Raw genomic sequence first — 57,336 nt, forward strand, 5'->3', positions numbered from 1 at the left:
TCACTTATTTTGTGTTCACCTCCCCTCCTGTGGGAGCGGGCTTGCCCGCGATGGCGATCTTACATTCAACCTCTTCGTTGACTGTTAAGCCGTCATCGCGGGCAAGCCCGCTCCACAGGGATTGATGGTGGATTCAGAGAACGGGCAAGGTCTTGTCCTTGATCACCGTGGTCGGCCCGTTGACCTTTACGCTGGCGATGCCTTTCTCCAGCGCGGCAGCGGAGGTGTAAGCCTCGCTGCTACCGATGATCTCGTGGTTACCGGCCTTGAGGTTGAAGTAAGGATGGCCATCCTTGGTGGTTTTCTTCTCGTAGCGTTCATCCTTCGGGCTGTTGCTCTGAACCGACGCGATGCCTTTGTCAGCGGCAGCGCGGGTGGTGTACAGCTCGCTGGTCAGAATGGTTTCCGCGTTGGCGGCCTTCAGTACAAATTTGAACTGACCATTGCTGCTTTTGCTCACTTCATACCATCCAGACATGCTGTTTCTCCTTGGCAATTGAGAGGTTTCGCGCTTCAGAGTAAAGACCAACCTGCCCTACTTCACCACCGCGCGCACCACTGATAACTCCGGTGTCTGCACCCGCCGCTGAGTCAAATACCGCGTACAACTGACCCGCAAAAACGAGGCGAAATTCACCACCTCGCCGCGGTAGTCCATCACCTCTTCATACAACTTGGCGATCAACTGGTTGGTGGTCATGCCGTCGGCCTCGGCGATTTCGCTGAGGATGTCCCAGAACTGATTCTCCAGCCGCAGGGTGGTGACCACCCCGCAGATGCGCAGCGAGCGGGAGCGCGACTCGTAGAGAATCGGATCGGCTTTGACGTAGAGCTCGCACATGGAAAGGTCCCTCGTTACAGCGTGATTTTGGTGCCCAGCAACCCGAGGAAACCGGCGAGCCAGCTCGGGTGCGCCGGCCAAGCCGGGGCAGTGGCCAGATTGCCTTGTACGTGACCTTCCGTCACCGGAATATCGATGAACGTACCGCCCGCCAGGCGCACTTCCGGCGCACAGGCCGGGTAAGCGCTGCACTCGCGACCTTCGAGAATTCCCGCGGCCGCCAGCAATTGTGCACCGTGACACACGGCCGCGATCGGTTTGCCGGCCTTGTCGAACGCTCGCACCAGTTCCAGGACTTTTTCGTTCAGGCGCAGGTACTCCGGCGCACGACCGCCCGGTACCAGGAGGGCGTCGTAGTCTTCGGATTTGACCTTGGCGAAGTCGAAGTTCAGGGCAAACAGGTGACCGGGTTTTTCGCTGTAGGTCTGGTCGCCTTCGAAGTCATGGATCGCCGTGCGCACGGTCTGACCGGCGGTTTTGTCCGGGCAAACCGCGTGCACCGTGTGGCCAACCATCAGCAGTGCCTGAAACGGCACCATCACTTCGTAGTCTTCGACGTAATCGCCGACCAGCATCAGAATTTTTTTAGCCGCCATGGGGAGGACTCCTCTAGAAAATACGTGGGCCTGCAGGAGTATTCAAAGTAGTCCTTATCTGCGGGGTCGGGTAATAACCAGCTACTACGGCGTCCTCAAACTGTACGGATAACTCTGCACCTAGCTGTAACACCGCAGCCTGCACGGTTTATGGCTAGATGAAGGTCTTCCCGCCCCCCTGGATTCTGGTTGCCATCATGTCCTCGCGCGAAAACACCGGCATGGCCCTCGGCCTGCTCGGCGTTGTGATCTTCAGCCTCACCCTGCCCTTCACACGGATCGTCGTGCAGGAACTCCATCCGCTGCTCAACGGCCTGGGCCGTGCGCTGTTCGCGGCGGTTCCGGCGGCGTTGCTGTTGCTGTGGCGTCGGGAAAAATGGCCGACGTGGAAACAGGTCAAAGGCCTGACCCTGGTGATTGCCGGGGTGATCCTCGGCTTCCCGGTGTTGTCGGCCTGGGCCATGCAAACCTTGCCGGCGTCCCACGGCGCACTGGTCAACGGCTTACAGCCGTTGTGCGTGGCGCTGTACGCCGCGTGGTTGTCCCACGAACGACCGTCGAAAGCCTTCTGGGCCTGCGCTGCGCTGGGCAGTGCGCTGGTGCTGGGTTATGCGCTGATCAGCGGGGCCGGCAGCATTCAGGCCGGTGATTTGCTGATGCTCGGGGCGATTGCCGTGGGTGGTTTGGGATACGCCGAGGGCGGCCGATTGGCCAAGGAGATGGGCGGTTGGCAGGTGATCTGCTGGGCGCTGGTGTTGTCGACGCCGTTGCTGATCGGGCCGGTGGTGTACCTGGCGCTGCAACATCAGGGCGAGATTTCGGCCAAGACCTGGTGGGCCTTCGGTTACGTCTCGCTGTTTTCGCAGTTCATCGGCTTCTTCGCCTGGTACGCCGGGCTGGCGATGGGCGGTATTGCCCGGGTCAGTCAGATCCAGCTGTTGCAGATCTTCTTCACCATCGCTTTTTCGGCGCTGTTCTTCGGCGAACACATCGAGCCGATCACCTGGCTGTTTGCCGCCGGGGTGATCGTGACCGTGATGTTGGGACGCAAGACCGCCGTGCGCCCGGCGCAACCGGGCACGTTACCGGCAGGGATTCAGGTCAAGCCTTAGCAACCAGCAACCCATCGGCCCGCAGCAGGGTTTCGAGGCAATGTTCGCTGATGTGGTAGAAATCCTTCAGCTCCTGAATCTTCACCAACAGCTGGGCCGGATCAACCGGCTCGGCACGTTTGACCGCCAGGATCATCTTGTTCTTGTTGGTGTGGTCCAGTGAGATGAACTCAAAGACCTTGGTCTCGTAACCGCAGGCTTCCAGGAACAACGCACGCAAACTGTCGGTGACCATTTCCGCCTGCTGGCCCAAATGCAGACCGTATTGCAGCATCGGCTTGAGCAGCGCCGGGCTCTGGATCTGCAGGCGGATCTGCTTGTGGCAGCACGGCGAGCACATGATGATCGAGGCGCCGGAACGAATACCGGTGTGAATCGCGTAGTCGGTGGCGATGTCGCAGGCATGCAGCGCGATCATCACGTCCAGCTCGCTCGGTGCGACGCTGCGCACATCACCGCACTTGAACACCAGCCCCGGATGTTCGAGCTTTGCGGCCGCGGCGTTGCACAAATCCACCATTTCTTCGCGCAACTCGACGCCGGTCACCACGCCTTCGGCCTTCAAGGTGTTGCGCAGGTAGTCGTGGATCGCGAACGTCAGGTAACCCTTGCCCGAGCCGAAGTCCGCCACCTGAACCGGTTTGTCCAGCGCCAGTGGTGACGTGGTCAGTGCGTGGCTGAAGACTTCGATGAACTTGTTGATCTGCTTCCACTTGCGCGACATCGCCGGGATCAGCTCGTGCTTGCTGTTCGTCACACCAAGGTCGGCGAGGAACGGCCGGTTCAGGTCGAGAAAGCGGTTCTTCTCGCGGTTATGCTCAGCGGATGGCACTTCACGCAATTGCTGAGGTTTGCTCTTGAACAGCGAAGACTTGCCCTTTTTGCTGTATTCGAGCTGAGCTTCATCAGTCAGCGACAGCAAATGCGCATTTTTGAACGATGCCGGCAAGAGTGCGGCGATGGTCGCTACGCCCTCTGCAATCGGCAAATTCTTGGTGATGTCGCGCGTCTTGTAGCGGTAGACGAAGGACAGGCAGGGCTGATCCTTGACCGTCAGCTGCTTGATGATCAGCCGCTGCAAATCCACTTCAGTGCCGACGTACTTGGCCAGCACCAGTTTGATGAAGGCGTTATCGTCGAGGCTGGTTTGCAGCAGGTCGATGAACTGGGCGTGGTGATCCGGCGCGAGGCTGGCGGGAGTGGCGGTGACAGACATGGGAAAAACGGCCTCGGGCGGTGCGGATCGGGGAGTGGCGGGTATTTTAGGGGGGATGGCTCTCTGGGACACGCAGTTATTTACCGAACGGTGCGATCTGTAGCAGCTGGCGAAGCCTGCGTTCGGCTGCGAAGCAGTCGTGAATCCGGTATTCACTGTCTTCCTGATGCACCGCGTGTGCTGGTTTTACGACTGCTGCGCAGCCGAACGCAGGCTTCGCCAGCTGCTACAGGGGATGCGTCGCTGCTGAGATCAGCCTAAAACCACCAACCGATTCGGCAACTCATTCCTCACATGCGTCACCGGCACATGCACTTTGAGCAACTCGCCACACGCCTCCACACACGTCACAAACCCCTGCAACGTCTGCCCCTGCTTCACCTGGTGCGTAAACGCCGCAACAATTCCATCCCAGTTCTTGTTGTCCAGCCGTTTCGAAATCCCTTCATCCACCAGGATTTCCACATAGCGTTCAGCCTCACAGACAAATATCAGCATGCCGGTACTGCCCACTGTGTGGTGCAGGTTTTGCTCCAGAAACTGCCGGCGTGCCAGGTTCGAGGCGCGCCAATGACGCACCGAGCGCGGGATCAGGTGGGTGGTGATTTTCGGAATCCGGAACACCAGGCACAGCACGATGAACGTGATCCATTGCACCAGCAGCAAGCTGTGCATGGTCAGCCAGCCGGTCAGGTAATGCACGACACCCGGCACGACCAGCGCCAGCAGGCTGGCCCAGAGCAGCGGGATGTACGCGTAGTCGTCGGCGCGGGCCGCGAGCACGGTCACCAGTTCGGCGTCGGTGTCGCGCTCGACCCGGGCAATCGCCTCGGCAACTTTGCGTTGTTCGTGTTCGGTCAGTAATGCCATGTTTAAGAATGCCCACTCGCTATTGTTATGTGATCACCAGCCGCCCGAGGAACCGCCTCCCCCGAAACTGCCCCCGCCGCCGCTGAAGCCCCCGCCTCCACCGCCACCACCAAAACCTCCACCGCCGAACCCGCCGCTCGAACCGCCTCGACCACCGCCGCCGCTGGGCAGGATCCCGAGCATCTGGCAGACAAACATCGTCAGGATGAACAGCATCACCAGAAACACGAAGATCCCCGGATGCCGTGAGACGAAGTCGCTTTCCTGATTGCCGCCGGAGTCATACACCGTGGACGGTTCATCCAGCGGATTGCCGCCCAATACCACGAGCATCGCCGCAACCCCGTCGCTGATGCCCTTGCTGAAGTTGCCGGTCTTGAACGCCGGGGTGATCACCTGATTGATGATCACTGAACTCTGCGCATCGGTCAGCCGGTCTTCCAGGCCATAACCCACTTCAATCCGCAGCTTGCGATCGTCACGCGCAACGATCAGCAGCGCGCCGTTGTTCTTGTCCTTCTGGCCGATGCCCCAGTAGCGCCCCAGTTGATAACCGAAGTCCGCAATGTCGGTACCCTGCAAATCCGGCAACGTGACCACCACCAACTGCTCGCCGGTGGCTTTTTCATGGGCCTGAAGCTGTTGCGTCAGCTGCTCACGCACCGCAGGCTCGATCATCTGGGCGTTATCGACCACCCGCCCGGTCAGTTCCGGAAACTTCAACGCAGCCTGGGCCGTCAGGGCAAACACCCAGAGCAACAGCACCAGGCCAACTTTCAACACACGCATTGGCAACCTCATCCTTGGTGATGCTTCAAGCCCCTTGCGGCGCTTACTGGAACTTCACTTGAGGCGCTTTTTCCGCATCGGGGCTGGTGGCCTCGAAGGTTTCGCGGATCGGCAAATCGCTGTACATCACCTTGTGCCACAGGCGACCGGGGAAGGTACGCAGTTCCGTGTTGTATTTCTGCACGGCGAGGATGAAATCCCGACGCGCCACGGCGATACGGTTCTCGGTGCCTTCAAGTTGCGATTGCAGCGCCAGGAAGTTCTGGTTGGCCTTGAGGTCCGGGTAACGCTCGGACACCACCATCAAACGGCTCAAGGCACCGGTCAGCTGATCCTGGGCCTGCTGGAACTGTTTGAGTTTTTCTGGATTGTCCAGCGTGCTGGCGTCCACCTGAATGGACGTAGCCTTGGCCCGGGCTTCGATCACCGCAGTCAGGGTTTCCTGCTCATGCTGGGCGTAGCCCTTGACGGTTTCCACCAGGTTGGGAATCAGGTCGGCACGGCGCTGGTACTGGTTCTGCACCTGGCCCCAAGCGGCCTTGGCCTGTTCGTCGAGGGTCGGGATCGTGTTGATCCCGCAGCCAGCCAGCAGTGTGGTCAGCAACATCAAGGCTGCAACCTGCAGGCTCGACCGATAGTGGTGTCGTACATTCATCTGGTTGATGCTCCCTTGCACATTCCGTTGAAAAACAACCTTCGAACTTTGAACCCGGCTCTTGGGGCATAATCTGCGGCCACTACTGGATTGCATCGAGCCAATGGGCTAAAAGATGCCCCAGCGCAAAAAACACGCAGAAGTGTGCTGCATTTACCTGAACAACAATAGTCGCTCCCTAAATTTTGGCTGACCGGCGCGTATTCACTGCCGTTTAGGCTTTTGAGAAAACTATTCATGAAGAAGCTGTGTTTGCTGGGCCTGTTCGTCAGCCTGGCCAGTCATAACGTATTGGCCGCCACGACGCCCGCACCTCTGGAAAACAAGGACGCGTTCATCAGCAACCTGATGAAGCAAATGACCCTCGATGAAAAAATCGGCCAGTTGCGCCTGATCAGCATCGGCCCGGAAATGCCTCGGGAGCTGATCCGCAAGGAAATCGCAGCCGGCAACATCGGTGGCACGTTCAACTCGATCACCCGCCCGGAAAACCGCCCGATGCAGGACGCGGCCATGCGCAGCCGGCTGAAGATCCCGATGTTCTTCGCCTATGACGTGATCCACGGCCACCGCACCATTTTCCCGATCCCGATAGCCCTGGCTTCGAGTTGGGACATGGACGCCATTGGCCTGTCCGGGCGCATCGCCGCCAAGGAAGCCGCGGCAGACAGCCTCGACATCACCTTCGCGCCGATGGTCGACATCTCCCGCGATCCGCGTTGGGGCCGGACTTCCGAAGGCTTCGGCGAAGACACGTACCTTGTATCGCGCATCGCCGGCGTGATGGTCAAAGCCTTCCAGGGCACGGGCGCGAACGCGGCCGACAGCATCATGTCCAGCGTCAAGCACTTTGCCCTGTACGGCGCGATCGAGGGCGGTCGCGACTACAACGTCGTCGACATGAGCCCGGTCAAGATGTTCCAGGACTACCTGCCACCGTACCGTGCGGCTATCGACGCCGGTGCTGGCGGGGTGATGGTCGCGCTGAACTCGATCAACGGCGTGCCGGCCACCGCCAACACCTGGCTGATGAATGACTTGTTGCGCAAGCAATGGGGCTTCAAAGGCCTGGCCGTCAGCGACCACGGGGCGATTTTCGAGCTGATCAAACACGGCGTCGCCCGTGACGGTCGCGAAGCCGCGAAGCTGGCGATCAAGGCTGGCATCGACATGAGCATGAACGACACCCTTTATGGCAAAGAGCTGCCGGGGCTGTTGAAGGCGGGTGAGATCCAGCAAAGCGACATCGACAACGCGGTGCGTGAAGTGCTCGCCGCCAAGTACGACATGGGCCTGTTCAAGGACCCGTACCTGCGCATCGGCAAGGCTGAGGATGATCCGGCCGACACTTACGCCGAAAGCCGTCTGCACCGCGCCGAGGCCCGTGACGTCGCGCGCCGCAGCATGGTGTTGCTGAAGAACCAGGGTGAAACCTTACCGCTGAAGAAAACCGCGAATATCGCCCTGGTCGGCCCGCTGGCCAAGGCTCCGATCGACATGATGGGCAGCTGGGCCGCCGCGGGTAAACCCGCGCAATCGGTGACTCTGTTCGACGGCATGACCAGCGCACTGGGCGCGCAATCGACGCTGATCTACGCTCGCGGCGCCAACATCACCAACGACAAGAAGATCCTGGATTACCTGAACTTCCTCAACTTCGACGCACCGGAAGTGGTGGACGATCCGCGCTCGGCCCAAGAGCTGATCGACGAAGCCGTGAAAGCCGCCAAGGATGCCGATGTGGTGGTCGCAGCGGTGGGCGAATCCCGTGGCATGTCCCACGAATCGTCGAGCCGCACCGACCTGAACATCCCGGCCAACCAGCGCGACTTGATCAAGGCCCTGAAGGCCACCGGCAAACCGCTGGTGCTGGTGTTGATGAACGGCCGTCCGCTGTCGATTCTCGAAGAGAAGGAACAGGCTGACGCGATTCTGGAAACCTGGTTCAGCGGCACCGAAGGCGGCAACGCCATCGCCGACGTGCTGTTCGGCGACTACAACCCGTCGGGCAAATTGCCGATCACCTTCCCGCGCTCGGTGGGTCAGATTCCGACCTACTACAACCACCTGAGCATTGGCCGGCCGTTCACGCCGGGCAAACCGGGCAACTACACCTCGCAGTATTTCGATGACACCACAGGTCCCCTGTTCCCGTTCGGTTTCGGCCTGAGCTACACCAATTTCAGCCTGAGCGACATGGCGCTGTCGTCGACCACGCTGAACAAAACCGGCAAGCTCGACGCCAGCGTCATGGTGAAGAACACCGGCAAGCGTGACGGCGAAACCGTGGTGCAGTTGTACATCCAGGACGTGACCGGCTCGATGATCCGTCCGATCAAGGAACTGAAGAACTTCCAGAAAATCACACTGAAGGCCGGCGAACAGAAAGTCGTGCACTTCACCATCACCGAGGATGACCTGAAGTTCTTCAATACACAGCTCAAGTACGCGGCAGAACCGGGCAAGTTTAACGTGGAGATCGGCCTGGATTCACAGGACGTGACGCAGCAGAGTTTTGAATTGCTGTAATTGTTCAAACACCGCAAAACCTGTGGGAGCGAGCTTGCTCGCGATGAGGCCATAACATCCAACATCTTTGTTGAATATTAAGCCGCCATCGCGAGCAAGCTCGCTCCCACAGTGGTTTTTGGTGTGACGACTATCCGCGTCGATCCAGCAGATTCACCACCAGCCGATCCACCCATCCCCAAATCCTTTGCTTCACCCGCCGCCATAGCGGCCGGCGTTGCCACGCTTCCAGGCTGACTTCCTGGCTCTGCGCAAAGTCCCTCTCGAAACTCGCCGCTACCGCACGCGTCAGCCCCGGGTCCAGTGCCTCAAGGTTGGCTTCCAGGTTGAAGCGCAGATTCCAGTGATCGAAATTGCACGAGCCGATGCTCACCCAGTCGTCGATCAGGACCATTTTCAAATGCAGGAAACACGGCTGGTACTCGAAGATCGTCACCCCGGCCTTGAGCAATCGCGGGTAGTAGCGATGCCCGGCGTAGCGCACCGACGGGTGATCGGTGCGCGGCCCGGTCAGCAGCAGGCGCACATCGACACCTCGGGCGGCTGCCCGGCGCAGTGAGCGGCGGACTTTCCAGGTCGGCAGGAAATACGGCGTCGCCAGCCAGATCCGCCGCTGGCCGCTGTTCAGCGCGCGAATCAATGATTGCAGGATGTCCCGGTGCTGGCGGGCGTCGGCATAGGCGACCCGGCCCATGCCCTCGCCCGCGGACGGTACGCGGGGCAGGCGCGGCAATCCGAAATGGGAGGCTGGTTTCCAGGCGCGCCGATGGCGGTTGGCGATCCATTGGCGGTCGAACAGCAACTGCCAGTCGATGACCAAGGGACCGGTGATTTCCACCATCACCTCGTGCCATTCGCTGGTGTCTTCGCCCGGCGTCCAGAACTCATCGGTCACCCCGGTGCCGCCCACCACGGCCATGCTCTGATCGACCAGCAACAGCTTGCGGTGATCGCGATAGAAGTTGCCGACCCAACGCCGCCAGCTCAGGCGATTGTAGAAACGCAGCTCCACGCCCGCTGCCATCAATCGCTGGCGCAAAGTCAGGGTGAACGCGAGGCTGCCGTAATCGTCGAACAGGCAGCGCACGCGCACGCCACGTTCGGCAGCCTGGACCAACGCCTGAACCATCGCTTCGGCACAGGCACCCGCCTCCACCAGGTACAGCTCCAGTTCGACCTGCTCTTCGGCGCGGGCAATCGCCACCAACATTCGTGGAAAAAACTGCGGACCGTCAATCAACAGTTCAAAACGGTTGCCTTCACGCCAGGGGAAAATTGCGCCGGCCATGTCAGCGCGCCGTGAAAATCAGTACCGCACCCACCGGCACCGACAGACTGATAGCCGACAAACCGGCGACCTTGCGCAAACTTTCCAGGCCGGGGGCCAGGTCGAAATCCGCGGCATTGATGATCAGCGGTTCGAGGGTCACCACCTGGAAGCGTCGGTCATCGAGGCGGGTTGCCAGCAGTTCGGCGTTGTATTCGTGTTGTTTGCCATGGAGGTTGACGGTCAGCGGCAGGCGCAATTCAAGTTGCGCGCCGGGTGCCAGATCGTTGATCGGGCGTAGATCAATCTGCGCGGTGATCAGTGCTTCGGGGAAAGTCTGGATTTCAAACAGGTCCTTGCGCATGCGTTCATCGCGCAGCGGGATGCCACTGTTGACCGAGTCCATCTCGACTTCCACCTCGGCCAGGCCTTTGGGATCGACCTTGCCGTGCAGCACCAGAAAGCGTTGCACTTCGGAGATATTGGCGTTTTTGGTGCTGATGAACGACAGCCGCGAGGACTCGCCGTCCAGATACCAATCGGCGTGGGCCGACAGGGTGGCACCGGCCAGCAGCAGGAAGGCGAGGGTTTTGCAGAGGAAGCGGTTGAACATAGAGACTCGTGGGGCAGATAAACCTGCACGAACCTTAACCGCCCGTGAGCCAATTGCAAACTTGTGTAGCAGCTGCCGAAGGCTGCGTTCGGCTGCGTTCGGCTGCGCAGCAGTCGTGAAATCAGGCGCTGCGGTTTTACAGGGAGACCGAGGTGGCTGGATTGGCGACTGCTTCGCAGCCGAACGCAGGCTTCGCCAGCTGCTACACAGGTCGTGCGCATCTTGGATATAGGGTCACGCCAACGCGTGCTGCACATCGCCGATGGTGGCGGCCAGGCTGCTCAGGTGCAGGCTCAGCACTCGCTCCACTGGCGCCTGATCCATCGGCCAGTGCAACGCCATGCTGCCGACCAGTCGACCGTCGGCATGGAGCGGCAAGGCCACCGCCCGAATCAGGAACGGCAGGCGCACCGGGTATTCCCAGTAACCTTCCGTGCGCTGGCCGAAACCCTGATGCAACGCCTGTTCGCTGGCGCTGAAGAGGCTCTCATCGGTCAGCCGTTCACGTCCGGCCAGCCGCTCCACTTCTTGGGTATCCAGCTCGCCCAGGCATGCCCGGCCCATGGCCGAATGAAACAGGCTGGCGTGTTGACCGACGATCTGGCAGTTGTTCGGGTAGCGCTTGCGCAGCACCGTGGGGATCGCGCTTTCCATGACTTCCACCCGCTCGCCGTCGAAGCTCGACAGGTCCGCCACCAGCCCGGTGCGCTCGCTCAACTCCAGCAACAGCGGCGCAGCGCTTTCCACCAGTCGCCGTTTGAAACGCTGCTGACTGTCGCCGAACAGGCGCTTGGCGCACAGCCGATAACGCCGGTCGCTCAAGCCGCGATAAATCCAGCCCTGCTCCTGCAAAGTCAGCAACATCCGCGACACCGTGGCCTTGGGCAGGGTCGTCAGGTAGTGCAACTCCTCCAGACCCAACGCCTGATGCTCGCCCAGCAGTTCGACGATGGCCAGCGCCCGTTCAACGGAACGCACGCTGCCAGTTTCTGCCTTGCTGTCCATGGTTTCGATCTCCCTAAGCCCTGATGGAATAGCCCGGATGGATGATCGCTTTTTGCAGCAAGATGCGGGCCCGCTCGGTGAACTCAGGTGTCTTGCAGACAACCCGGTGGCCGACGTTTGACCCATTGCGTCAGTTGCTCATGGGCGTAAGCCAGTTGCAGCACCGCCCGATCGGCCTGAGCCGGGCCGATGATTTGCAGGCCCATGGGCAACCCGGCCGGGCTGAATCCAATCGGCACATTCATGCTCGGCAAACCGGCCAGGGTCGGCCCGATCACCACCTCCATCCAGCGGTGATAGGTGTCCATGCTCTGCCCGCCGACAACGCGCGGCCAAGGGGTTTGTGCATCAAAAGGGAACACTTGCGCGGTGGGCAACAGCAGAAAATCGTAACGTTCGAACAACTCGCTCAAGGCCCGATACCAATCACTGCGACTGACCGACGCCTGATAAACATCCGCCGCCGTCAGACGCAGACCACCTTCGATTTCCCATTGCGCCTCGGGTTTGAGTTTTTCGCGTTTCTGCGGGTCGGCATACAGCGCGCCGAGGCTGCCCTGCACCAGCCAGTGTCGGTGCACCAGCCAGGTTTGCCACAGGCGTTCCATGGAAAAGTCCGGCCGGCAGGCCTGGACCCGGCAACCCAGCGCCTCGAAATCCTCAAGAGCCGATTCGCACAGGCTCAACACGCCGTCGTCCATCGGCAGATAGCCGTTGTAGTCCCCCAGCCAACCCAGCCTCACATCACTGAAATCCTGCACCAGCGTCTCGGCAAAAATATCCGGACTCTGCGTGAGCGATAGCGGCACCCGCGGGTCATAACCGGCCTGAGTGCCGAGCAAGCGGGCGACATCGGTCACGCTGCGGCCCATCGGTCCTTCGGTGGCCAGTTGCTGGACGAACAGGTCCGGCGCCGGCCCGTGAGGCACGCGGCCTTGTGACGGACGAAAGCCAAATACATTGTTGAACGCCGCCGGGTTACGCAGCGAGCCCATCATGTCGCTGCCGTCGGCCACCGGCAGCATGCGCAACGCCAGCGCCACCGCCGCCCCGCCGCTGCTGCCGCCAGCGACCAACGTCGGGTCGTAGGCGTTGGTGGTGGTGCCGAACACGCTGTTGTAGGTCTGCGAGCCGAGGCCGAATTCCGGGACGTTGGTCTTGCCGATGATGATCGCCCCACAGTCGCGAACCCGCGCCACGCTGATCGCGTCGTGTTGCGGGATCTGCTCGGCGAACAGCGGCGAGCCCATGGTCGTGCGCAAACCGGCAGTCGCCGCCAGGTCCTTGATGGCTTGCGGCATACCGTGCATCCAGCCGCGGGACTGGCCCTGATCCAACTGCCGGTCGCAGGCGTCGGCCTCCGCCAGCAACTCATCGGCCGGGCGCAGCGAGACCAGCGCATTGACCTGCGGATTGAAGCGTTCGATCTGCGCCAGATAGGCCTGCATCACTTCACGGCAGGAAACCCGGCGAGCGTGAATCGCCCGCGACAATGAATCGGCGTCCATTTCAACAATCGGATTGATGCTCAAGGCTTCACCTCAAGATTAAGTGCTTCGGATTTTTTAGCGCGTGGCGCTTCGTGCATGCAGTAAGTGCCCATCAGCGTCAGCACGCAAGCGAACAGGACATAGAAGGCCGGCGCCACGGGCGTCGCCAGAACCTTGCTGAGCCAGGTGACGATCAGCGGTGCGAAACCGCCGAAGACCATGACCGCAACGTTGTACGCCACCGACACCCCGGTGGAGCGCACTTCGATCGGAAATTGTTCGGCCAGTGCGGTCGGCGCCGGGCCGAAGAACCCGCCAATAGCGCTGCACAACAACAGTTGCATCGCCAGCAAACGCTCCACCGATGGCGCCGCCGCGACCCACACGTACAGCGGATACACCATCACGAAAAACGCCAAAGTGAACGCCATCAAAACCGGGCGCCGCCCGAGACGGTCCGACAGCGCGCCGGACAGTGGAATGATCACGGTCATCACGGCAACGGCGAGCATTTGCACCAGTAGCACCTGATCCAGCGGCAGGCCGAGGTTCTTGTGGGCAAAGGTCGGCATGTTCACCAGCACCACGTAAAACGACACTGTCGCACCGCACGCCAGGCCCATCGACACCAGAATGCTGCGCCGATGTTCGCGGATCACTTGCAGCAGGCTCGGGCTCGCACCTTTGGCCTGTTTGCGCGCCTCGAGAAATTCTTCCGGTTCCTCCATGTGTTTGCGAATCCACAGGCCCACCGGGCCGATCAACAATCCGATCATGAACGGAATTCGCCAGCCCCAGCTATCCAGCGCCTCGGGGGACAGCAGATGAGTGAACAACGCCACCATCCCCGCCCCGGAAAACACCGCGAGGCATTGCCCGACCAATTGCCAGGAACCGTACAAACCCTTTTTGTGCGCGGGGGCACTTTCCACCAGAAACGCCGTGGCGCTGGCGTATTCGCCGCCCGTGGCGAAGCCCTGGAGCATCCGCGCGACCACGATCAACAACGGTGCGCCCATGCCGATGGCCGCGTAGTTGGGCGCAAACGCGATCAGCGCGATGGACACCGTCATCAGACGGATGATCATCTGCATCGCGGCCTTGCGCCCTTTGCGGTCGGAATACATGCCCAACAGAATGCCACCCACCGGGCGCATGAAAAACCCGACGCCGAAGGTCGCCAGCGCCATCAGCAGTGACGCGTATTCGTCCTCAGACGGAAAGAATTGCCGGGCGATGATGCTCGCCAGAAAACCGTAAACAATGAAGTCATACCATTCCAGGGCGTTGCCGATAACGGCGGCGACCACCTGCCGGGTGCGCGAAACGCCTGTGCTCGAAGTCTGCATGGGGAACTCTCCAGAAACCTGTTGGGCGATAACGGACGCGACGATGCGCGCCCGATCCAGCGGCAGTAGAAAGTGAGGTCGTCAGGCGGGCTTCAGCCAGCTCTCGGTCAGCGCGCCCCAATACGCCGCGCCGGTCAGCAGGATGTCGTCGTTGAAGTCGTAAGCGGGGTTGTGGACCATCGGCCGCGAGACGCCATTGCCGATGAACAGATAGGCGCCGGGGCAGCGTTGCAGCATCCAGGCGAAGTCTTCGCTGCCCATGAGTTTTGGCGTGTTGCCGTCCACCGCGTCGGCACCGAGCAGTTCAACGCCGACCTGCCGGGCGAACTCGGTTTCGGCGGCGTGATTGACCAGCACCGGGTAAGCCGGGCGATGTTCGATTGTCGAACTGCAACCAAAGCTGCGGGCCTGGGACTCGATGATCGCGCGCACGCGGTCGAGGGTTTTCTCGCGGACTTCGGCGTTCAGTGCACGCAGGCTCAGGCGCAAGATGGCTTGTTGCGGAATGACGTTGGCGGCCTCGCCGGCCTGCAAGGCACCGACGGTCACCACGGCGGCCTGCTGCGCGTCGATGTTGCGCGCAACCACGGTTTGCAGGGCCATGACCACACTGGCTGCCGCCACCAGTGGGTCCACCGCCAGATGCGGCATCGAGCCGTGTCCGCCCACGCCTTCGATGACCACCGTGAGCAAATCCTGAGACGCCATCATCGGCCCTTCACGAAAGCCCAGATGCCCCGCCGGCAAGCCCGGCATGTTGTGCATGCCGAACAGCGCATCGCAGGGAAACCGCTCCAGCAGGCCATCGGCGAGCATCGCTTCGGCGCCGCCCTGCCCTTCTTCAGCGGGCTGGAAAATCAGAGTCAAGGTGCCGTCGAACTGACGGGTCGCGGCGAGGTAACGCGCGGCGCCCAACAACATCGTGGTGTGACCGTCATGACCGCAGGCGTGCATGCAGCCCTGATGCCGACTGCTGTAAACCGCGCCGGTATTCTCGAGGATCGGCAAGGCGTCCATGTCCGCCCGCAGCCCCAATTTACGTGAACCGCTGCCGTTGCGCAGGACGCCGACCACGCCGGTCTTGCCGATCCCGGTGTGAACTTCATAACCCCATTCTTCGAGGGATTTGGCCACCAATGCCGATGTGCGGTTTTCCTCGAAGCCGAGTTCCGGGTGAGCGTGGATGTCCTGGCGCGTGGCGTGCAGGTCGCTGGCCACGTCGTTGAGCCAGGCAAGAATGTGCTGATGTCGGGTCATGACGATTGTCCTCGGGCCGGGTGTATTCCCGTTCTTTTTGTTCGCAGTGATTTCGCGACACATCAAGGCAGGTCGCGCTCACCGCCAGATAACCGCGTGTGAGCCGCGAGGACAATCGAATGTGGTTCCACCACGTGGAACCTGAGGAGGGTTTCAGGGATTCAGGCGGCAGCCTTGGCGTTCACCAATCCACTCGACGCTGTTGCTGCGGCCCATGCCGCTGACGGTGACGCGCTTGCTGGCGGTGTCATCAGTAAAGCCACTGGTCGGCAACCACTGCTTCACATAGCCGTGGCAGTACTCGGCCGGGTTGTTCATCACGTAACGGCACGAACAATATTCCTTGGCGGTGTAGGCGCTGATGATGTCCGGGAACGCCCACAGCGCCACGCGTTCCTGCCAAATCCAGCCGAGCAAGGCGATCAGCAGAATCAACAACAGCGTGCTGAACGGTCGGCGACGAACAAAGCTGCAACGCTTCATGGCTGCACCTTCGCGGCAAATGCCTTGAGCGCGAGCTTGAGTAAATCGTTGTGCCGGTAGCGGCCGTCGCGGTCATCGCCGTAGCGCACGATCACCAGGTTTTCGCTGGGAATCACGTACATCGCCTGACCCCAATGGCCCAGCGCGGCGAAGGTATCGTCGGGTGCATCGGGCCAGGGTTTTGCTGCGCCATCCACCGCGCGGTTAAGCCACCAATGGCCACCGGGCACGGCGTCGTCCTGATGGGCTTGATAGTGGGCGAACGGTTCGCGGTTGAAGGCGACCCAGTCTTTGGGCAGCAATTGCCGGTCGCCCCAACGACCATCGCGAGCCATCAACAGACCGACGCGGGCCAGATCCCTGGCGGTGAGGTAGGCATAGGATGAAGCGACAAACGTCCCCGTGGCATCAGTTTCCCAAACGGCGTGGCGAATGCCCAAGGGCTCGAACAGAGCAGTCCATGGGTAGTCCGGATACCGGTTCGGGCCGACGATGGTTTTCAGCGCGGCGGACAACAGATTGCTGTCGCCACTGGAGTAACGAAATGCCTGACCGGGTTTGGCGTATTCACCGTGATCGGTAGTGAATGCGGCCATGTCCGGGTGGCCACGGGTGTAGAGCATCGCGACCACCGAGGATTTCAACGGCGCGTATTCATAGTCTTCCTGCCAGTCCAGGCCCGAGGCCCAGTGCAGCAGGTCGGCCATGGCCATCGTCGGGTGTTTTTCCAGCGGTGGATAAAATCTCTGTACCGGGTCCTGGAGTTTGAACAGGCCTTCGCCATAGGCCACGCCGAGGACCGTGGCCATCAGGCTTTTGCTGATGGACCAGGTCAGGTGCGGGGTGTCGGCGGTGGTCGGGCCGGCGTAGCGTTCGTAGATCAGTTGACCGTCGCGGATCACCAGCAAGGCATCGGTGCGGATGCCTTTTCGGGTGGCCTCATCACGGGGTGGGAAGGCGTAAGTCTCCAGCGCTTGAAGCGCTGGCCCGGTGATTGTCGGGCCGGTGGGCCATTGCTCGGCAGGCCAGTTTTCGGCGTGGGTTGTGAAGCTGAGCATCAGCCCGAAAATCAGGGACAAGCCTTTGGACATGGTGGGGGCTCGGAGGGATGGACCTGCTGAGCCTAGTCGAGGTTGATGACAGTTTTGGAAGTTGTGGTGTTAATGAAGCCGCTTTCGCGAGCAGGCTCGCTCCCACAGGGGAATGCATTTCAAAATGTGGGAGCGGGCTTGCCCGCGATGAGGCCGGTCAATCCAGCGAAGATCCCGCGAGTGCCTTGGCCAACCGCTTCCCCCGCGCCCCCGCCGCCAAATCCATCACGCCCTGATCGCGCTGCCACATCGCCGCCCAATGCTGCGGGCCATCGGCCAGTGCCTGAGCCACCTCAGCCTTCAGCCCATCGAACTGCGCAAACAAGCCTGCAAGCAACACATGCCCGGACGGATTATTCGGCGCCTGCCGGCTGACTTCCGCACACCCGGCCAGCAGCGCCAGCAACCGCAGTTGCAAGGCTTGCGGCCAGTCGCTGTCCTGACCGATGCCGTACAGCCAGGCGGTCATGGCGCTCAGAACGTAAATGTCTTCAAGGGTGCGGAACGGTTTGATGTACGCATCCCAGCCATCCCCCGCCAACAGTTCGCACTGAGCGTTATCGAGAAACAGCCGGCCATGGCTGATGTCTGGCATCAACGGGATCGCCGGTAGCTTCTCCAGACGCACGCCGGGTTCATCGGGATAGACCACCGCCAGACTCAGGCGCGGTTTTTCGTCGGGAGCTTCACTGCGGGCCGCGATCAGCAGCCAATCGGCGGCATCGCCTGCAGTGACAAAATCCTTGCGCCCGCTCAGACGCAAATCGTGCAGACGGGTCTGCATGTCCGCCACCCGCAGGCTGCGCTGTTCGGTCGCGCACAAGGCACCGAGGCTCAGCGGCGCGCTCGGCCAGAGCATGCGCAACGCCGCCTGATACCCCACCAGAAACGCCAGCCCCGGCGTCGACATCAAACGCCCGCCGGCCACCGCCAGTTCGAACGGCGTGACGTTGCCCAACTGGTGCAACAAGGTCGCGAACCCCTCGCCCAGGTCCGGGTTGGCGGGCAGACGATCGCGGCGGCGCAGCAGGTTTTGCCAGGGCATAAGAGGCTCCTCGTGGGCTGTCATATAAGCATCACCAAAGCTTCATGGCGATGACACCGGGGCTACATAGCCTGACTTTGCACAACACGGCTGCATAAAGAAAGTCGATCGGCTGCAACCCAAGACGGGTGACCGGCCCGTATGGAGATTCACAATGACTCAGATCGCCCGCATCAGCGACACCGGCAATGAACGCCGCCTGCAAGCCGAACGCCTGGTGGGCGCCGAGGCCTTGCAGGAAGCCCAGGCCCTGCGCTTCAACGTGTTCAGCGGCGAATTCAACGCCAAGCTGAAAGGCGCGGAGCTGGGTCTGGACATGGATGATTATGATGTTCACTGCGCCCACATCGGCGTGCGTGACTTGAACACAGGGCGACTGGTGGCGACCACCCGTTTGCTCGACCACACGGCCGCCAGCAGCCTGGGCAAGTTCTACAGCGAAGAAGAATTCAGCCTGCATGGCCTGGTCCATCTCAAAGGCCCGATCCTGGAAATCGGCCGCACGTGCGTCGACCCGGCCTACCGCAACGGCGGCACCATCGCCGTACTCTGGGGCGAACTGGCCGAAGTGCTGAACCAGGGCGGCTACAGCTATTTGATGGGTTGCGCGAGCATCCCGATGCAGGACGGCGGCATCCAGGCCCACGCGATCATGCAGCGACTGCGCGAACGTTATCTGTGCACCGAACACCTTCGGGCCGAACCGAAAAAACCGCTGCCAAGCCTCGACATCCCGTCCAACGTCATCGCCGAAATGCCACCGCTGCTCAAGGCCTACATGCGTCTTGGCGCGAAGATCTGTGGCGAGCCGTGCTGGGACGAAGACTTCCAGGTCGCCGACGTGTTCATCCTGCTCAAGCGCGACGAACTCTGCCCGCGTTATGCCAAGCACTTCAAGGCGGCCGTATGATGAGTCGGTTACGGGTGTACGCGCGGATTGCGCGAGTGTTGGTGGTGGTGGCGCTGGGTTTGAGCATGGCCGGTGTGTTCGGGCTATTCGAGCGTTTGGGGATTGCTCATTCGATGGTCCGTCGCCAACGCTGGTCGCGATTTTTCATGGCGCGCCTGAGCAATGCCCTGCCCTTTCGCGTGACCATGCACGGTGAATTGCCGAAGGCGCCGATGCTCTGGGTCAGCAACCACGTGTCCTGGACCGACATTCCGCTGCTGGGCATGCTCACGCCGCTGTCGTTTCTTTCAAAGGCCGAAGTGCGCACCTGGCCGGTGGCGGGCTGGCTGGCGGCCAAGGCCGGCAGTTTGTTTATCCGTCGCGGTTCAGGTGACAGTCAGTTGATCCGCAAACAGATGACCCGTCATCTGGAGCAGGAACATCCGCTGCTGATGTTCCCGGAAGGCACCACCACGGATGGCCGTTCGCTGCGCACGTTTCATGGTCGCCTGCTGTCTGCGGCGATCGACTCAGAAGTGAAGTTGCAGCCGGTGGCGATTCGTTATCTGCGCGACGGGGAGCTCGATTCGCTGGCGCCGTTCATTGGCGATGATGATTTGCTCTCGCACTTGATGCGCTTGTTTGCCCATGATCGGGGTGAGGTGGAGATTCATTTGCTCAAGCCGATTGCTTGTGAAGGTCGGGAGCGTGCTGCATTGGCATTCGAGGCGCAGCAGGCGGTGCAGAAGGTGTTGTTTGGGGCGATTCCGGAGACCCAACAAGCCCCGATGCGACCTGCCATCGCGGCCTGATACAATCTCTGATTCAACAAAGAACCCTGTGGGAGCGAGCTTGCTCGCGATAGCTATCTACCAGTCACCATCAATGCTGACGGCTATGGCCTCATCGCGAGCAAGCTCGCTCCCACATTGATTCGGGCAAAGTCCTGAAGCTGCGGATAGAACAACCGAAAATCTTCGCTCAACGGTTCATACAACACCCGCAATTCCTGCATCGCTGCGGCCAGCTCCTCCGGCCGCGTCAGCCGCCGTGAAATCCCCCGCAGCACCTGCTCAAGCACCGCAAATTCCCGGTAAGAACCCAACCAGTCATTGGCGACCATGTGCGGCGCGATCTGCGCCAGCCGTTCCGGCAACTGCGCCTCGGCGGACAGCACCCGATACACGCCCGAAGTGAACTGCTCCAGTGGCAGATCCGAGTACAGCGTCCAGTCACGCGCCAGGCAATGGTCGAAAAACACGTCAAGCACGATCCCGGCGTAACGCCGGCGGGTCATGGAAAACCGTGACAACGAAACGTCCACCAACGGATGGCGGTCGGTAAAGACATCGATGCTGCGATGCAGCTGGATGGCCGCTTCGATCTCCGGATCGAACTGCCCTTGCAGCCGCCCTTTGACGAAATCGCCATACAGACTGCCGAGCAATTGACCGGGGCGCTGGCCACCGAGGTGCAGATGTGCGAGATAGTTCATGGGCGCAGCTTAGCACTGCGCTATCCATATCGTTATAACCCGATATACCAATTTACGTGGTTATCAGATCAAAACCATATTGGTATATCGCGAAATAACGATTTAAAGTTCGCCTCATCGCGATATAGCGTTTTACTCATCACGAGCCCAAACCATGACCATCGACCTCGACGAAATAATAAAAGCCCTGGCACACCCAGTACGCCGAGACATCCTCATCTGGCTGAAAGATCCAAAAGCCCAGTTCCCGGAACAGATCCACAACCACGAGTACGGCATTTGCGCCGGACAGATCGATCAACGCTGCGGCCTGTCGCAGTCGACCGTGTCCGCCCATTTGGCGAACTTGCAACGTGCGGGACTGATCAGCAGCCAGAAAGCCGGTCAATGGCACTTTTTCAAACGCAACGAGGACGTGATCCAGGCGTTCCTCGACGCCATCGTCAAGGAGCTCAGCGCTCCGACCAGGAATTAAACAATGCCCCTCTCGCTTCTCATTCTGGCCTTGAGCGCCTTCGCCATCGGCACCACCGAGTTCGTCATCATGGGCTTGCTGCCCGATGTGGCGGCCGACCTCGGTGTGTCTATCCCCGGCGCCGGCTGGCTGGTGACCGGTTACGCCCTCGGCGTGGCCATTGGTGCGCCGTTCATGGCACTGGCCACCTCTCGATTGCCGCGCAAGGCCGCGCTGGTAGCGTTGATGGGGATTTTCATCGTCGGCAACCTGCTCTGTGCAATGGCCACCGACTACAACGTGCTGATGTTTGCCCGTGTGGTTACCGCCCTTTGCCACGGTGCGTTCTTCGGCATTGGTTCGGTGGTGGCGGCAGGTCTGGTGCCTGCGAACAAACGAGCTTCGGCCGTGGCCCTGATGTTCACCGGCCTGACCCTGGCCAACGTGCTCGGCGTTCCACTGGGCACCGCGCTCGGTCAGGAAGCCGGCTGGCGTTCGACCTTCTGGGCGGTGACCGTGATTGGTGTGATCGCGTTGATCGGCCTGATCCGCTTCCTGCCAGCCAAGCGCGATGAAGAGAAACTCGACATGCGCGCCGAACTGCGCGCCCTCAAAGGCGCCGGGATCTGGCTGTCGTTGAGCATGACCGCGTTGTTCGCGGCTTCCGTATTCACCCTGTTCACCTACGTCGCCCCGCTGCTCGGCGATGTCACTGGCGTCTCGCCCAAAGGCGTGACCTGGACCCTGATGCTCATCGGCCTGGGCCTGACGGTCGGCAACATCATCGGCGGCAAGCTGGCTGACAAAGGCATGGCCGCAACGTTGATCGGCGTCTTTATCTCGATGGCCGTGATCTCGACCGTACTGACCTGGACCAGCGTTGCGCTGATTCCGACCGAAATCACCCTGTTCCTCTGGGCCACCGCGTGCTTTGCCGCCGTGCCCGCCCTGCAAGTGAACGTCGTGACCTACGGCAAGGCCGCACCGAACCTGGTGTCGACCTTGAACATCGGCGCTTTCAATATCGGCAACGCACTGGGTGCCTGGGTCGGTGGCAGCGTTATCGCCCACGGTTTCGGCCTGACCAGCGTTCCTCTCGCGGCAGCCGCACTGGCGGTACTCGCCCTGCTGGTGACCCTGATTACTTTCCGTCAGAGCGGTAATCCCGAACTGGCTCCTGCGACTAACTGATACCTCACGAGGGTTGTACTGAAATGACGACTATTTTCGATCCGATCAAACTGGGCGACCTCGAGTTGGCCAACCGCATCATCATGGCGCCGCTGACCCGCTGCCGCGCCGACGAAGGCCGCGTACCAAACGCGCTGATGGCCGAGTACTACGTACAACGCGCCTCGGCCGGCCTGATCCTCAGCGAGGCCACTTCGGTCACGCCGATGGGCGTCGGCTACCCGGACACCCCGGGCATTTGGTCCAACGATCAAGTGCGTGGCTGGGCCAACGTCACCAAGGCTATCCACGGCGCGGGCGGCAAGATTTTCCTGCAACTGTGGCACGTCGGCCGGGTTTCCCACGAGTCGTACCTGAATGGCGAGGTGCCGGTCGCACCGAGCGCCATCCAGCAAAAAGGTCACGTCAGCCTGGTTCGCCCACTGGCCGACTACCCTACCCCGCGCGCCCTGGAAACCGCTGAAATCGCCGACATCGTCGACGCCTACCGCGTCGGGGCCGAGAACGCCAAGGCGGCCGGTTTCGACGGCGTGGAAATCCACGGTGCCAACGGTTACCTGCTCGACCAGTTCCTGCAAAGCAGCACCAATCAGCGCACCGACCACTACGGCGGCTCCCTGGAAAACCGTGCGCGCCTGCTGCTGGAAGTGACCGACGCCGCAATCGAAGTCTGGGGCGCTGGCCGCGTCGGTGTGCACCTGGCACCGCGCGCCGACTCCCATGACATGGGCGACGACAACCTGGCCGAGACCTTCACTTACGTCGCTCGCGAACTGGGCAAACGTGGTATTGCGTTCATCTGCTCCCGCGAGAAAGAAGATAGCGACAGCCTGGGTCCACAATTGAAAGAGGCGTTCGGCGGCCCGTACATCGTCAACGAACGCTTCACCAAAGACAGCGCCAACGCCTGGCTGGCCAGCGGCAAGGCTGATGCGGTCGCCTTCGGTGTGCCGTTCATTGCCAACCCGGACCTGCCGGCACGTTTGAAGGCCGATGCGCCGTTGAATGAGCCACGTCCTGAGCTGTTTTATTCCAAGGGCGCGGTCGGCTACATCGACTACCCGGTGTTGTAAGGTTCAACCTCTGAAGTGCAAAGCCCCGATTCGAAAGAGCCGGGGCTTTTTTATTTAAACAACTTCATCACTGAACACAACAACTTAACAAACACATTAAGACACCATCTCCACCTTTTAACACTCACCACTAACAGAGACAATCAGCTCTCAACAAACAGCAAACTACTTGCTGCGACATAAAGTCAAATACAACACTAACCTTATCGAAAGGAATCGAAATGAACACTATTGAAAACACTGATTACACAATCAGTGATCTCTCCGACGATCTGCTATCGTACTTTAACTCTACCTCTATCGGAGTTCTTTTCCAGCTTTCGCCCTACCTGTTCAGCGAGGAAAACCGGGCCATGCTGGAGGATATGGTAGGCAAGGCCAAAGTAGAATTGGCTGATTTGATGGAAAATGCCAAGGCCGAGCGCGAGATGAACCAAGCGATCGAACGATGGAAGAATCAGAAGAAAGATCCAAAAACTACACGTGTGATTGTCAAAATCATTAATAACACGCCCCACGAATTTGAAATGGCTCAGACCAGTTTGCCACTCGACAAATCAGAGCGTGAATCGTTCTACATTCCTCCTCAAGGACAAACAGCGTTTAAAGCCGATTTCAATTACAACTACGCCTACCCCTGGCCTAAAAACAAAATCATGTTCAATCAGTTCATAGACTTCATCGATCAGAATGTCGGGGTCCGCTTTGATCTAGGTTTGATAATGAATACTTCCTTTGGCCTTCTTACGCCAACACTCAAGCCGAGGGTAAAAAACTCCATCAATTCAATTGGCTCATCCAAGATCAATTGCTCAACCAAAATCACCAACATGAGTGATGAGGCGCCCTTCAACTTCGAGGTGGAAATCACCTTGGGCTGATGGAGGCTGACAACACTGGCCGATAGGGGCTGATTCAGTCCGGGGTTTTGCAGCGCGAGCGCTAACCCCATGCGACTGAATCAGTAACCCGGCTCACGCTCATCGCACCCGCGACACAAAATTCATACAAAATACGTAGCTCGCTACCTGTCAACCTGACGCGCCTCCGTATATAAAAGCACCCCATTACAATGACACGAGCAAAGAAATGATCTTTCGCTCGTGTCTATTGTCACCACCGGATCCAATTACGCATTTTGTTTCATTTGCGCAGGCTTGGGCTCAAGCGCAGCATATCCAACCCTGTATCGGCCCAACGCTCGGCGTCGATGTGCAGTTCAAAGCTGTCGGGCGCCAACAGCCACTGATACAGGATGCCGTCGATGTACGCATGCAGGCTGATGGCTGCGCGGGCCGTATCGAGATTTTCCGGTAACTGCCCCCGATTGACCGCATTACTCAGCGCCAGGGCAATTCGCACATTGCAATCAAGGCTGACCTCTCGGCGCTGCTGACGCAGGTCACACATTTCATCGGTGAATTCGCACTTATGAAACAGAATCTCATTGATGCGTCGGGTTTTCGGATCCAGGGCAACTTGATGAAACAAATGAATCAGCAGCTTGCGCATGCAGCCGAGGGGGTTGAGTTCATCTTCGCTTTCACTGGCCTTGGCCATTTCATCCAGCGGCTCTTTCAGGGTATCAAGCATGGCCTGCACCAAGTCCGCCTTGTTGCTGAAATGCCAGTAGATGGCGCCGCGCGTGACCCCGGCCAGGGTAGCGATATCCGCCAGTGTCGTGCGCGCCACGCCCCTTTCGTAAAAGGCTTTTTCTGCCGCTTCCAGTATCTGGCTGCGGGTTTCTTGAGCTTCCTCTTTGGTACGACGGACCATGACAGTACAACCTCAATCAGGATGCTTCAGCGATGTCTGAACATCAGCTGAATAAAAGTGGGGCGAGCGTTCTTGGGCGTCGTCCCCGGCCTACAATTCGAACCCTTGAACGGCTTTTGTAACGGTGTGGATACGCGGCCAAGGTATTTACAAACAACCATGAACGTAAGTATATTCCTTAGCAAGCTACTTATCCACTCAGCGCACATTTTTTACCTTTCCACATTTCGAGTGCGCAATTTGCGCGCCTGACCCGAGGATTTTCATGCAATTCAAGCCAGCTGTTACCGCTCTGGTCACCGCCCTCGCCTTGGCATCGCTGCTCAGCGGATGCAAAAAGGAAGAGGCGGCACCTGCCGCACCACCCCCTCAGGTCGGCGTCGTTACTCTGCAACCTCAAGCCTTCACCCTGACCTCCGAGCTTCCGGGCCGTACCAGCGCATACCGCATCGCCGAAGTTCGCCCTCAGGTTAACGGCATCATTCTCAAGCGCCTGTTCAAGGAAGGCGGCGACGTCAAGGCCGGCCAGCAGCTGTATCAGATCGATCCGGCGGTTTATGAAGCCACCCTGAAAAGTGCCGAAGCCAACCTGCAACAGACCAAATCGATCTCCGACCGCTACAAGCAACTGGTCAGCGAACAGGCTGTGAGCCGTCAGGAATACGACACGGCCCTGGCCAACCGGTTGCAATCGGAAGCCGCCCTGCAAAGCGCCCAGATCAATGTGCGTTACACCAAGGTTTACGCGCCACTCTCCGGCCGCATCGGCCGCTCGACCGTGACCGAAGGCGCGCTGGTCACCAGCGGCCAGGTCGACGCGATGGCGGTGATTCAGCAACTGGACCCAATCTACGTCGACGTCACCCAGTCTTCGGTAGAGCTGCTGGAACTGCGCCGCGAACTGGAAAGCGGTCGTCTGCAAAAATCTGGCGACAACGCGGCCAAGGTCATGCTGACCCTCGAAGACGGCAGCCAGTACAAACAGGAAGGCAAGCTCGAGTTCTCCGAAGTCTCGGTGGACCAGACCACCGGTTCCGTGACCTTGCGTGCGGTATTCCCGAACCCTGACCACACCCTGCTGCCAGGCATGTTTGTACACGCCCAATTGCAGGCCGGTGTGAACAGCGCGGCGATCCTCGCGCCGCAACAAGGCGTGACCCGTGATCTCAAAGGCACCCCGACCGCGCTGGTCGTCGGTCCGGACAACAAGGTCGAACTGCGTCAGCTCAAGGCCAGTCGCACTGTCGGCAGCCAGTGGCTGATCGAAGACGGTCTGAAGGCCGGCGATCGACTGATCACCGAAGGGCTGCAATACGTCAAACCTGGCGTTGAAGTAAAAGCCACTGAAGCGACTAACGTTGGCGCAAAGAACCCGGCCCCCGTACAGGCAGCTAACAAGGCTTCCAGCGGCAAAGGGGAGTAAACCATGTCCAGATTTTTTATCGACCGTCCGATTTTCGCCTGGGTAATTGCCCTGGTGATCATGCTGGTCGGGGCACTATCGATCCTCAAACTCCCGATCAACCAATACCCGAGCATTGCGCCTCCGGCCATTGCGATCCAGGTGACCTACCCGGGCGCGTCCGCACAAACCGTGCAGGACACCGTGGTGCAGGTGATCGAGCAACAGCTCAACGGTATCGATAACCTGCGTTATGTCTCGTCGGAAAGTAACTCCGACGGCAGCATGACCATTACCGCGACCTTCGAGCAGGGCACCAACTCCGATACCGCGCAGGTTCAGGTCCAGAACAAGCTGAACCTGGCCACCCCGCTTCTGCCGCAAGAAGTGCAGCAACAGGGTATCCGCGTGACCAAGGCAGTGAAAAACTTCCTGATGGTGATCGGCGTGGTGTCGCGCGACGGCAGCATGACCAAGGACGACCTGTCCAACTACATCGTGTCGAACATGCAGGATCCGATCTCGCGGACCGCCGGTGTCGGTGACTTCCAGGTCTTCGGTGCGCAGTACGCAATGCGGATCTGGCTCGACCCGGCCAAGTTGAACAACTTCAACCTGACCCCGGTGGACGTGAAAACCGCCATCGCCGCACAGAACGTCCAGGTGTCGTCCGGTCAACTCGGTGGTTTGCCTGCCGTTGCAGGCCAACAGCTGAACGCGACGATCATCGGCAAGACCCGTCTGCAGACCGCTGAGCAATTCAAGGCGATCCTGCTCAAGGTCAACAAGGACGGTTCGCAAGTGCGTGTCGGCGACGTGGCGGATGTCGGTCTGGGCGGTGAAAACTACTCGATCAGCGCCCAGTTCAACGGCAGCCCGGCCTCCGGTCTGGCGGTGAAACTGGCCAACGGTGCCAACGCCCTCGACACGGCAAAAGCCCTGCGCAAAACCATCGAAACCCTCAAGCCGTTCTTCCCGGAAGGGATGGAAGTGGTGTTCCCGTACGACACCACGCCAGTGGTGACCGAGTCGATCAAGGGCGTGGTTGAAACCCTGGTCGAAGCGATCGTGCTGGTGTTCCTGGTGATGTTCCTGTTCCTGCAAAACTTCCGCGCCACCGTCATCACCACGATGACCGTGCCAGTCGTATTGCTGGGTACCTTCGGGATCCTCGCAGCGTTCGGTTTCAGCATCAACACCCTGACCATGTTCGGCATGGTGCTGGCCATCGGCTTGCTGGTGGACGACGCCATCGTCGTGGTGGAAAACGTCGAACGGGTCATGAGCGAAGAAGGCCTGTCACCCAAGGAGGCCACCAAGAAATCCATGGGGCAGATCCAGGGTGCACTGGTCGGTATTGCCCTGGTGCTGTCGGCGGTACTGCTGCCGATGGCGTTCTTCAGCGGTTCCACCGGTGTGATCTACAAACAGTTCTCGATCACCATCGTCTCGGCCATGGCCCTGTCGGTACTGGTCGCGCTGATCTTCACCCCGGCGCTCTGCGCGACCATGCTCAAGGCGATTCCGAAAGGCGAGCACGGCACACCGAAACGCGGCTTCTTCGGCTGGTTCAACCGCAATTTCGACCGTGGCGTCAAAAGCTACGAGCGTGGCGTGGGCAACATGCTCGCGAACAAGGCCCCGTACTTGCTGGCCTACCTCATCATCCTGGTCGGCATGATCTGGCTGTTCACCCGCATCCCGACCGCGTTCCTGCCGGAAGAAGACCAGGGCGTATTGTTTGCCCAGGTGCAAACCCCGGCCGGTTCCAGTGCCCAGCGCACGCAAGTGGTCGTGGATGAAATGCGTGAATTCCTGCTGCGTCCGAGCAAGGACGGTGGTGAAGGCGACGCGGTGGCCTCGGTGTTTACCGTGACCGGCTTCAACTTCGCCGGCCGTGGCCAGAGCTCGGGTATGGCGTTCATCATGCTCAAACCGTGGGACCAACGTAACGCCGAAAACAGCGTGTTCAAACTCGCGGCCCGAGCCCAGCAGCACTTCTTCACCTTCCGTGACGCCATGGTGTTTGCCTTCGCACCGCCAGCGGTACTGGAACTGGGTAACGCCACCGGTTTCGACGTGTTCCTGCAAGACCGCGCCGGTATCGGTCACGACAAGCTGATGGAAGCGCGTAACCAGTTCCTCGGCATGGCGGCGCAAAGCAAGATTCTGTCGCAAGTGCGCCCCAACGGCCTGAACGACGAACCGCAATACCAGCTGGAAATCGATGACGAGAAGGCCAGTGCCCTGGGCATCACCCTCACCGACATCAACAACACCCTGTCGATTGCCCTGGGCAGTAGCTACGTCAACGACTTCATCGACCGCGGTCGGGTGAAGAAGGTGTACGTGCAAGGCGAGCCGGGCGCGCGCATGAGTCCTGAAGACGTCAAGAAATGGTATGTGCGCAACAGCGCCGGCACCATGGTTCCGTTCTCGGCGTTCGCCAAGGGTGAGTGGATTTACGGCGCACCGAAGCTGTCGCGTTACAACGGCGTCGAAGCGATGGAAATCCTCGGTGCCCCGGCGCCCGGTTATTCCACCGGTGAAGCCATGCTCGAAGTCGAAGCCCTGGCCAAGAAACTGCCGGCCGGTGTCGGTATTTCCTGGACAGGTCTGTCCTACGAGGAACGGTTGTCCGGTTCGCAAGCGCCAGCGTTGTACGCCCTGTCGCTGCTGATGGTGTTCCTGTGTCTGGCGGCGCTGTACGAAAGCTGGTCGATCCCGATCGCGGTGATGTTGGTGGTACCGCTGGGGATCATCGGTGCGCTGATGGCGACCAGCCTGCGCGGTCTGTCCAACGACGTGTATTTCCAGGTGGGCCTGTTGACGACCATTGGTCTGGCGGCGAAAAACGCCATTTTGATTGTCGAATTTGCCAAGGAACTGCATGAACAAGGGCGTAGCCTGCGCGATGCCGCGGTCGAAGCCTGCCGGATGCGTTTGCGACCGATCATCATGACGTCGCTCGCTTTCGTCCTCGGTGTGGTACCACTGGCAATTTCCACGGGTGCAGGTTCGGGTAGCCAACATGCGATCGGTACCGGGGTGATTGGCGGTATGCTCACGGCCACGATCCTGGCGATCTTCTGGGTCCCACTGTTTTTCGTCACCGTGTCGGCCATGGGGCAGCGCAAAACCGCTGACCAGGACGACGCTATTGAACCTTCTAAAGAGGCTGGCTAATGAGCAAGTCGCTACTCTCCCTGGCTGTTGCCGCTTTCGTGCTCGGCGGCTGCTCGCTGATTCCCGATTATCAGCAGCCTGAAGCACCGGTGGCGGGCCAATACCCGCAAGGTCCGGCGTATTCGTCGGCCCAGGCGCCTGCCCAGGCTGCCGCTGAACAGGGTTGGAAGCAGTTTTTCCATGACCCGGCGTTGCAACAGCTGATCCAGGTCGCCCTGGAAAACAACCGTGACCTGCGTGTCGCGGCGCTGAACATCGACGCCTTCGCGGCTCAATACCGCATCCAGCGTGCCGATCTGTTCCCGGCCGTGTCGGCCAACGGCACCGGCAGCCGTCAGCGGGTCCCGGCTCGGGCCTCGCAGACCGGCGAAGCGGGTATCACCAGTTCCTACTCGGCCACGGTCGGCATCAGCGCCTATGAACTCGACCTGTTCGGTCGGGTTCGCAGCCTGAGCGAAGAAGCGCTGCAGAAGTACTTCGCCACTGAAGAAGCGCGCCGCAGCACCCAGATCAGCCTGGTGGCCAGTGTGGCCAACGCCTATCTGACCTGGCAGGCCGACAAGGAACTGCTGAAACTGACCCAGGACACCCTGGGTGCGTTCGAGGAGAGCTACAAGCTCACCGCCCGCAGCAACGAAGTGGGTGTCGCCTCGGCGCTGGACCTGGCCCAGTCGCGTACCTCGGTGGAAAACGCCCGCGCGCAAAGGGCCAAGTACACCCGTCAAGTCGCCCAGGATGAAAATAGCCTGGTGTTGCTGCTCGGCACGGGCGTCCCGGCCAATCTGCAAGCGGCCAAGCCATTGGCTGACGACCTGCTGAGCGACGTGCCGGCCGGTCTGCCATCGGACTTGCTGCAACGTCGTCCAGACATCCTCCAGGCCGAATACGACCTGAAAGCGGCCAACGCCAACATCGGCGCGGCGCGGGCTGCGTTCTTCCCGAGCATCAGCCTGACGGCCAACGCCGGGACCCTGAGCCCGGACCTGTCCGGTCTGTTCAAGGGCGGTTCGGGCACCTGGTTGTTCCAGCCGCAGATCAACCTGCCGATCTTCAATGCCGGCAGCCTGCGCGCCAGCCTGGATTATTCAAAAATCCAGAAAGACATCGGCGTGGCGAACTACGAGAAGTCCATTCAAACGGCCTTCCAGGAAGTCGCTGATGGCCTGGCCGCCCGCCAGACCTACACCGATCAGTTGCAGGCCCAGCGTGATTTCGTCACCGCGAACCAGGACTACTACCGTCTGGCCGAGCGTCGTTACCGCATTGGTGTCGACAGCAACCTGACCTTCCTCGATGCCCAGCGCCAGCTGTTCAGTGCTGAACAGGTGCTGATCACCGACCGTCTGGCGCAACTGGTCAGTGCCGTCAATCTGTACAAGGCACTGGGCGGTGGCTGGAACGAGCAGACCGCGAAGAACGAGCCGTTGAAAGAAGAAGCGCCGAAGCTGAAGTTGTTCTGATAGCGCTGTAAAACAAGAAGCCCACCGATTGGTGGGCTTTTTGTTGTCTGCTGGAAAATTGTGGCGCCAGGACTGGCCTCATCGCGAGCAAGCTCGCTCCCACATTGGTCCATTCTGTGTGCAGGCGATTTGTGACAAACACAATCCCCTGTGGGAGCGAGCTTGCTCGCGATGAGGCCCGAACAGACAACTCAAATCCCCAGCCAATCTTACGTTCGATAATCGCCCAAAACCCGCTTTCGCCAATTGAATCGCCCCGCCCATCCCCCGCACCATTCGTCGCACAAGACCAATAACAACAGGTTCGACACCATGCCCCCGCGCCCTGCCCTCTCCGGCTGATCCCGTTCGTCTTTGTCCTGATTTCAAATTTTTGTCTGCAACCCCCAAGTTGCGGCAGCACCCCGTTTCACGCCTAAAAACTAGAGAGACCCGAGCACATGACACCTTCCAATACTCAATACTGGTTCCCCAGCCTCCTCGCCGTTGCACTGGCCAGTACGGCTCTGCCCGCCATGGCCGAGGAGTCAGGCTTTGTCGAAGGTGCCAAGGTCAACCTGAACCTGCGCAACTTCTACATCAACCGCAACTTCACCAACCCGACCAAAACCCAGGGCAAGGCAGAAGAGTGGACACAAAGCTTCATCCTCGACGCCAAGTCCGGGTTCACTCAAGGCACCGTCGGGTTCGGCATGGATGTGCTGGGCCTGTACTCGGTGAAACTCGATGGCGGTAAAGGCACAGGCGGCACACAGTTGCTGCCACTGGATCACGACGGTCGCCCGGCGGACAACTTCGGGCGCACCAACGTGGCGTTCAAGGCCAAGCTGTCGCAGACCGAAGTGAAGGTCGGCGAATGGATGCCAGTGCTGCCGATCCTGCGTTCGGACGACGGTCGTTCCTTGCCGCAAACGTTCCGTGGCGGCCAGATCACCTCGAAGGAAATTGACGGCCTGACGCTCTACGGCGGCCAGTTCCGCGCCAACAGTCCGCGCGACGACAGCAACATGAGCGACATGTCGATGACCGGCAAACCGGCGTTCACCTCCGACCGTTTCAACTTCCAGGGCGGCGAATACGTCTTCAACGAGAAGCGCACCCAGATCGGTTTGTGGAACGCCGAACTCAAGGACATCTACAGCCAGCAGTACGTGAATCTGATCCACAGCCAGCCCATCGGCGACTGGACCCTGGGTGCCAACCTCGGTTTCTTCTACGGCAAGGATGACGGCAGCGCCCGGGCCGGCGAGCTGGACAACAAGACCTGGTCAGGCCTGTTCTCGGCCAAATACGGTGGCAACACCTTTTATGTCGGCCTGCAAAAACTCACCGGCGACAACGCCTGGATGCGGGTCAACGGCACCAGCGGCGGAACCCTGGCCAACGACAGTTACAACGCCAGTTATGACAACGCTCAGGAAAAATCCTGGCAGGTACGGCATGACTACAACTTCGTCGCCCTCGGCATTCCCGGCCTGACCCTGATGAATCGCTACATCAGCGGCGACAACGTCCACACCGGCACCATCACTGATGGTAAGGAATGGGGCCGCGAAAGCGAATTGGGTTACACCGTGCAGAGCGGCGCGCTCAAAAACTTCAACGTCAAATGGCGCAACTCGACCATTCGCCGTGACTTCAGCAATAACGAGTTCGATGAAAACCGGTTGATCGTCAGCTATCCGATCAGTTTGTTGTAAGGCGATTGATCGTTCCCATGCTCTGCGTGGGAATGCAGCCCGGGACGCTCCGCGTCCCATCAAGAGCCGAACGCGGAGCGTCCGGTGAGGCATTCCCACGCAGAGCGTGGGAACGATCAATCTCCCCGCAATTACTCCCGGGATTCGACTCCAAGCTCATCCCATACCGACTCGGCCAAATGGAACGTCGCATTCGCCGCTGGAATGCCGCAGTAGATCGCGCTCTGCATGATCACTTCCTTGATCTCGCCGCGGGTCACGCCGTTGTTGGCGGCGGCGCGCAGGTGCAGTTTGAGTTCTTCGTTGCGGTTCATACCGATCAGCATGGCAATCGTGATCAGGCTGCGGGTATGGCGCGGCAGCCCCGGACGGGTCCAGATGTCGCCCCAGGCATGGCGGGTGATCATTTCCTGAAACTCCGAGTTGAACTCGGTCAACGCGTTCAGGCTGCGGTCGACATGGGCATCGCCGAGTACCGCGCGGCGGACTTTCAGGCCTTCGTCGTAACGTTGTTTCTCGTCCACAACAATCCCCTTAATGAGCTGACAAAAACGTCACTACCCGGTCGCTGAATGCAACACCGGCCTGAACGTTGGACAGGTGCGCCGCATAGAACTCGGCGTACTCGGCGCCCTGCACGTGTTCCTGAATGAAGTGCCCGCCGGATGGCGGCGTGACCGCGTCTTCGGTGCCGGCGATGACCAGCAGCGGCACCTTGATCGAGGACAACTGATCGCGGAAATCGGCATCGCGTACGGCGGCACAGTTCGCGGCATATCCTTCAGGCGAGGTGGCGGCCAGCATGTCAGTAATCTTCTTCGCGGCAGCAGGATTGGCTTCCGCAAAAGCCGCGGTGAACCAGCGCGCAATCGACGCATCACGCAAGGCGACCATGGCGGCCGGACCGTCACGCAGCACGGTTTCAATGCGCGGGTTCCATACCGACGGATCACCGATTTTCGCCGCGGTGTTGCACACCACCAGTTTGTTCAGGCGATCACCCGCGTTGATCCCCAGCCACTGGCCAATCAAGCCGCCCATGGACAGACCGCAGAAATGCGCGCGTTCGATGTGCAACGCATCCAGCAGCGCCAGCACGTCATGGCCCAGTATCTCGATGCTGTACGGCCCCGGCGTGACCAGCGATTTGCCATGGCCACGGGTGTCGAATCGCAGCACCCGGAAATGCTCGGTGAACGCCGCAATCTGCGCGTCCCACATGTGCAGATCAGTGCCCAGCGAGTTGGACAGCACCAGCACCGGCGCATCAGCCGGGCCGTCAAGTTGGTAATGCAGTTCGCCCTCGGCGAGTTGTACGAAAGCCACAGCAATCTCCTTCAGGCAGTCAACGCAGAATGTTCAGCCACCGCTCGCTCGACCCAGGTATGGGCCTGACCGAGATAATGGGCGGGGTCCAGCAGACGATCGAGTTCAGCATCCGACAGTTCGGCAGTCACTTGCGGCTCGTCGCCGAGTACCGCTCGCAAATGACGTTGTTCAGCCACTGCGCGCTTGCAGCATTGCTCCAGCAAATGGTGCGCAGTGTCGCGCCCCACTCGTTGGGCGAGGACGATGCTCACCGCTTCGGCGAGCACCAGCCCTTGAGTCAGATCGAGGTTGCGGGCCATGCGCTCGGCGTCCACTTCCAGTCCATCCGCCACCAGCCGCGCCTGCTTCAGGCTGCCGGACACCAGGCAGCAAATCTCCGGCAGGGTTTCCCACTCGGCATGCCACAGGCCCAGGCTGCGCTCATGTTCTTGAGGCATGGCGCTGAACAGGGTCGAGAGCAAACCGGGTACGCGAGTCGCAGCGCCGATCAGTACCGCCGCGCCCACCGGGTTGCGTTTGTGCGGCATGGTCGAGGAACCGCCCTTGCCCGGCGCGGAAGGTTCGAACACTTCAGCGGCTTCGGTCTGCATCAACAGGCTGATGTCGCGGCCCAGTTTGCCGAGGCTGCCGGCGATCAATCCCAGTACCGAGCCGAACTCCACCAAGCGGTCTCGCTGGGTGTGCCAAGGTTGATCCGGCAGTGTCAGTTTCAATTCTTCAGCCAGCGCCTGGGCAACCGGCATCGCCTGCTCGCCGAGGGCCGCGAGGGTTCCGGAGGCGCCGCCGAATTGCAGCACCAGCAGTCGCGGCTTGAGTTCCCGCAGACGCTGACGGCTGCGAGTGACAGCGCCCAGCCAACCGGCGATTTTCATGCCGAGGGTGACGGGCGTCGCGTGCTGCAACCAGGTGCGCCCGGCCAGCGGTGTGGCGACGTAACGCTGGGCTTGGGTCGAGAGGGTTTCGCCCAGTTGCGCCAGATCGCTTTCGATCAGCTCCAGCGCGCCACGCAGTTGCAACACCAGACCGGTGTCCATCACGTCCTGGCTGGTAGCGCCCAGATGCACATAACGCTCGGCTTCGGCATGGTTGGCCGCGGTCTGTTTACCCAACGCCTTGACCAACGGAATTGCCGAATTGCCCGCCGTGGCAATCGCCTCGCCGAGAGCAGCGAAGTCGTAATGCCCGGCCTTACAGGCTGCTTCAATCGGCGCGACAGCCGTTTGCGGAATCAGCCCGACTCGCGCCTCAGCCCGGGCCAGTGCCGCTTCGAAATCAAGCATCGCTTGAACCCGACCCTGATCGCAGAACACCTCACGCATGTCGCGGGCAGTGAAATAGGCATCGAACAATTGATTGCCCGGTCGCTCGTTCATAAACAGTCCCTGGAGGCGTGGGCCGGTCGGGCCCACGGGTAAAGATCAAAGGTCGTTTTCCAAATACTTCGCTTGTTTCGGCAAGCGCAGGCTGAACAGGAACGCCACCGCCATCATCACCGTCACGTACCAGTAGAAGGAGTTTTCCATGCCCCCGGCTTTGAGGCTCAGAGCCACGTATTCCGCCGAACCGCCGAAGATTGCATTCGCCACCGCATACGCCAGGCCGACGCCCAATGCGCGCACTTCCGGCGGGAACATTTCGGCTTTTACCAGGCCACTGATGGAGGTGTAGAAACTGACAATCGCCAGCGCCACGGTAATCAGCACGAAGGCCAGGAACGGGCTGCTGACGCTTTTCAGGCTCAGCAGGATCGGCACGGTGAACAACGTTCCGAGGGCGCCAAACCACAGCATCGAGTTACGTCGGCCGATCTTGTCCGCGAGCATGCCGAACAACGGCTGCATGCACATATAAAGGAACAGCGCGCCGGTCATGATGTAGCTGGCGGTCTTGGCGTGCATGCCGGCGGTGTTCACCAGGTACTTCTGCATGTACGTGGTGAAGGTGTAGAAAATCAGCGAGCCACCGGCGGTGTAACCGAGCACGGTAATGAACGCAGCTTTGTGGTCGCGGAACAGCGCACGGATGCTGCCGGCGTCCTTGTTTTCGCGCATTTCCTTGGTGGTGGTTTCCTTGAGCGAACGGCGCAGGAACAGTGAAATCAGCGCCGCGGCCGCACCGACGACAAACGGAATCCGCCAGCCATAGGCACGCAAATCATCCTCAGTGAGGAACTGTTGCAGGATCACCACCAACGACACCGCCAGCAGTTGCCCACCGATCAGCGTCACGTACTGGAACGAGGCGAAGAAACCGCGCTGGCCCTTGAGGGCGACTTCGCTCATGTAGGTCGCGGTGGTGCCGTACTCACCGCCCACCGACAGGCCCTGGATCAAGCGGGCGACCAACAGCATGATCGGCGCCCAGACGCCGATGCTGTTGTAGGTCGGCAGGCAGGCGATGAGCAACGAACCGAAGCACATCATCAGAATCGAGATCAACATCGAATTCTTGCGCCCGTGCTTGTCCGCCACCCGGCCGAAGATCCAGCCGCCGATGGGCCGCATCAGGAACCCGGCGGCGAATACGCCAGCCGTATTCACAAGCTGCACAGTCGGGTTATCGGACGGGAAAAAGGCAGGGGCGAAATAGATCGCGCAGAAGGCGTAAACGTAGAAGTCGAACCATTCGACGAGGTTGCCGGACGAGGCGCCGACAATCGCGAAGATCCTTTTGCTGCGCTCTTCACCGGTGTATTGCGCTGTAGTAGCGGTGTTAGTTGTCATTGTTTTTTACTCAATGGGGACCGTGAGAGTCTAGACACACTTTGCAACAGTCCCGTTCCACACGAACATTTTCTGGCTGATCGTTCCCACGCTCTGCGTGGGAATGCCGCCATGGACGCTCCGCGTCCACTGTGACGCGGAGCGTCACGGGATGCGTTCCCACGCGGAGCGTGGGAACGATCAGGTTGGAGTCAGTAATCGAAGAACACCGTCTCGGTATCGGTGCCTTGCAGGATCACATTCCACTGGTACACACCGGACGCATCCTTCTTCGCCAGCAAGGTATTGCGACGTTCGGCCGGCACGCATTCCAGCAGCGGATCCGCCACGTTGGCCGGTTCGCCATCAAAGTAAATCCGCGTCAGCAAGTGCTTCACCAACCCGCGAGCAAACACCAGCACCACCAGATGCGGCGCCTGGGTCGTGCCTTTCAGGCCTTCCACCGTGCCCGGCTTGATCGTGGTGAAGCGGAAGCGCCCTTCTGCATCCACCGGCACCCGGCCAAAACCTTCGAAGTTCGGGTCCAGGGGTTTGTCCTGATCGTCTTCGGGGTGGTCATACTTGCCGGCGGCGTTGGCTTGCCAGACTTCCAGCATCGCGTCGTTGACGACGTCGCCGTTGCCATCGATGACTTGCCCGGTGATCGCCACGCGCTCGCCCAGGGTTTGTTCGACGGTCAGATCTTCGCGGTTCAGCCAGGTCAAACCGATGTGGTAATACGGCCCGACGGTGTGGGATGTGGTCGCGTTCAGCGTCATCTTATTTCTCCATCGGCGTGGCTTCGCGGCCGCGCAAGACGATGTCCCAGCGATAACCGAGGGCATAGGAAGGGATGGTTTTTTCCAGGTCGAAACTGGCGATCAAACGCTCTTTGGCGCTGATGTCCGGTACGCAGTTGTAGATCGGGTCATAGGCCAGCAACGGATCGCCCGGGAAATACATCTGCGTGACCAGGCGCGTCAGAATGCTCGGCCCGAACAGTGAGAAATGGATGTGCGCCGGGCGCCACGCGTTGTGGTGGTTGCCCCACGGATAGGCGCCGGGCTTGATGGTCTGGAACTGGTACCAGCCATCGGCGTCGGTCACGGTGCGGCCGGTGCCGGTGAAATTCGGGTCCAGCGGCGCATCGTGCAGGTCGCGATCATGGTTGTAGCGACCGGCAGCGTTGGCTTGCCAGATCTCCACCAGAATGCCCGGCACCGGCAAACCATCTTCATCCAGCACGCGGCCGTGGATGATGATGCGCTCGCCCAGTGGCTCGCCCTTGTGCTGGGCGGTCAGGTCGTGGTCCTTCTCCTGCACACGCTCGGCGCCGATAGCCGGACCGGTAATTTCCGACAGCGAATGGGGCAAAAACACCAACGGCTTGGACGGCGAGCGACGGTTGGTGGATTGATAGGCCGGGTGCAGGTATTCCGGCTGGGTGCCCTCTTGCGGGCGGCGGTAACCAGGCTTGTCAGTCATGAAGCATTCCTCAGTTCTTATTAGTCACGCAGCGCGTCAGACCCGTTCGATCGCCAAGGCCAGACCCTGGCCCACGCCGACGCACATGGTCGCCAGACCTTTCTTGCCACCGGTCTTTTCCAGCTGATGCAGCGCGGTCAGTACCAGGCGGGCTCCGCTCATGCCCAACGGATGGCCCAAAGCAATGGCGCCGCCGTTCGGGTTGACCTGGGCCGCGTCGTCCGCCAGCCCCAGTTCACGCAGCACCGCCAAACCCTGGCTGGCGAACGCTTCATTGAGTTCGATCACGTCGAAATCGCTGACAGCCAGACCGAGGCGCTCGGTCAATTTGCGCACCGCCGGCACCGGGCCGATGCCCATCACTCGTGGTGCGACACCGGCACTGGACATGCCCAGTACTTTGGCGCGAGCGGTCAGGCCGTGTTTTTTCACTGCCTCGGCCGACGCCAGGATCAACGCCGCCGCACCATCGTTCACACCCGAGGAGTTGCCCGCAGTGACGGTCTTGTCCGGACCATTGACCGGTTTGAGTTTGGCCAGGACTTCCAGCGAGGTGTCGCCGCGCGGATGCTCATCCTGGCTGACGACACTTTCACCCTTCTTGTGGGCAATGCGCACTTCAACGATTTCTTCGGCGAAAAATCCTGCGGCTTGCGCGGCGGCTGTCCGCTGCTGACTGCGCAGTGCGAAAGCGTCCTGATCCTCGCGGGACACTTCGTAATCGTCAGCCACGTTGTCGGCGGTCTGCGGCATCGCATCCACGCCGTATTGGGCTTTCATCAACGGATTGATAAAACGCCAGCCGATGGTGGTGTCTTCCAGCTTCATGTTGCGCGAGAACGCCGCATCGGCCTTGCCCATCACGAACGGGGCGCGGGACATCGACTCGACGCCGCCGGCAATCGCCAATTCCATCTCGCCACTGGCGATCGCCCGGAACGCGGTGCCGATGGCATCCATACCCGAGGCGCAGAGGCGATTGAGGGTCACGCCCGGAATGGTTTCCGGCAACCCCGCCAGCAACAGCGCCATACGCGCCACGTTGCGGTTGTCTTCGCCGGCCTGGTTGGCGCAACCGAGAAACACCTCGTCCACCGCGTTCCAGTCCACCGACGGGTTGCGCTCCATCAACGCCTTGATCGGCACGGCGGCCAGGTCGTCGGCGCGAACCGCCGACAGGCCACCGCCGAAACGGCCGATGGGGGTGCGAATTGCGTCGCAGATATAAACGTCACGCATCAGGCTTCTCCGGGGGCTTGGCCGTGGGCGGCTGCGGTGCGGGCTTCCAGATCCCTGAGTGCCGTCAGTTCAATGTCGGTCGGCTCGGCAGTGTTTTCAACGTGCTCGGCAAAACGAATCGCCCAACCGGTGGCGGCAGTCACCTGCTCCCGGGTCACTCCGGGGTGCAGCGCGGTGACCACGAATTCATGGGTATCCGCTTCCGGCTCCATGATGCACAGGTCGGTGATGATGCCGACCGGACCGGCGCCCGGTAGGCCGAGACGCTTGCGCGAATCACCGCCCTCGCCATGGCCGACCGAGGTTATGAAGTCGAGTTTGTCGACAAAGGAACGCGCCGACTGCTTGAGGATGATCAGCACGCTTTTCGCCGAGCCAGCGATCTCCGGCGCACCGCCGGCACCTGGCAGGCGGACTTTCGGCTGATGGTAGTCGCCCACCACGGTGGTGTTGATATTGCCGAAGCGGTCGACTTGCGCGGCGCCGAGGAAACCGACGTCGATGCGCCCGCCCTGCAACCAGTAGCGAAAAATCTCACCGGTCGGGACGACGGTGTCGGCGGTTTCCGCCAGTTCACCGTCACCGATCGACAGCGGCAGTACGCTCGGCTTGGCACCGATCGGACCCGATTCGTAGATAAGGACTACATCCGGCGAGGAAGTCAGACGCGCCAGGTTGGCGGCTTTCGACGGCAGGCCGATGCCGACGAAACACACCGAACCGTTTTTCAGACGGCGGGCAGCGGCGACGGTCATCATTTCATTGGTGGTGTAAGTCATTACTTGGCCTCCGAAGCAGCGGCCAGCTTGGCCTGGAACTCGCTGAAGTCAGCGCAGCCGTGGATGTACTCGTTGATCCACGCAGTGAAGGTTTCACGGTCGCGGGCAATCGGGTCCCAGGCCTGGTAGAAACGGTTATCGCGCTCGTTGTAGCCGTGAGCGTAGGACGGATGCGCACCACCTGGAACGTGGCAGACCGCGCTCAACGCCCACGTCGGCAGAACGCAGGAGTTCATCGGTGCATTGAGGTCGTCGACGATTTCCTCGACGGTAACGATGCAGCGTTTGGCCGCCAGTGCCGCCTCCTTTTGTACGCCGAGAATGCCCCACAGCAGCACGTTGCCTTTGCGGTCGGCTTTCTGCGCGTGAATCACGGTGATGTCCGGGCGCACCGAAGGCACGGCCGCCAATACTTCACCGGTGAATGGGCAGGTGACGGTTTTGATCAGCGGGTTGACCTTCGGCAGGTCGGAGCCGGCGTAGGCACGCAGCACCGCGAACGGTAGGCCGGAAGCGCCAGCGACGTAGGCATTGGCCAGGTCGGCGTGGCTGTGCTCTTCGATTTCCAGCGCGTGCGGCCACTGCTTCTCGACGGCGTCACGCAGGCGATGCAGCGAACCGACGCCTGGGTTTCCGCCCCAGGAGAAAATCAGCTTGCGAGCACAACCGGCACCGATCAACTGGTCGTAGATCAGGTCAGGCGTCATTCGCACCAGGGTCAGGTCTTTCTTGCCCTGGCGAATGATTTCGTGACCCGCCGCCGTAGGGATCAGGTGAGTGAAGCCTTCGAGCGCGACCGTATCGCCGTCGTTAACGAATTGCTTCACCGCGTCGTGCAGCGAAAGGATTTCAGCCATGGGGCAGGCTCCCGTTTTGTGATGAACCGACAGTGGAAGAAAAAGGCGCGATGCGCAGCGCCGGAATGACTGAAGAGTAAGCCCCTGAAAAACGCCAAACAATCCGATAATCGACTGAGTGTTCGTTTATCGAACAGATTGTTGTCTCACTACCGATCCTCTGAACCCTGAGCTCAGGTCGCATCCGCATGGCTGACCATGCCTTTGATCACCACCGCCGTGGTCGCCAATGCCGCTGGAATCACCAACGCTGTCAGCACCTGCTCGAAATTCCAGCCCAGCCCCAGCAGCGTTGCGCCCATCCACGCACCGAGAATCGCGCCAAAGCGGCCAATCCCGAGCATCCACGACACCCCGGTCGCCCGCCCCTGTGTCGGATAAAACCGCGCCGCCAGCGAAGGCATCGCCGATTGCGCGCCGTTGACGCACATCCCGGCCACCAGCACCAACGTCGCCAATAGCGTGATGTTGCCCAGGCTCTGCCCTACCGCGTAGGCAAATACCCCGGCGAATAGATAGAAAATGCCGATAACCTTGTGCGGATTGAACCGGTCCATCGCCCAGCCCACGCCCACCGCGCTCAATACCCCGCCAAACTGGAACAACGCGCCGATGAATGCCGACTGCTCCATGCTCGCGCCGCTGTCACGCATCAGCGTCGGCAGCCAACTGGTCAGTAGATAAACGATCACCAGCCCCATGAAGTAGGTCAGCCACAACAACAAGGTGCCGGTGCTGTAGGTGCCGGAGAAGATCACCGCGAACACGTTGCGGGCCTTCACGGTTTTCTGTTCCGGCACGCTGAAGCTGGAAGCCTGAGCGACGACGGTTGGATCGATGGGAGCCAGGGTCTTGCGCACTTTGTCAGTGCCGCGATTGCGCACGACAAGGTAGCGCGCCGATTCCGGCAGCCAGAACAGCAATACGACGGCGAGGATCAGCGGCAAAATCCCGCCGATCATCAACAGGCTGTGCCAACCAAACGCCGGAATCAGTTTGGCCGAGATAAACCCGCCACCGGCCATGCCGAGGTTGAAGCCGCAGAACATGCTGGTCACCAGCAGGGATTTCTTGCGCTCCGGGGTGTATTCGGACAGCAGCGTCGTGGCGTTCGGCATGCCGGCACCAAGGCCCAGGCCAGTGAGGAAACGCAGCACCAGCAGCTGATCGACGTTGGTGCTGTAAGCCGAAGCCAGGCTGAACGCGCCGAACAACAGCACCGCGCCCACCAGTACGATTTTTCGCCCGAAGCGGTCAGCCAATGGGCCAGAACCCAGTGCGCCAAAGACCATACCGATCAACGCCGCGCTCATCACCGGGCCGAGACTGGCGCGGTCGATGCCCCAATCCTGAGACAGGGCAGGCGCGATGAAACCCATGGCCGCCGTGTCGAGGCCATCGAGGAAAACAATCAGGAAACACAGGATCACCACTCGCCATTGGTAGCGCGAAATGGGTTGAGCATTGATGAAGGACTGCACGTCGAGGCAGTTTCCTACAGCAGACTGAGGCTGGTTCATTATTTTTATTCCACGCAAGAACGCAGTCGGATAGGAGCCAGCCAAGGCTGGCGCTGCCGCGACATTAGTGATCTTGGGGAAAGAGCGTCAATTCGATAAACGCGACTCTGTGCGTTTATCGAACAGCTTAGGCGAAAGGCTTACGCAAAGAGTTGTGCGCTGAGGTCGCGGCTCGCGCTCAGAAGGCCGGGCAGGAAACGTTGTTTCAACTCGTTGCGGCTGACTCGGCCGGCGTGGGTACTGACGTTTAGCGCCGCGACCACTTGGCCGGAAGCGTCGTACACCGGAACGGCAATCGAGCGCAGACCCTGTTCCAGTTCCTGATCGACGATGCACCAGCCTTGCTGCCGCACCTCTTGCAGGCATTCGAGCAACGCCTCGGGGGTGTGCAGGGTTCGGCTGGTCTTGGCTTGCAACTCTGCATGGTCGAGGTACTCGCGCAGTGACGTATCGTCCAGCGCTGCGAGAAGAATCCGACCCATCGAGGTGCAATAGGCCGGCAGACGTCCACCCACCGACAGGTCGACGGAAATCAGTCGCTGGGTGGTGGCCGAACGAGCGATGTACAAGATGTCATCGCCTTCCAGAGTGGCCATGTTGCAGGCTTCATGAAGTTGCTCACTCATGCGGTCCAGGTAGGGCTGGGCGGAAACCGCCAGCGGCGTCGAGGACACATAGGCATGGCCAAGCGTCAGTACTTTAGGCAGCAGCGAATACGTACGGCCGTCGGTGGTGGCGTAGCCGAGTTTGATCAGCGTGTGCAGGCAACGTCGCACAGCGGCGCGGGGAATTTCCGTGCGGTGACTGATCTGGGCGATGGTGAGATGGCGTTTGCGCTCCTGGAACGCTTGCACCACGGCCAGGCCACGGGCCAGGGAGGTCATGAAATCCGGGTCGCCGGTCAGTGCCTGGATCCGCTTGGCGGGCGAGGCAACGATCGGCGGCGCCACTGAAGCGAAGGAATTGCGCATTTGATCGTTCATATAAGGTCCTTTTCCCACACGGTTCAGCGGCTATTACAAGCGGCAGCCGGTCCCTCACACAACCCCGGACAGCCAAGAATGTGCGATTATCGAACCATCGACCGATAATCGCAATCGACTCCCACCAGGACCAGCCGATTATTGAACGGGCTTGCACCCGTTTTTACATTGGCTCTGACGCAGACTAGAAGTGGTCGATGTAATTGTCCTAACTTGTTCGACTTAATGGCGTCAGAAAGACATCACTGTAACGTCGTGCCGCCGAACGACCTAGTTAGCCGTATAAAGTTGCGAGTAACAAAACAATCACACATCAAGACCTACTTTTAACTCTTTGGCGATAGTGTTCTTCGAATCGACCGCTATAATGAAATTCAGTGGTGACCGGTTTTTAATTGCCGATTCCGCCACCCGGTAGCGCGATGTTCCATCGCCGTTACCCGCAGCAAGCGCCTGACACTCATTTCATATGCTTAGCCAAGGTGTTCGCTGAAACAGGAAACTGATGCTGCGTCAGCTATTTATCTCTGGTGTCGTGGCCGCCTGCAACATGGAAGTAATTGATCGCAATGCCGTAAAAAATGATGCCTTTACGGGCCTTGTCCATTCGGCGAGCGTGGTCAAATACATTTGATGCAGCGCGTTTCACCAGAATTAATCTCAACTCAATCAGGTAGCACTGTGACGAAAGACGAACTGCGCGCGGAACTTGAGCGCCAGGAACAACGTTACAAGGAAGTTTACGGCGGGGAAGTCACCACCTACGCCGCTCAGCCCGAACCGGAACGCAAACCCTGGCGTAAACGCGCCACAGTTCAGGATCAGGCTTTCACTCAAGAATTGCAGAAAATGGAAAAGGAACTCAAAGCCGAAGAGCCATAAGCCCTCGGCCTGAATTCTTTCAAGGGTCTGCGTCTGCATCCGTTAAAAGCGGGATGTATCGATGATGCCTTTCGCGCCCGCTACCAGCGGGCAGCGGCCACCTCACCCCCTGGATGAGGCAAATGGCTCATGTCTGGCCCTCTTTTCAAATATTTCACGCAAGCGTAAAACCTCTTGCTCCTACGAGAGGACGCCTTGTGGCTGCGGCCTTTTCAAATAAATTCAATGACTTGCAAAACCCAGTAAAAACCTGGGGCTTGGGCGGCTGCCACAAATTAATTCGTTGAAGAATGTTACCGATGAGCACCTAGTGCATCGATTAGCAGTCTTTTCTGGCATAATCGCGCCCCCTTACGACCGGGTCAGAAAACCTTCATGATCGATTTATTCAGCGGACTAGATGCTTGGGTGCTTGTGAGCCTCTTGCTCGCCCTGGCCTTTGTCCTCGCCTTCGAGTTCATCAACGGCTTTCATGACACCGCTAACGCGGTGGCCACTGTTATCTACACCAAAGCCATGCCGCCTCATCTGGCGGTGTTCTTTTCCGGTGTGTTCAACTTTCTCGGCGTGCTGCTGGGCGGTGTTGGCGTGGCGTATGCCATCGTCCACCTGCTGCCGGTAGAACTGCTGATCAATGTGAACACCGGTCACGGGCTGGCCATGGTGTTCTCGCTGCTCGCCGCCGCCATCACCTGGAACCTGGGCACCTGGTACTTCGGTATCCCGGCTTCCAGCTCCCATACGCTGATCGGTTCGATCCTCGGTGTCGGCCTTGCCAACGCCTTGATCAACGATATTCCGTTGGCTGATGGCGTGAACTGGCAGAAGGCAATTGATATCGGTGCGTCCCTGGTGTTCTCGCCAATGGCGGGCTTCCTGGTCGCCGCTCTGATATTGATCGGCCTTAAATGGTGGCGTCCACTGTCGAAGATGCACAAGACGCCGGAACAGCGCCGCAAGATCGATGACAAGAAACACCCGCCGTTCTGGAACCGCCTGGTGCTGGTCATTTCGGCCATGGCCGTGAGCTTCGTGCATGGCTCCAACGATGGCCAGAAAGGTATCGGCCTGATCATGCTGGTGCTGATCGGTATCGTTCCGGCGCAGTTCGTACTCGACTTGGGCAGCACGACCTACCAGATCGAACGGACTCGCGACGCGACCCTGCACCTGAGCCAGTTCTACAAGCGCAATGCCGATACGCTGGGTGAATTCCTGGCCCTGGGCAAAAGCGTGGAAGGTGACCTGCCGGAGAAATTCCGTTGCAATCCGCAACAGACCGAACCGACCATCACCGCCCTGCTCGGCACCCTTAAAGGTGTAGCGGACTACCACTCGCTGCCGGCGGAAAGCCGCATCGAAGTGCGTCGCTACCTGCTCTGCCTGGACGACACGGCGAAAAAAGTCAGCAAGCTGCCTGGCCTGGCTGCCCGTGAAAAGGCTGACCTGGACAAGCTGCGCAAAGACCTGACCACCACCACCGAATACGCCCCGTTCTGGGTGATTCTGGCGGTCGCCCTGGCCCTCGGCCTGGGTACCATGGTGGGCTGGAAGCGCGTGGTTCTGACCATCGGCGAGAAGATCGGCAAGCAGGGCATGACTTACTCCCAAGGCATGTCGGCACAGATCACTACCGCGAGCCTGATCGGCATGGCCAACATCTTCAGCCTGCCGGTTTCCACCACCCACGTCCTGTCCTCGGGCGTGGCCGGCACCATGGTCGCCAATAAAAGCGGCCTGCAAGGTGGCACCGTCAGAACCATCCTGCTGGCCTGGGTCCTGACCCTGCCAGCCACAGTGGCCCTGTCGGCCGGTCTGTTCTGGCTGGCGTCGAAGGCACTGGGCAGCTGATACATCGCTGCTAAAAAAGGCGCGTTCCGTGAGGTTCGCGCCTTTTTATTGCCCGAATTTCGGTATAGATAGATTTTCAGACACAAAAAAAGGGCAACCGAAGTTGCCCAAAATGCCTTGCGTGCTCATTGCTTCCAGAAAGACCTACGGTTTGCGCTTTTGCGAATCCTTCCAGATAAAAAATCCAAACCCTGCAAAAAACAGAACCATGAGGCCGACTGTCAGCACTCCGGCGATCACCACGTTGTCGAGAAACATGACTGGCCTCCTGCACTTGCCTTGTTGCGATGGGGCTAAGTTAACCAATCAGGCAGGAGAAGAAATTGACCGGGATCAATGTCGCCCGAGACTGGGCGTAAAGGAGGGGAAATAACCGACCTGCATCAACCGATGCAGGGTGTTTCAACGCTTTTTCGGTTTGTTCTTCGGCTTTTTCTTCGCTTTACCCAACGGCATGGCCTGCTCGAACGCCTGGCGTACTTCGTTCAGGCGCTTTTCATTAAGGTCATGAACCCGCTTGGCGCGTTCGGCGTTGAGGTCGATCAGCTTGTCGTCTTGGCTCATGGTGCTCAGTGCATCGCTTGGAATGAAATTCAGTTGCCGCATTTGCAGGCAAGGATGTGCCAATAATGCGGTCTGATGGCAGCGCTGACCAGCCGTGAGCTCAAATCTGGATATCGACCCACAAACCCTGCCGTGGCTGATCTTCCATCAATGGCGCCACCGGCACGGTATTGTCGGCGTTGAGCTCGTCACCGGGAGTCGCCAGGTGCTCTTCAGGATCTTCATCGGCTTCGCGGCGACGCCTTTGCTGTTCCTGTTTGCGGCGCTGTTCCTCGCGCAGCTGAAACGCCGCCTCTTCCGGATCGCGCTGCTGCAGGTCGATGGTGCTTTCGTTGGAGCTTTCTTGCACCGGCACCACGGGAGGAATATCCGGCCGCTGACGAATCGGATCCTGCTGTGAAGTGATTGGCACGGCACTCAAGGGGAGCATCGGTGGCAGCATAATTATTAGTCTCCTGTCAGCAGGCTGTCGGCTGCGGGGATGGCGACTTGAGCCATCGGTCGCAAACTGTGACCCGTTTGGCACGAATAGGTGCCCCATCCCACAAGCGCTGCATCGTTGGACTAACGTAAGACTGCGAGTTTTTATGAGAGTCCTTTGGCCCTGAAGCCCTCATTCCGTTAAGATAGCCCGCTTTTTCAAGGTGGGAGTCAGGCAGCATGGCGCAGCAGTATCAACCGGGGCAACGCTGGATCAGTGACAGCGAAGCCGAGCTGGGTTTAGGCACCGTTCTGGCACAGGACGGCCGCTTGTTGACCGTGCTCTACCCGGCCACTGGCGAGACTCGCCAGTACGCGCTACGGAATGCGCCCCTCACCCGCGTGCGGTTTTCGCCGGGTGACTCGATCACTCACTTCGAAGGCTGGAAACTGACCGTACAAGAAGTCGACGACGTCGACGGCCTGCTGGTTTACCACGGCCTCAACGGGCATAACGAAGTGGTTACCCTGCCGGAAACCCAACTATCGAACTTCATTCAGTTCCGTCTGGCCAGCGATCGTTTGTTCGCCGGACAGATCGACCCGCTGGCCTGGTTCTCCCTGCGCTACAACACCCTGGAACACACCAGCCGCCAGTTGCAGTCCGCGCTTTGGGGGCTCGGTGGCGTGCGTGCGCAACCGATCGCGCACCAGCTGCACATCGCCCGTGAAGTCGCCGACCGCATTGCGCCGCGGGTTTTGCTGGCAGACGAAGTGGGCCTGGGCAAAACCATCGAAGCCGGTCTGGTGATCCATCGCCAACTGCTCTCGGGTCGCGCCAACCGCGTGTTGATCCTGGTGCCGGAAAACCTTCAGCACCAGTGGCTGGTCGAGATGCGCCGCCGCTTCAACCTGCAAGTCGCGCTGTTCGACGAAGAACGCTTCATCGAAAGCGATGCCGCCAACCCGTTCGAAGACACCCAGCTCGCGCTGGTTGCACTCGAGTGGCTGGTGGAAGACGAGAAAGCCCAGGACGCACTGTTCGCCGCCGGTTGGGACCTGATGGTCGTCGACGAAGCGCACCACCTGGTATGGCACGAAGACAAGGCCAGCCCTGAGTATTCGCTGGTTGAACAACTGGCAGAAGTCATTCCCGGCGTTTTGCTGCTGACTGCGACCCCGGAACAACTGGGTCAGGACAGCCACTTTGCGCGTCTGCGCCTGCTCGACCCGAACCGTTTCCACGACCTGCACGCTTTCCGTGCCGAGAGCGAAAACTATCGCCCGGTGGCCGAAGCCGTTCAGGAGTTGCTGGACAAGGGGCGCCTGTCGCCTGAAGCGCACAAGACCATTCACGGTTTCCTCGGCAACGAAGGCGAAGCCTTGCTGGCGGCGGTTAACGATGGCGACATCGAAGCCAGCGCCCGTCTGGTTCGCGAACTGCTCGACCGTCACGGCACCGGCCGCGTGCTGTTCCGCAACACCCGCGCCGCCGTGCAGGGTTTTCCGGAGCGCAAACTGCACCCGTACCCGCTGCCATGCCCCGACGAATACCTCGAACTGCCGCTGGGCGATCACGCCGAGCTGTACCCGGAAGTCAGCTTCCAGGCCCAGCCGGACGCCAACGAAGAAGAACGCTGGTGGAAATTCGACCCGCGCGTCGAGTGGCTGATCGACACGCTGAAGATGCTCAAGCGCACCAAAGTGCTGGTGATCTGCGCCCACGCTGAAACCGCCATGGACCTGGAAGACGCCCTGCGCGTACGTTCCGGCATCCCGGCCACGGTTTTCCACGAAGGCATGAACATCCTTGAGCGTGACCGCGCCGCCGCCTACTTCGCCGACGAAGAATTTGGCGCGCAAGTGCTGATCTGTTCGGAAATCGGCAGTGAAGGTCGCAACTTCCAGTTCTCGCACCACTTGGTGCTGTTCGATCTGCCGTCGCACCCGGACCTGCTGGAGCAGCGTATCGGTCGTCTGGACCGGATCGGCCAGAAGCACATCATCGAACTGCACGTGCCGTACCTGGAAACCAGCCCGCAAGAGCGTCTGTTCCAGTGGTACCACGAAGCATTGAACGCGTTCCTCAACACCTGCCCGACCGGCAACGCCCTGCAGCATCAGTTCGGCTCGCGCCTGCTGCCGCTGCTGGAAAATGCCGATGACGGCGAGTGGCAAGCGCTGATCGATGAGGCCCGCGCCGAGCGCGAGCGTCTGGAAGCCGAGTTGCACACCGGCCGCGACCGCTTGCTGGAACTCAATTCCGGCGGCGCTGGCGAAGGTGATGCGCTGGTCGAGGACATCCTTGAGCAAGACGACCAGTTCGCCCTGCCGATCTACATGGAAACCCTGTTCGACGCGTTCGGCATCGACAGCGAAGACCATTCGGAAAACGCGCTGATCCTCAAGCCGAGCGAAAAAATGCTCGACGCCAGCTTCCCGCTGGGCGACGACGAAGGCGTGACTATCACTTACGACCGCAACCAGGCGCTGTCTCGCGAAGACATGCAGTTCATTACCTGGGAACACCCGATGGTTCAGGGCGGCATGGACCTGGTCTTGTCCGGTTCCATGGGCAACACCGCCGTGGCGCTGATCAAGAACAAGGCGCTGAAACCTGGCACCGTGTTGCTGGAACTGCTCTACGTCAGCGAAGTGGTTGCCCCGCGCTCGCTGCAATTGGGCCGTTACCTGCCACCGGCCGCCCTGCGCTGCCTGCTCGACGCCAACGGTAATGACCTGTCGGCCCGGGTCTCGTTCGAAACCCTTAACGATCAGCTGGAAAGCGTGCCGCGTGCCAGCGCCAACAAGTTCATCCAGGCCCAGCGCGATCAGCTGACGCCACGGATCAACGCCGGCGAAGAGAAGATCTTCCCGCGTCACGCCGAGCGCGTGGCTGAGGCGCAGCGTCGTCTGGCCGCCGACACCGACGAAGAACTGGCGCGCCTGACCGCGTTGCAAGCGGTCAACCCGACCGTGCGTGACAGCGAACTGGTTGCTCTGCGCAAGCAACGCGAGCAAGGCCTGGCCATGCTCGATAAGGCTGCGCTGCGACTGGAAGCGATTCGGGTGTTGGTGGCGGGTTAACTCCCCTGCTCCACCCTGCTAATAAAGAAGGCCCGCAGCGATGCGGGCCTTTTTTTCACATGAGTTTTTATAGTGCTGATCGTTCCCATGCTCCGCGTGGGAATGCAGCCCGGGACGCTCTGCGTCCCTTTCGAGAGCTGGAACGCGGAGCGTCCCTTGCGGCATTCCCACGCGGAGCGTGGGAACGATCGTTACGCAGTGACCGCCGAAGTCTGCGGCTCAACCACCGCCACCAACCCTTCCTTCATCCGCTTGGCATCGCGCACAAAACACCGCGAAGCCAGGAACAGAAACACCATGGTGAAAAACAGCGCCACCGGGATCAAATACATCGCGTCATGCAAGCCGACAGCCTTGAACGCCTCGGTCATCTGTTCAGCACCGGCCGAGAGCATCGCCGTATGCGCAAAGTGGTCGGACAATGCGCCCACCACCACCGGTCCCAAACCACCACCCAGCAAATACAACCCGGCAAAGAACAGCGCCATGGCCGTAGCTCGCAAGCGCGGCTCGACTACGTCCTGAATGGCGGTGTAAACGCAGGTGTAGAAGTTGTAGGCAAACAACCAGCCCACACTGAATACCGCCACAAATACCCCGATCTCGATCCGCCCGGAATGCAGCGCCCAAGCCGTGCACACCGTCGAGATGATCAAGCTGAATGCGGCAAACAGCAGTCGCCCATTGGCCACCCGCTGGTGAATCTTGTCAGCCACCCAACCGCCCAGTGTCAGGCCGAACAACCCGGTCACGCCTACGATTACCCCGGTCGCCACCGCCGCTTCCTGCAACGGCATCAGGAAATAGCGCTGCAGCATCGGCACCAGAAACGAGTTGCAGGCATACGTGGCGAAGTTGAAGCACAGCCCCGCCATCACCAGCCACAGGAAAGTCGGCACCGCCAGCACCCGACGGATCGGCCGGTCTACGCGTTCTTGCGAGACTTGCACACTCTCTGCGGCGCCGCGTTTCGGTTCTTTGATGTAGAACATGAAGATCGCCAGGATCAGCCCCGGCACTGCCGCGATAAAGAACGGCGCGCGCCAGCTGTCGAAGGCCTTGACCATCGCGCCGATGGTGAAGAACGCCAGCAGCAGCCCCAACGGCAGCCCCAGCATGAAGATACCCATCGCCCGTGCCCGGCGGTGGGCCGGGAACAGGTCGCCGATCAGCGAGTTGGCGGCCGGTGCGTAACTGGCTTCACCGATGCCGATACCCATGCGCACGATCAGGAAAGCCCAGAAACTCCCCACCAGTCCGTTGACTGCCGTCAGCCCGCTCCACGCCGCCAGGCCCCAGCCCATCAATTTGCTGCGCGAACCGGTATCGGCCATCCGCCCCAGAGGCAGGCCGGCAATGGCATAAACGAGGGTGAATGCGGTACCGATGATCCCCAGCTGAAAGTCGCTGAGGTGCCATTCCATGCGGATCGGTTCGATGATGATGGCTGGAATGGTGCGGTCGAAGAAGTTGAACAGGTTGGCCAGGAACAGCAGGAACAGAATGCGCCAGGCATTCGCCGCTTGGGTCGAGTTCTGCATGGGTCCGTCTCTTTTATTGTTATTGGGGCTTCACTGCCAACGCATCCGAGCCCGGAACCTGCAATCTAGTCAGGCCCGCCAGAGCTGTCTGTAATTATTCGTAAAGGTGATAGCGCCCCATGTAATGAGGCACCGCCCATGTAACATTTTACTTCTAAACATTCAGCTGCTCATTCCAAAATCATTAAGATCAATATGCCACTACCGCTTGCACTCTGTGCATGGCACCTATACTCCAACGCAATCACCAGGTTCATGGTGTCGGCCAGAAAGATGGATGCGGGGCGTACGATGGAGTGGCCTGCTTTATATTTCACTACCCAACTGCCAGAGACCGGGCAGGTCATACTCAATTGCGCACATAACCCCTTTCTGGTGTTACTGGCCTACGTGGTTGCCTGTGTGGCCGGCTTCGCCACGCTGGACATAACCGAACGGGTTCGCCATGCAGAAAAATCAGCGTCCCAACGTATCTGGTGCTGGGTCGGTGCCGGGTGTCTGGCGGGCGGTATCTGGGCCATGCACTTCATCAGCATGCTGGCGTTCCAGGCGCCGATCGAAATCCATTACCAGCTGCCCATTACTCTGATCTCACTGTTGTTCGCGCTGACGGCCTCGTGGCTGGCGATGCATACCCTCAGCCATCCTCATCTGAATTTCTGGCAATACTTGCGTGCCGCCGTGTGGATAGGCCTGGGCATCGCGACCATGCACTACGTAGGCATGGCCGCCATGCGTTCGAATGCGACGGCCTATTACCAACCCGCCCTGTTTGCCCTCTCCATCGTGATCGCGATTGGCGCAAGCCTGGCCGCATTGTTGATTTCCAGTTACCTGCGCGAAGGCAGCGGTGTGTTACATCAACTACTCAAATACATCGCCAGCCTGGTGCTCGGGGCCGGCATCGTCAGCATGCACTTCACGGGCATGGCGGCGCTCAATCTGGTGCTGCCCGCCGACAGCCTCCAGCCGCTGCCCGCCGAAAACAATCATCTACAACTGGGTCTGACGGTGGCGGTCATGACGCTGCTGATCATCGGCAGCAGCATCAGCGCAGCACTGGCCGACAAGAAGCTGCAAAACAAGGAGAGCGACCTGCAACGGGTCAACGCCCTGCTCAGTCAACTGGACCAGGCGAGGATGTCGTTACAACAGGTGGCGCACTACGACCCCCTGACCAACCTGATCAACCGTCGTGGCTTCAACCAGATTTTTGCCGAGAAACTCATCGAGAAAACCAACGAAGGCGGCATGCTGGCGGTGCTGTTCCTGGACATCGACCATTTCAAGCGGATCAACGACAGCCTCGGTCATGATGCCGGCGACGAATTGCTGAAAGTCCTGTCCAACCACATAAAGTGTTCGGTGCGCAGCCACGACGATGTGGTTGCGCGCTTCGGAGGCGACGAGTTTTGCATCCTCATCGGCCTGCATGATCGTGATGAAGCGCGGCACATGGCCCAGCGCATCATGGCGAAAATGAAGGAGCCCATCGAGCTGTCCGGGCGGCGCATGGTCATGACCACCAGTATTGGTATCAGCTTGTTTCCGCAAGATGGCAAGACCTGTGAAGAGTTGCTGAAAAACGCTGACCTGGCGCTGTATCAGTCCAAGGACAGCGGGCGCAACGGCCTGAATTTCTTCAGCGAAGACCTGAAAACCCGCGCGACGCTGGAACTGCAACTGGAAGAAGAACTGCGCCACGCCCTGCGCGAAAACACTGGACTGATGCTCTATTACCAACCGATCTATGACCTGAAAAACGCTCAAGTCAGCAAGCTTGAAGCGCTGGTCCGCTGGCAACATCCGGTTCACGGACTGCTGGCACCGGACCGGTTCATTGCCATCGCCGAGGCCAACGGCCTGATCGCCGAACTGGACAACTGGGTCCTGCGCAAAGCCTGTGAGGATCTGGGCGAGTTGTCGCGTCAGGGTTGCGAAGAACTCCATATCGCCGTGAACTGCTCGCCCCTGAACCTGGCGCGCGAAGAATTGGCCGATGAAATCGAACACGCCCTGCGGGTCGCCGGAGTGGCGCCGCAGCGGCTGGAACTGGAAGTGACCGAAAATGCGCTGATGGGCAACATCGCCGATACGCTGGTGTTGCTGCGCCAGATTCGTGCCCTCGGCGTGTCGCTGTCGATTGATGACTTCGGCACCGGCTACTCATCACTGGCCTATCTCAAACGGCTGCCCCTCAACACGCTGAAGATCGACCGCTCGTTCATCCAGGACATTCCCAAGGCCACCCAGGACATGGAAATCGTTCAAGCGATCATCGTCATGGCCCACACGCTGCATTTGCAGGTGGTGACCGAAGGCGTCGAAACCCTTGAGCAATACGAGTTTCTGGAGCGTAACGGCTGCGACTTCGTGCAGGGCTACCTGCTCAGTCGTCCGGTACCGCTGGCGCAATTGCGTCCCGTGCTGAGCGAAATCAACCAGCGCAAGCACTCGCACACTGTCAGCCCTTTGAGTCTGGTTCGCGGTACAACTGCACTAATGTCGACGGATCTTTTTCCAGAAAACCCTGGCCCCCATGCAGGCGCATCAGTTGTGCGGCCAGTCCACTGATCGGCGTGGCCGAGCCTTGCTCACGGGAAAACTTCACCGCGGTGTCGAGGTCCTTGAGCAGCGTGCGCACATGCCATTTCACCGGTTCGAAACGGCTTTCGGCCATTTGCGGCCCCAGGATCTGCAAGGGCTTTGAATCGGCAAACCCGCCTGCCAGAGCCTCTGCGATCAGGCTGGCCTGCACCCCGGAACGCTCGGCCAACGCCACCACTTCGGCGATCACCAGCGCATTGCAGGCGACGATCATCTGATTGCAGGCCTTGGTCACCTGCCCCGCTCCGACGGCGCCCATGTGGGTCACGCGCTGGCCGAGGCTCAACAGCACTGGCCTGACGCGCTCAAGATCCGCCGTTTCACCGCCCACCATGATCGCCAGGCTACCGGCCTCGGCGCCGACCACTCCGCCAGACACTGGTGCATCCAGCCAGCTCATGCCGGTTTGGCTGACCAGTGCTGTCGCCATTTCCCGCGTCGCGGCAGGTTCCAGGCTGGAAAAATCCACCAGCAGTTGACCGCTTTTCGCACCTTGCGCAATCCCTGCCGCGCCAAACACCACCTCACGAACCACCGACGTGTCCGCCAGGCACAACATCACCACGTCGGCGTGCTGGCACAGCTCCGCCGGCGTGGCGATCTGTCGTGCACCGGCCTCGACCAGCGGCGCGCACTTGGCTGGATTGCGGTTCCACACCGTCAGCGGATAACCCGCTGCCAGCAGTCGCCGGCACATCGGCAAGCCCATGAGGCCGACCCCGGCAAACCCGAGCGAAGGTAACATTGCCATCATTTGGCCTCCTTTTGATTAAAGATCATCGAATATTGGCCGATTCATCATGACTTAGGAAAGGATTCCCCCGAGCGATGCTCAGGCCAAGGCCCTGACGCTTGGGCCAAATACGCGCTGAAAAAAGACGCGAGATCCCATCCGTGATGGTTCGTCGACATCGTGTCGCTCAACCAACCAGCCCAGGTACATGGCGCACAATGACTTCTAAAAACAATCCGGCCACTGCGATATCCGATCTGACGTTGAACCCCGCGGCAAACAGCCCCGCACCATCGAAGCCATTGACGCCATCGCGCCCGTTATCGACTCAGCAATACCTGTACTTCACCGAAACCAATACCGATCGCATCCTCGATAATCTCGACGGTCTGCGCGACATGGTGTTCCCGCGCCCACCACATCTGGAAGGCGACAGCGAACAGCACAGCGATCAGGAATTCCCGTCGGTGTGCCTGATCGGCCTGGGCCGCTGCGGTTCGAACATCGCGCTGGACGTCGCGGAGCTGGTGTACAACGCCCGCAAGTTCTACCTCAACGAATTCAATAACGAAGATCGCCTGTCGCCGGACAAGCGCTTCGCCGAAAAGGGTTACAGCCCGGCACAGTGGATTCGCAATAACCTGCGCCTGGGCCCGAACAAGGCCACCAAACCAGTGTTCCTGGTAGAACCGCTGGTCATGCTCGGTGACCTGGACAAAGACATCGCCGGCCGCATCCGTTTCTCGCGTAAAGGCGAAAAAAGCGGTTTCCTGCGCGACTACAGCAAAATGAAGATCATGGACTTGTCGGAAGTCCACGCCGGTGGCGCCGGTAACGCGCCGATCCTCGGCCAATACCTGGCCAAGATCATCCTGAACAAGGACACCCAGCGTTTCTCCAGCCCTGACTGGAAGATGATTCACTCGTACCTGATCGACAGCTGCGGGATCAAGGCCAACCAGTCGCGCCTGTACTTCTCGATCTTCAGTGCCGGCGGCGGTACCGGTTCGGGCATGGCCTCGGAATTCGGCCTGGCCCAGCAGCACTCGTACATGAACAAGACGTTCGATACCAAACCGATGGACGAACACGACGGCAAGAGCGGTCATTCCTTCGTCTTCGAGCCGATCTTCACCAGCGGCATTTGCGTGTTGCCGAACATTTCCGATCACCGCAGCGAAATGTCTGAGGCGTTGCACATCAACGCCGGCCGCCTGCTGTGCAAATACCTGTCGGAAGAGTGGGACTTCTCCTACAACTTCGCCAACGAAGACAGCAGCGAAGCCAGCGTCATGGGCCGTATCCGCCCATGGAACGCCATGATGCTGATCTCCAACGACATCATGCGTTACGCCGAAGAAAGCGATGACGGCAACATCCAGAACATCGACGTCAACGCGATGGAAAAGCACGCCAACCAATACATCTCACAGCAGATCTTCAACATTCTGACGGCTCAGGCGGTTACCACCGACTACGACCAGAACTATTTCCGTCGCGCCGGCATCGACATTGGCGAAACCATTCGCCTGGACGCCAACGACCTGTTCATGAGTCTGGCCGGCCCGGTGGCGATTGCCTACGCCGAGTCCGTGGTGCCGGAAACTCCACCGCCGAGCAGCGACAAGTTCAAAGTGTTCGAGAAAGAACCTCAGCGCCTGAACATCGACGACCTGTTCTTCCGCTCCATCGACTTGCCGCACTTCAACAAAGTGACCCAGGCGATCGAAGGCATCAGCCTGTTGCCGATCGAGTCCAAGCGCTATCGCGCCTCGCTGGAGCAGTACAAGAATTCGGGGTATGACGCGGCCGCGTTGCACGACCTGCACTTCTTCAAGAACTGCTCGTCGGTGGTCTCGATTGTTTCGCTGCCCAAAGACTACAAGCTGTCCTACATGGACTTGAACCGGTTGAAGACCCACC

General features: G+C 60.0%; 52 protein-coding genes (1 of these 52 only partly in view). 18 read left to right on the top strand and 34 right to left on the bottom strand.

Annotated elements, in window-relative coordinates:
- Window positions 1-133: 133 nt before the first annotated feature.
- From ACMXYI_RS00005 to ACMXYI_RS00015, 3 genes are read right to left on the bottom strand one after another with little or no spacing between them, the layout of a single operon-like run.
- Window positions 134-478 carry a YegP family protein gene (locus ACMXYI_RS00005; protein WP_415770922.1) on the bottom strand — a complete coding sequence of 115 codons (345 nt, stop codon included), beginning with the start codon at window positions 476-478 and terminating at the stop codon, window positions 134-136.
- 57 nt (window positions 479-535) lie between these two features.
- Window positions 536-841 (bottom strand): ribbon-helix-helix domain-containing protein, encoded by a 306-nt coding sequence (locus tag ACMXYI_RS00010; RefSeq protein WP_415770923.1) that lies wholly within the window; start codon window positions 839-841, stop codon window positions 536-538.
- A gap of 14 nt (window positions 842-855) precedes the next feature.
- Window positions 856-1,437, bottom strand: coding sequence for a DJ-1/PfpI family protein (locus ACMXYI_RS00015; RefSeq protein ID WP_008152949.1), 582 nt, complete (start codon window positions 1,435-1,437; stop codon window positions 856-858).
- Between the two features lie 197 nt (window positions 1,438-1,634).
- On the opposite strand from ACMXYI_RS00015, the gene ACMXYI_RS00020 reads away from it, so the two are divergent.
- Window positions 1,635-2,549, top strand: coding sequence for a DMT family transporter (locus tag ACMXYI_RS00020; protein WP_282481961.1), 915 nt, complete (start codon window positions 1,635-1,637; stop codon window positions 2,547-2,549).
- Here the strand turns inward: ACMXYI_RS00020 and ACMXYI_RS00025 are convergent.
- The 4 genes from ACMXYI_RS00025 to ACMXYI_RS00040 form a co-directional block, all read right to left on the bottom strand.
- Window positions 2,539-3,765 carry a class I SAM-dependent methyltransferase gene (locus tag ACMXYI_RS00025; RefSeq protein WP_415770925.1) on the bottom strand — a complete coding sequence of 409 codons (1,227 nt, stop codon included), beginning with the start codon at window positions 3,763-3,765 and terminating at the stop codon, window positions 2,539-2,541. The genes ACMXYI_RS00020 and ACMXYI_RS00025 overlap by 11 nt on opposite strands.
- A gap of 252 nt (window positions 3,766-4,017) precedes the next feature.
- The gene (locus tag ACMXYI_RS00030) at window positions 4,018-4,635 is read right to left on the bottom strand and encodes a TPM domain-containing protein (protein WP_415770926.1); all 618 of its coding nucleotides are present in this window, start codon (window positions 4,633-4,635) and stop codon (window positions 4,018-4,020) included.
- Between the two features lie 33 nt (window positions 4,636-4,668).
- On the bottom strand, window positions 4,669-5,424 hold the full coding sequence (locus tag ACMXYI_RS00035) for a TPM domain-containing protein (RefSeq protein ID WP_415770928.1): 756 nt from the start codon (window positions 5,422-5,424) through the stop codon (window positions 4,669-4,671).
- Window positions 5,425-5,467: 43 nt separating this feature from the next.
- On the bottom strand, window positions 5,468-6,079 hold the full coding sequence (locus ACMXYI_RS00040; RefSeq protein ID WP_415770930.1) for a LemA family protein: 612 nt from the start codon (window positions 6,077-6,079) through the stop codon (window positions 5,468-5,470).
- 237 nt (window positions 6,080-6,316) lie between these two features.
- On the opposite strand from ACMXYI_RS00040, the gene bglX reads away from it, so the two are divergent.
- Window positions 6,317-8,608, top strand: a complete 2,292-nt coding sequence (gene bglX / locus ACMXYI_RS00045; RefSeq protein WP_415770932.1) for a beta-glucosidase BglX — start codon at window positions 6,317-6,319, stop codon at window positions 8,606-8,608.
- Window positions 8,609-8,738: 130 nt separating this feature from the next.
- Here bglX and ACMXYI_RS00050 read toward each other — a convergent pair whose 3' ends face one another.
- From ACMXYI_RS00050 to ACMXYI_RS00090, 9 genes are all read right to left on the bottom strand, one after another.
- Window positions 8,739-9,896: a phospholipase D-like domain-containing protein gene (locus ACMXYI_RS00050; RefSeq protein ID WP_415770933.1), complete on the bottom strand. Its 1,158-nt coding sequence runs from the start codon at window positions 9,894-9,896 to the stop codon at window positions 8,739-8,741.
- Window position 9,897: 1 nt separating this feature from the next.
- A complete protein-coding gene (locus ACMXYI_RS00055) occupies window positions 9,898-10,488 on the bottom strand; it encodes a YceI family protein (protein ID WP_403142679.1) in 591 nt (196 codons plus the stop codon).
- A 234-nt stretch (window positions 10,489-10,722) separates the two neighbouring features.
- The gene (locus tag ACMXYI_RS00060) at window positions 10,723-11,493 is read right to left on the bottom strand and encodes an IclR family transcriptional regulator (protein ID WP_415770935.1); all 771 of its coding nucleotides are present in this window, start codon (window positions 11,491-11,493) and stop codon (window positions 10,723-10,725) included.
- Window positions 11,494-11,576: 83 nt separating this feature from the next.
- A complete protein-coding gene (locus ACMXYI_RS00065) occupies window positions 11,577-13,025 on the bottom strand; it encodes an amidase (RefSeq protein WP_415770936.1) in 1,449 nt (482 codons plus the stop codon).
- Window positions 13,022-14,332 (bottom strand): citrate-proton symporter, encoded by a 1,311-nt coding sequence (locus ACMXYI_RS00070; RefSeq protein WP_415770937.1) that lies wholly within the window; start codon window positions 14,330-14,332, stop codon window positions 13,022-13,024. Before ACMXYI_RS00070 ends, ACMXYI_RS00065 begins: the two co-directional genes overlap by 4 nt.
- Before the next feature lie 81 nt (window positions 14,333-14,413).
- Complete coding sequence (locus ACMXYI_RS00075) at window positions 14,414-15,589, bottom strand: M20 aminoacylase family protein (protein ID WP_415770939.1); 1,176 nt, start codon at window positions 15,587-15,589, stop codon at window positions 14,414-14,416.
- Window positions 15,590-15,742: 153 nt separating this feature from the next.
- Complete coding sequence (locus ACMXYI_RS00080; RefSeq protein WP_415770941.1) at window positions 15,743-16,072, bottom strand: amidase; 330 nt, start codon at window positions 16,070-16,072, stop codon at window positions 15,743-15,745.
- Window positions 16,069-17,163: a serine hydrolase domain-containing protein gene (locus ACMXYI_RS00085; RefSeq protein ID WP_415770942.1), complete on the bottom strand. Its 1,095-nt coding sequence runs from the start codon at window positions 17,161-17,163 to the stop codon at window positions 16,069-16,071. Before ACMXYI_RS00085 ends, ACMXYI_RS00080 begins: the two co-directional genes overlap by 4 nt.
- 157 nt (window positions 17,164-17,320) lie before the next feature.
- Window positions 17,321-18,208, bottom strand: coding sequence for an acyl-CoA dehydrogenase (locus tag ACMXYI_RS00090; protein WP_415770944.1), 888 nt, complete (start codon window positions 18,206-18,208; stop codon window positions 17,321-17,323).
- Window positions 18,209-18,362: 154 nt separating this feature from the next.
- Here ACMXYI_RS00090 and olsB point away from each other — a divergent pair, with 154 nt between their 5' ends.
- Both olsB and ACMXYI_RS00100 read left to right on the top strand, forming a co-directional pair.
- Window positions 18,363-19,118: an L-ornithine N(alpha)-acyltransferase gene (gene olsB, locus ACMXYI_RS00095; protein WP_008152922.1), complete on the top strand. Its 756-nt coding sequence runs from the start codon at window positions 18,363-18,365 to the stop codon at window positions 19,116-19,118.
- The gene (locus ACMXYI_RS00100) at window positions 19,118-19,909 is read left to right on the top strand and encodes a lysophospholipid acyltransferase family protein (RefSeq protein WP_415774003.1); all 792 of its coding nucleotides are present in this window, start codon (window positions 19,118-19,120) and stop codon (window positions 19,907-19,909) included. Before olsB ends, ACMXYI_RS00100 begins: the two co-directional genes overlap by 1 nt.
- Before the next feature lie 83 nt (window positions 19,910-19,992).
- Here the strand turns inward: ACMXYI_RS00100 and ACMXYI_RS00105 are convergent, their stop codons facing one another.
- Window positions 19,993-20,592, bottom strand: coding sequence for an ACP phosphodiesterase (locus ACMXYI_RS00105; protein ID WP_415770945.1), 600 nt, complete (start codon window positions 20,590-20,592; stop codon window positions 19,993-19,995).
- A 154-nt stretch (window positions 20,593-20,746) separates the two neighbouring features.
- Between ACMXYI_RS00105 and ACMXYI_RS00110 the strand changes: the two genes are divergently transcribed.
- The 4 genes from ACMXYI_RS00110 (at window position 20,747) to ACMXYI_RS00125 (ending at window position 24,191) form a co-directional block, all read left to right on the top strand.
- Window positions 20,747-21,067, top strand: a complete 321-nt coding sequence (locus tag ACMXYI_RS00110; RefSeq protein WP_129441841.1) for an ArsR/SmtB family transcription factor — start codon at window positions 20,747-20,749, stop codon at window positions 21,065-21,067.
- A gap of 3 nt (window positions 21,068-21,070) precedes the next feature.
- Window positions 21,071-22,237 (top strand): MFS transporter, encoded by a 1,167-nt coding sequence (locus ACMXYI_RS00115; protein ID WP_008152916.1) that lies wholly within the window; start codon window positions 21,071-21,073, stop codon window positions 22,235-22,237.
- Window positions 22,238-22,260: 23 nt separating this feature from the next.
- On the top strand, window positions 22,261-23,310 hold the full coding sequence (locus ACMXYI_RS00120) for an alkene reductase (RefSeq protein ID WP_415770946.1): 1,050 nt from the start codon (window positions 22,261-22,263) through the stop codon (window positions 23,308-23,310).
- 221 nt (window positions 23,311-23,531) lie between these two features.
- Complete coding sequence (locus tag ACMXYI_RS00125; RefSeq protein ID WP_415770947.1) at window positions 23,532-24,191, top strand: hypothetical protein; 660 nt, start codon at window positions 23,532-23,534, stop codon at window positions 24,189-24,191.
- Window positions 24,192-24,453: 262 nt separating this feature from the next.
- On the opposite strand, the gene emhR is transcribed toward ACMXYI_RS00125, so the two are convergent.
- On the bottom strand, window positions 24,454-25,086 hold the full coding sequence (gene emhR / locus ACMXYI_RS00130) for an efflux system transcriptional repressor EmhR (protein WP_415770949.1): 633 nt from the start codon (window positions 25,084-25,086) through the stop codon (window positions 24,454-24,456).
- A gap of 265 nt (window positions 25,087-25,351) precedes the next feature.
- Between emhR and emhA the strand changes: the two genes are divergently transcribed.
- The 4 genes from emhA to ACMXYI_RS00150 all read left to right on the top strand — a co-directional run bounded on the left by emhA (window position 25,352) and on the right by ACMXYI_RS00150 (window position 32,834).
- Window positions 25,352-26,509 (top strand): efflux RND transporter periplasmic adaptor subunit EmhA, encoded by a 1,158-nt coding sequence (emhA, locus tag ACMXYI_RS00135; RefSeq protein WP_415770951.1) that lies wholly within the window; start codon window positions 25,352-25,354, stop codon window positions 26,507-26,509.
- 3 nt (window positions 26,510-26,512) lie between these two features.
- Window positions 26,513-29,674 carry an efflux RND transporter permease subunit EmhB gene (gene emhB / locus ACMXYI_RS00140; RefSeq protein WP_415770953.1) on the top strand — a complete coding sequence of 1,054 codons (3,162 nt, stop codon included), beginning with the start codon at window positions 26,513-26,515 and terminating at the stop codon, window positions 29,672-29,674.
- Entirely contained in the window at window positions 29,674-31,134 is a 1,461-nt protein-coding gene (gene emhC, locus ACMXYI_RS00145) for an efflux RND transporter outer membrane subunit EmhC (RefSeq protein WP_415770954.1), read from the top strand. The genes emhB and emhC overlap by 1 nt, the downstream gene beginning before the upstream one ends.
- A 440-nt stretch (window positions 31,135-31,574) precedes the next feature.
- On the top strand, window positions 31,575-32,834 hold the full coding sequence (locus ACMXYI_RS00150) for an OprD family porin (RefSeq protein WP_415770956.1): 1,260 nt from the start codon (window positions 31,575-31,577) through the stop codon (window positions 32,832-32,834).
- A gap of 131 nt (window positions 32,835-32,965) precedes the next feature.
- Here the strand turns inward: ACMXYI_RS00150 and pcaC are convergent, their stop codons facing one another.
- From pcaC to pcaR, 11 genes are all read right to left on the bottom strand, one after another.
- The gene (gene pcaC, locus ACMXYI_RS00155) at window positions 32,966-33,358 is read right to left on the bottom strand and encodes a 4-carboxymuconolactone decarboxylase (RefSeq protein WP_008147336.1); all 393 of its coding nucleotides are present in this window, start codon (window positions 33,356-33,358) and stop codon (window positions 32,966-32,968) included.
- A gap of 10 nt (window positions 33,359-33,368) precedes the next feature.
- Complete coding sequence (gene pcaD, locus ACMXYI_RS00160; RefSeq protein ID WP_415770958.1) at window positions 33,369-34,160, bottom strand: 3-oxoadipate enol-lactonase; 792 nt, start codon at window positions 34,158-34,160, stop codon at window positions 33,369-33,371.
- A gap of 11 nt (window positions 34,161-34,171) precedes the next feature.
- Window positions 34,172-35,536, bottom strand: a complete 1,365-nt coding sequence (locus ACMXYI_RS00165; RefSeq protein WP_415770960.1) for a 3-carboxy-cis,cis-muconate cycloisomerase — start codon at window positions 35,534-35,536, stop codon at window positions 34,172-34,174.
- Window positions 35,537-35,581: 45 nt separating this feature from the next.
- Window positions 35,582-36,886 (bottom strand): MFS family transporter, encoded by a 1,305-nt coding sequence (locus tag ACMXYI_RS00170; protein ID WP_415770962.1) that lies wholly within the window; start codon window positions 36,884-36,886, stop codon window positions 35,582-35,584.
- A gap of 191 nt (window positions 36,887-37,077) precedes the next feature.
- Complete coding sequence (gene pcaG, locus ACMXYI_RS00175) at window positions 37,078-37,644, bottom strand: protocatechuate 3,4-dioxygenase subunit alpha (protein ID WP_415770963.1); 567 nt, start codon at window positions 37,642-37,644, stop codon at window positions 37,078-37,080.
- Window position 37,645: 1 nt separating this feature from the next.
- Window positions 37,646-38,350: a protocatechuate 3,4-dioxygenase subunit beta gene (pcaH, locus tag ACMXYI_RS00180; protein WP_415770964.1), complete on the bottom strand. Its 705-nt coding sequence runs from the start codon at window positions 38,348-38,350 to the stop codon at window positions 37,646-37,648.
- Between the two features lie 36 nt (window positions 38,351-38,386).
- Entirely contained in the window at window positions 38,387-39,592 is a 1,206-nt protein-coding gene (gene pcaF, locus ACMXYI_RS00185) for a 3-oxoadipyl-CoA thiolase (protein WP_415774004.1), read from the bottom strand.
- On the bottom strand, window positions 39,589-40,368 hold the full coding sequence (locus ACMXYI_RS00190; RefSeq protein ID WP_415770966.1) for a CoA-transferase subunit beta: 780 nt from the start codon (window positions 40,366-40,368) through the stop codon (window positions 39,589-39,591). Before ACMXYI_RS00190 ends, pcaF begins: the two co-directional genes overlap by 4 nt.
- Window positions 40,368-41,225: a CoA transferase subunit A gene (locus tag ACMXYI_RS00195; RefSeq protein ID WP_007947285.1), complete on the bottom strand. Its 858-nt coding sequence runs from the start codon at window positions 41,223-41,225 to the stop codon at window positions 40,368-40,370. Before ACMXYI_RS00195 ends, ACMXYI_RS00190 begins: the two co-directional genes overlap by 1 nt.
- A gap of 173 nt (window positions 41,226-41,398) precedes the next feature.
- On the bottom strand, window positions 41,399-42,745 hold the full coding sequence (locus ACMXYI_RS00200) for an MFS transporter (RefSeq protein WP_283183301.1): 1,347 nt from the start codon (window positions 42,743-42,745) through the stop codon (window positions 41,399-41,401).
- A gap of 140 nt (window positions 42,746-42,885) precedes the next feature.
- Window positions 42,886-43,728, bottom strand: a complete 843-nt coding sequence (gene pcaR, locus ACMXYI_RS00205) for a pca regulon transcriptional regulator PcaR (RefSeq protein WP_415770967.1) — start codon at window positions 43,726-43,728, stop codon at window positions 42,886-42,888.
- A gap of 505 nt (window positions 43,729-44,233) precedes the next feature.
- On the opposite strand from pcaR, the gene ACMXYI_RS00210 reads away from it, so the two are divergent.
- From ACMXYI_RS00210 to ACMXYI_RS00220, 3 genes are all read left to right on the top strand, one after another.
- Window positions 44,234-44,362, top strand: coding sequence for a hypothetical protein (locus ACMXYI_RS00210; RefSeq protein WP_415770969.1), 129 nt, complete (start codon window positions 44,234-44,236; stop codon window positions 44,360-44,362).
- A gap of 47 nt (window positions 44,363-44,409) precedes the next feature.
- Window positions 44,410-44,610: a hypothetical protein gene (locus ACMXYI_RS00215; RefSeq protein WP_007935837.1), complete on the top strand. Its 201-nt coding sequence runs from the start codon at window positions 44,410-44,412 to the stop codon at window positions 44,608-44,610.
- 375 nt (window positions 44,611-44,985) lie between these two features.
- Window positions 44,986-46,461 (top strand): inorganic phosphate transporter, encoded by a 1,476-nt coding sequence (locus ACMXYI_RS00220; RefSeq protein WP_415770971.1) that lies wholly within the window; start codon window positions 44,986-44,988, stop codon window positions 46,459-46,461.
- A gap of 144 nt (window positions 46,462-46,605) precedes the next feature.
- On the opposite strand, the gene ccoM is transcribed toward ACMXYI_RS00220, so the two are convergent.
- The 3 genes from ccoM to ACMXYI_RS00235 all read right to left on the bottom strand — a co-directional run bounded on the left by ccoM (window position 46,606) and on the right by ACMXYI_RS00235 (window position 47,467).
- Window positions 46,606-46,719, bottom strand: a complete 114-nt coding sequence (gene ccoM, locus ACMXYI_RS00225; RefSeq protein WP_415770972.1) for a cytochrome c oxidase subunit CcoM — start codon at window positions 46,717-46,719, stop codon at window positions 46,606-46,608.
- A 144-nt stretch (window positions 46,720-46,863) separates the two neighbouring features.
- Window positions 46,864-47,025: a hypothetical protein gene (locus tag ACMXYI_RS00230; RefSeq protein WP_008074569.1), complete on the bottom strand. Its 162-nt coding sequence runs from the start codon at window positions 47,023-47,025 to the stop codon at window positions 46,864-46,866.
- 100 nt (window positions 47,026-47,125) lie between these two features.
- On the bottom strand, window positions 47,126-47,467 hold the full coding sequence (locus tag ACMXYI_RS00235) for an aspartate-semialdehyde dehydrogenase (RefSeq protein WP_415770974.1): 342 nt from the start codon (window positions 47,465-47,467) through the stop codon (window positions 47,126-47,128).
- 218 nt (window positions 47,468-47,685) lie between these two features.
- Between ACMXYI_RS00235 and rapA the strand changes: the two genes are divergently transcribed.
- A complete protein-coding gene (rapA, locus tag ACMXYI_RS00240; protein ID WP_415770976.1) occupies window positions 47,686-50,532 on the top strand; it encodes an RNA polymerase-associated protein RapA in 2,847 nt (948 codons plus the stop codon).
- 191 nt (window positions 50,533-50,723) lie between these two features.
- Here the strand turns inward: rapA and ACMXYI_RS00245 are convergent, their stop codons facing one another.
- Window positions 50,724-52,073 carry a spinster family MFS transporter gene (locus ACMXYI_RS00245; RefSeq protein ID WP_415770978.1) on the bottom strand — a complete coding sequence of 450 codons (1,350 nt, stop codon included), beginning with the start codon at window positions 52,071-52,073 and terminating at the stop codon, window positions 50,724-50,726.
- 291 nt (window positions 52,074-52,364) lie between these two features.
- Between ACMXYI_RS00245 and ACMXYI_RS00250 the strand changes: the two genes are divergently transcribed.
- Window positions 52,365-54,647 (top strand): putative bifunctional diguanylate cyclase/phosphodiesterase, encoded by a 2,283-nt coding sequence (locus ACMXYI_RS00250; protein ID WP_415770980.1) that lies wholly within the window; start codon window positions 52,365-52,367, stop codon window positions 54,645-54,647.
- Here the strand turns inward: ACMXYI_RS00250 and ACMXYI_RS00255 are convergent.
- Window positions 54,538-55,434 (bottom strand): NAD(P)-dependent oxidoreductase, encoded by an 897-nt coding sequence (locus tag ACMXYI_RS00255; protein ID WP_415770983.1) that lies wholly within the window; start codon window positions 55,432-55,434, stop codon window positions 54,538-54,540. The genes ACMXYI_RS00250 and ACMXYI_RS00255 overlap by 110 nt on opposite strands.
- A 197-nt stretch (window positions 55,435-55,631) precedes the next feature.
- Here ACMXYI_RS00255 and ACMXYI_RS00260 point away from each other — a divergent pair, with 197 nt between their 5' ends.
- Window positions 55,632-57,336, top strand: the 5' portion of a protein-coding gene (locus ACMXYI_RS00260) for a hypothetical protein (protein ID WP_415770985.1). 491 nt of this gene lie beyond the right edge of the window; the window shows 1,705 of its 2,196 coding nt (coding positions 1-1,705); it begins with the start codon at window positions 55,632-55,634; the stop codon falls past the right edge of the window.

This window comes from Pseudomonas lyxosi, from assembly GCF_047758685.1.
GTDB classification, from domain to species: domain Bacteria; phylum Pseudomonadota; class Gammaproteobacteria; order Pseudomonadales; family Pseudomonadaceae; genus Aquipseudomonas; species Aquipseudomonas lyxosi.

Bases quoted from the DNA above. Each gene is read 5' to 3' on its own strand.
- ACMXYI_RS00075 (WP_415770939.1), bottom strand. From the start codon at position 15,589: ATGACCCGACATCAGCACATTCTTGCCTGGCTCAACGACGTGGCCAGC.
- ACMXYI_RS00210 (WP_415770969.1), top strand. From the start codon at position 44,234: ATGCTGCGTCAGCTATTTATCTCTGGTGTCGTGGCCGCCTGCAACATG.
- ACMXYI_RS00100 (WP_415774003.1), top strand. From the start codon at position 19,118: ATGAGTCGGTTACGGGTGTACGCGCGGATTGCGCGAGTGTTGGTGGTG.
- rapA (WP_415770976.1), top strand. From the start codon at position 47,686: ATGGCGCAGCAGTATCAACCGGGGCAACGCTGGATCAGTGACAGCGAA.
- ACMXYI_RS00040 (WP_415770930.1), bottom strand. From the start codon at position 6,079: ATGAATGTACGACACCACTATCGGTCGAGCCTGCAGGTTGCAGCCTTG.
- ACMXYI_RS00170 (WP_415770962.1), bottom strand. From the start codon at position 36,886: ATGACAACTAACACCGCTACTACAGCGCAATACACCGGTGAAGAGCGC.
- ACMXYI_RS00035 (WP_415770928.1), bottom strand. From the start codon at position 5,424: ATGCGTGTGTTGAAAGTTGGCCTGGTGCTGTTGCTCTGGGTGTTTGCC.
- emhR (WP_415770949.1), bottom strand. From the start codon at position 25,086: ATGGTCCGTCGTACCAAAGAGGAAGCTCAAGAAACCCGCAGCCAGATA.
- ACMXYI_RS00025 (WP_415770925.1), bottom strand. From the start codon at position 3,765: ATGTCTGTCACCGCCACTCCCGCCAGCCTCGCGCCGGATCACCACGCC.
- emhC (WP_415770954.1), top strand. From the start codon at position 29,674: ATGAGCAAGTCGCTACTCTCCCTGGCTGTTGCCGCTTTCGTGCTCGGC.
- olsB (WP_008152922.1), top strand. From the start codon at position 18,363: ATGACTCAGATCGCCCGCATCAGCGACACCGGCAATGAACGCCGCCTG.
- pcaH (WP_415770964.1), bottom strand. From the start codon at position 38,350: ATGACTGACAAGCCTGGTTACCGCCGCCCGCAAGAGGGCACCCAGCCG.
- ACMXYI_RS00255 (WP_415770983.1), bottom strand. From the start codon at position 55,434: ATGATGGCAATGTTACCTTCGCTCGGGTTTGCCGGGGTCGGCCTCATG.
- ACMXYI_RS00190 (WP_415770966.1), bottom strand. From the start codon at position 40,368: ATGACTTACACCACCAATGAAATGATGACCGTCGCCGCTGCCCGCCGT.
- ACMXYI_RS00110 (WP_129441841.1), top strand. From the start codon at position 20,747: ATGACCATCGACCTCGACGAAATAATAAAAGCCCTGGCACACCCAGTA.
- ACMXYI_RS00200 (WP_283183301.1), bottom strand. From the start codon at position 42,745: ATGAACCAGCCTCAGTCTGCTGTAGGAAACTGCCTCGACGTGCAGTCC.
- ACMXYI_RS00070 (WP_415770937.1), bottom strand. From the start codon at position 14,332: ATGCAGACTTCGAGCACAGGCGTTTCGCGCACCCGGCAGGTGGTCGCC.
- ACMXYI_RS00250 (WP_415770980.1), top strand. From the start codon at position 52,365: ATGGAGTGGCCTGCTTTATATTTCACTACCCAACTGCCAGAGACCGGG.
- bglX (WP_415770932.1), top strand. From the start codon at position 6,317: ATGAAGAAGCTGTGTTTGCTGGGCCTGTTCGTCAGCCTGGCCAGTCAT.
- ccoM (WP_415770972.1), bottom strand. From the start codon at position 46,719: ATGTTTCTCGACAACGTGGTGATCGCCGGAGTGCTGACAGTCGGCCTC.
- ACMXYI_RS00030 (WP_415770926.1), bottom strand. From the start codon at position 4,635: ATGGCATTACTGACCGAACACGAACAACGCAAAGTTGCCGAGGCGATT.
- ACMXYI_RS00010 (WP_415770923.1), bottom strand. From the start codon at position 841: ATGTGCGAGCTCTACGTCAAAGCCGATCCGATTCTCTACGAGTCGCGC.
- ACMXYI_RS00020 (WP_282481961.1), top strand. From the start codon at position 1,635: ATGTCCTCGCGCGAAAACACCGGCATGGCCCTCGGCCTGCTCGGCGTT.
- ACMXYI_RS00105 (WP_415770945.1), bottom strand. From the start codon at position 20,592: ATGAACTATCTCGCACATCTGCACCTCGGTGGCCAGCGCCCCGGTCAA.
- ACMXYI_RS00015 (WP_008152949.1), bottom strand. From the start codon at position 1,437: ATGGCGGCTAAAAAAATTCTGATGCTGGTCGGCGATTACGTCGAAGAC.
- ACMXYI_RS00165 (WP_415770960.1), bottom strand. From the start codon at position 35,536: ATGAACGAGCGACCGGGCAATCAATTGTTCGATGCCTATTTCACTGCC.
- pcaR (WP_415770967.1), bottom strand. From the start codon at position 43,728: ATGAACGATCAAATGCGCAATTCCTTCGCTTCAGTGGCGCCGCCGATC.
- ACMXYI_RS00220 (WP_415770971.1), top strand. From the start codon at position 44,986: ATGATCGATTTATTCAGCGGACTAGATGCTTGGGTGCTTGTGAGCCTC.
- ACMXYI_RS00080 (WP_415770941.1), bottom strand. From the start codon at position 16,072: ATGAAGCGTTGCAGCTTTGTTCGTCGCCGACCGTTCAGCACGCTGTTG.
- ACMXYI_RS00115 (WP_008152916.1), top strand. From the start codon at position 21,071: ATGCCCCTCTCGCTTCTCATTCTGGCCTTGAGCGCCTTCGCCATCGGC.
- ACMXYI_RS00150 (WP_415770956.1), top strand. From the start codon at position 31,575: ATGACACCTTCCAATACTCAATACTGGTTCCCCAGCCTCCTCGCCGTT.
- ACMXYI_RS00125 (WP_415770947.1), top strand. From the start codon at position 23,532: ATGAACACTATTGAAAACACTGATTACACAATCAGTGATCTCTCCGAC.
- ACMXYI_RS00005 (WP_415770922.1), bottom strand. From the start codon at position 478: ATGTCTGGATGGTATGAAGTGAGCAAAAGCAGCAATGGTCAGTTCAAA.
- emhB (WP_415770953.1), top strand. From the start codon at position 26,513: ATGTCCAGATTTTTTATCGACCGTCCGATTTTCGCCTGGGTAATTGCC.
- emhA (WP_415770951.1), top strand. From the start codon at position 25,352: ATGCAATTCAAGCCAGCTGTTACCGCTCTGGTCACCGCCCTCGCCTTG.
- ACMXYI_RS00090 (WP_415770944.1), bottom strand. From the start codon at position 18,208: ATGCCCTGGCAAAACCTGCTGCGCCGCCGCGATCGTCTGCCCGCCAAC.
- ACMXYI_RS00120 (WP_415770946.1), top strand. From the start codon at position 22,261: ATGACGACTATTTTCGATCCGATCAAACTGGGCGACCTCGAGTTGGCC.
- ACMXYI_RS00245 (WP_415770978.1), bottom strand. From the start codon at position 52,073: ATGCAGAACTCGACCCAAGCGGCGAATGCCTGGCGCATTCTGTTCCTG.
- ACMXYI_RS00085 (WP_415770942.1), bottom strand. From the start codon at position 17,163: ATGTCCAAAGGCTTGTCCCTGATTTTCGGGCTGATGCTCAGCTTCACA.
- ACMXYI_RS00060 (WP_415770935.1), bottom strand. From the start codon at position 11,493: ATGGACAGCAAGGCAGAAACTGGCAGCGTGCGTTCCGTTGAACGGGCG.
- ACMXYI_RS00230 (WP_008074569.1), bottom strand. From the start codon at position 47,025: ATGAGCCAAGACGACAAGCTGATCGACCTCAACGCCGAACGCGCCAAG.
- ACMXYI_RS00055 (WP_403142679.1), bottom strand. From the start codon at position 10,488: ATGTTCAACCGCTTCCTCTGCAAAACCCTCGCCTTCCTGCTGCTGGCC.
- ACMXYI_RS00195 (WP_007947285.1), bottom strand. From the start codon at position 41,225: ATGGCTGAAATCCTTTCGCTGCACGACGCGGTGAAGCAATTCGTTAAC.
- ACMXYI_RS00050 (WP_415770933.1), bottom strand. From the start codon at position 9,896: ATGGCCGGCGCAATTTTCCCCTGGCGTGAAGGCAACCGTTTTGAACTG.
- pcaG (WP_415770963.1), bottom strand. From the start codon at position 37,644: ATGACGCTGAACGCGACCACATCCCACACCGTCGGGCCGTATTACCAC.
- ACMXYI_RS00235 (WP_415770974.1), bottom strand. From the start codon at position 47,467: ATGCTGCCACCGATGCTCCCCTTGAGTGCCGTGCCAATCACTTCACAG.